Raw genomic sequence first — 55,490 nt, forward strand, 5'->3', positions numbered from 1 at the left:
CCTGTGAGATCGAATTCTACGGATTTTCCCTTGCCTGTCAAGCATTTCCTCAAGAAAAACCTTTTTCGTTCAAACCCTTAGCGTGCCAGATCGCGCCGCAGCTCAGTGGCGACGGGGCTTGCAGGCCGATTGTCCGGTCCGGGCTGTCTCGTCCGTTGGCCATACGGTAATATCTGTATGAATTTACAGTAGTGGCTGTCATCCATGTCCTTGCGCAAGATCATCCACATTGATTGTGACTGCTTCTACGCCGCCATCGAGATGCGCGATGACCCACGCCTGGTCGGTCGCCCCATGGCGGTGGGGGGGCAGCCAGGTCAGCGCGGCGTGATCGCCACCTGTAACTACGAGGCGCGCGCCTATGGCGTGCGTTCGGCGATGGCATCGGGGCATGCCATGAAGCTGTGCCCCGACCTGGAGATCGTCAAGCCGCGTTTCGAGGCTTACCGTGAGGCATCCCGCGAGATTCACGCGATCTTCCGGGACTACACCGAGCTGATCGAACCGCTGTCGCTGGACGAGGCTTACCTGGATGTCAGTGACAGCCAATGGTTCGCCGGCAGCGCCACGCGGATTGCCGAGGACATTCGTCGTCGGGTCGCCCAGCAACTGCATATCACGGTGTCCGCAGGCGTGGCGCCGAACAAGTTCCTGGCCAAGATCGCCAGCGATTGGCGCAAGCCCAATGGCTTGTTCGTCATTACCCCGGACCAAGTGGAGGAATTCGTCGCGGCTTTGCCGGTTGCCCGCTTGCATGGCGTGGGCAAGGTGACGGCGGATAAGCTTTCGCGATTGGGGATCGATACTTGCCTGTCATTGCGCGACTGGTCGAGGCTGGCGCTGGTGCGCGAGTTTGGCAGCTTCGGCGAGCGCTTGTGGGGGCTGGCGCGAGGGATCGACGAGCGTGCGGTGCACAACGACAGTCGGCGGCAGTCGGTAAGCGTCGAGAACACCTACGACCAGGACTTGCCCGACCTGAGCAGTTGCCTGGAGAAGCTGCCTGACCTGCTCGCCAGTCTGAATGAGCGGATTGCGCGCATGGATAGCAGCTATCGCCCCGACAAGCCGTTCGTCAAGGTCAAGTTCCATGACTTCAGCCAGACCACGCTGGAGCAGGCGGGGGCGGGGCGAGACCTGGAGAGCTACCGGCAGTTGCTTAGCCAGGCGTTTGCCCGAGGTGGCAAGCCGGTGCGGTTGCTGGGGGTAGGGGTGAGGCTTAGGGATCTGCGTGGGGCGCTTGAGCAGTTGGAGTTGTTTCGGGACTCATAAAGAAGAAGGGGCCGCATAAGCGGCCCCTTTCGTTTTACTGCACGCCCGGATCGGCAACCAGTCGCCCGGTGGCCTTGGTCAGTGCCTGCAGAAACTCCTGCTGCAGCTCCGGGTCGTTGCGTGTCAGTTCGATCAGGCTCTGTTCGAGTTCGCTGGCTTCTTCTTCAAGGCCCAGTTCCGACAGGCGCTTGACCCGATGTACCCACTGGCCGACATCGTCGTCCTCGAGGTCATCGAAAATGAGCTCGTGGGCCTCGAGCAACTTGCCGCGCAAATTGCCGCTGACCAGCAAGCTGGCATCGCCTCGTACCTGGTTTTCCTCATCCACCACCTGCAGGTGCAGGGTGCCGATATGGTTGAGGTTCTGCTCGGAGAACGGGCTGTCGAGCAGGTTCAGGCGCAGTACGCCATGCTTGTCGGTGGTCAGCTCGTGAGTCATCTTGCCAGCCTTGACCTCGACCAGACGCTCGTTCCACGGCAGGCTGATGGACTCTTCGCGCTTGCCTTTCTCGACCTCGTCGATGCCCGCCAGGTTCTGCTGGGCACGGCCGTTGGACGGTACGTTCATGAACGGGTTGACGCCCGCCACGCCGTAGCTCAGCCAGTCGTGGGTGATGCTGTCCGGCAGGTTGCCCAAGGCGAACACATTGGCCACATTGGCGCCGATGCCTGCCACCACGGCCACCGCGCCCAGCGGGATCTCGTAGATCTCCCGCCAGGGTTGGTAGGGGGTGTAGCGGTCGTAGCGGCGGGTCACTTCGAACTCGGTGACCTCGAAACGCTTGAGCTCATGAATGCGCACGCGTCGCTGCGGAAGCTCCATCACCTTCGGCTCGCCGACATCGATCTGCAGACTGTGCTCGAGCAGTTTGCGCTCGACGCGCTCCTCATGGTCGCTGCGCTGGGACATCTGGTTGGCGCAGCCGCCGAGGAACAGGGCGCCGCACAGTGCGGCACCCCCCAGGGTGTAGGTACTTCGCTTGGACATGATCACTCGCGTAACGGGTTATCAGCGGCGGATGCGGGCCTGCAGGAAGGTCAGCACTTCATTGAGCGGCAGTGCCTGGGCCTCCGACTCGGTGCGGTGCTTGTATTCCAGGTTGCCATCGGCCAGGCCGCGGTCGCTGACGACGATGCGGTGGGGGATGCCGATCAGCTCCATGTCGGCGAACTTGATGCCGGGGCTGGTCTTCTTGTCGCGGTCGTCCAGCAGGACTTCGAAACCGGCGGCGGTCAGTTCGGCGTACAGCTTGTCGGTAGCTTCACGGACCACATCGGTTTCGTAGCGCAGCGGCACCAGGGCGATCTGGAACGGGGCCAGGGCATCGTTCCAGATGATGCCCTTGTCGTCGTGGTTCTGCTCGATGGCGGCGGCGACCACGCGGGACACGCCGATACCGTAGCAGCCCATCGACAGGACTACAGGCTTGCCGTTCTCACCCAGCACCTGGCACTTGAGCGCTTCGCTGTACTTGGTGCCGAGCTGGAAGATGTGGCCGACTTCGATGCCGCGCTTGATGACCAGGGTACCCTGGCCGTCCGGGCTCGGGTCGCCCTCGACCACGTTGCGCAGGTCGGCGACCTGCGGAACCGGCAGGTCGCGTTCCCAGTTCACGCCGAAGTAGTGCTTGTCGTCGATGTTGGCACCGATGCCGAAGTCGCTCATCAGGGCGACCGAGCGATCGATGATGCACTCCAGCGGCAGATTCAGCGGGCCGAGGGAGCCTGCGCCGGCACCGATGGCGGCACGCAGTTCGGCGTCGGTGGCCATCACCAGCGGGTCGGCGACCTGCTCCAGCTTGGTGGCCTTGATTTCGTTGAGCTCGTGGTCGCCGCGCACGATCAGCGCGACCAGCTTGCCTTCCTCGGCGCCATGCACGATCAGGGTCTTGACGGTCTTCTCGATCGCCAGGCCGAAGTTTTCCACCAGTTGCGCGATGGTCTTGGCGTCCGGGGTATCGACCAGGCGCAGCTCTTCGGTCGGCGCCGGACGCACGGTTTCGCGCGGAATGGCCTCGGCCTTCTCGATGTTGGCGGCGTAATCGGAGCTGTCGCTGAAGATCACGTCGTCTTCGCCGGAGGAGGCGAGCACGTGGAATTCGTGGGAATAGCTACCACCGATCGAGCCGGTGTCGGCCTGCACTGGACGGAAGTCCAGGCCCAGGCGGGTGAAGATGTTGGAGTACGCCAGGTGCATGCGGTCGTAGGTTTCCTGCAGCGAAGCCTGGTCGGCATGGAAGGAGTAGGCGTCCTTCATGATGAACTCGCGGCCGCGCATCAGGCCGAAGCGCGGGCGGATCTCGTCGCGGAACTTGGTCTGGATCTGGAACATGTTCAGCGGCAGCTGCTTGTAGCTGGACAGCTCGTTGCGCGCCAGGTCGGTGATGACCTCTTCGTGGGTCGGGCCGACGCAGAATTCGCGCTGGTGGCGGTCTTTCAGGCGCAGCAGCTCAGGGCCGTACTGCTCCCAGCGGCCGGATTCCTGCCACAGTTCAGCCGGCTGGATGCTCGGCATCAGCACCTCGAGGGCGCCGGCGGCGGTCATTTCCTCGCGCACCACGGCTTCGACCTTGCGCATCACCCGCAGGCCCATCGGCAGCCAAGTGTACAGGCCGGAGGCCAGCTTGCGGATCATGCCGGCACGCAGCATGAGCTGGTGGCTGATGACCACTGCATCGGCCGGGGTTTCTTTCTGGGTGGCGAGCAAATATTGACTGGTGCGCATGGTGAGCCGTGTCGATTGCCTGAATGTGAAATGACCCCGCATTGTACGGGGGCGAAACGAAAGCGTACAGAATGCAGCACTGGCGCGGTTCTGTCAGCCAAGAAAAAGCCCGGCGATCGCCGGGCTTCTTCATCTTTGGGCGTCGCAAACCTGGGTTTACAGGATGCTCAGCGGGTACTCGACGATCAGGCGCAGTTCGTCGATGGAGTTGGAGCCGTAGTACACGCCGTCCGCGGAGCGGTAGGTAGCTTGACGCACGCGCAGGCTCAGGTCCTTGGCCGGGCCGCTTTGCAGGACGTACTTAACGTCGATGTCGCGTTCCCATTCCTTGCCGTTGTCGGTGGTGCGGGTGGTGGCACCGGTACCACGAGCGTAACGGGTCATGAAGGTCAGACCTGGGATGCCATACTCGGCGAAGTTCAGGTCGTAACGGGCCTGCCAGGATTTCTCGTCTTCGGCGTTGAAGTCGGAACGGGCGATGGAGTTGGCCAGGAACACGGTGCCGCCACCGTCGACGCCATAGGCGTAGTCACCGTCGCCGCTGACTTTCTGGTAGGCCAGGGTGAAGGTGTGGGCGCCGATGTTGTAAGCGGCCGAGAGGCTGGCGGCGATGTTGTCGAGCTCGTTGGTGCCATCCGATTTCGTCACGAAGGCGCCGGTGCGGTTTTCACCAATGGACTTGGTGTCATAGATGTTGAAGTCGAACACCAGGCCTTGCTTGTCGCTGATCGGCAATGCCCAGTTGACGTTGCCGTACCACTTGCGGAAGTGATCCTCGACGCGCGAATAGTAGAGGGTGGTACTCAGGCTGTCGGTAATCGCGTAGGTGCCACCGAAGACGTTTGCTTCGGTCAGGCCCGGGCGCTTCTCGCGCGCATCGTTGAGGCCGCCGATGCTGTCCTTGTAGCTTGCCGCCTGAGCATCGAGACGGGTGAAGTGACCGGCGTTCAGCTCCAGGCCCTTGATTTCCTTGCTGGTCAGCAGGAAACCTTCGGCAACTTCAGGCAGCAGGCGGCTGTCGTCGGTGGCAAAGACCGGCATGGCGGTGTATTGGCCGCCGTATTTCAGGACAGTGTCGGAAATACGGAATTTGACCGCGCCGTAACCCTTGGAGTAATCGTCTTGCGAACGGCCGTCAGAGCCGGTGGGGAACAGGCCGGTGCCGGCACGGCCCTTGCCGCTGTCGACCTTGACGCCCAACAGGCCGATAGCGTCGACGCCGACGCCGACGGTGCCTTGGGTAAAGCCGGATTCGAAGGTGCCGTGGAAGCCCAGGCCTGTTTCTTCTACGCGGCTCTGGTCGCCGGCGGGGGCATTACGGAAGTCACGGCTGAAATACAGCATCCGGGTCTTGACGCTGAGCTTGCTGTCTTCGACGAAGCCCTTGGATTCATCCTGCGAAGAGGCGACAGCCATCTGCGAAGTCCCTGCCGCTACGGCCAGGGCGATCATGCTCCACTTCATCACGCGCATCGTGATTTGCTCCTTTGGTTTTTAGGAAGAGTACCGCCGCACCCAAGTGTTTTAGTTATAGGGCCGGCTCTTTCTTGTTATGTCGGCGAAAATGTATATCACGCGGACTATTCTTGGCGATATGGGTAGAAACAACCTTTCGGTAACTTTATGGCCATGTCGCTGTCAGTTGTCTCCATGTCGCAAATCACGCCCGTTTTATAGAGGCGTACAACGCCAGCGCTGTCTCGAAACCGTCATGTTTGTATAAATACAAAGTACGGCTTGTAAAACTCCCTGGTTTATCCGATGCCGCTGTTGTTATTTGTCGCATTCACCCTGCAATGCAGGGAGTGTGCCGACTTGGCGAGTAACGAATGCAACAAGCATGCTCAAAATCACGAACCTTTGATGAAATTTTCACAAAGGCCCTGCCGACCGCCACAAAACCGCCGAAAACACGGGGTGCGACCGGTTTGGCGGCGGTTCACGGTGAACTCTTGCGTGTGCGCGTGAAGCTGCCTTCCAAGTCAAGGTGTTACCGACGATTGTTTATCCTGGCTGTTTTATGTGACGGATGTGTGGTGGAGGTCTGACGAGCGGCATCATTTTGGTGCGAAAAGTAGCGCTGTGTTACCGAAGCGGGGCGTCGATGTTGTCATTCGCGTGCTACAAATGGCTCGAATCGACGTCGCCGGGTGTGGCAAATGCCGAAGCAGAGTATCCTTGCGCCCCTGTGCCCGGCCGGTTGGAAGGGCTGTATCGCTAGTAAGGAGGTTTGCCGTGTTCACCCTCGATTCGCGTCTGCAGGAGGATTCCCTGGTACTGGGCGACCTGCCACTGTGCCGCCTGCTGCTGAGCAAGGATGCCAACTACCCGTGGTTCATCCTGGTGCCGCGTCGCGCCGATATCACTGAAGTGTTCGAGCTCGAGGAAGCGGACCAGCAGCAGTTGTGGGTCGAGACGAGCGCCCTGGCCGAGGCGTTGAAGGATGCCTTTGCCGCCGACAAGATGAACGTCGCGGCCCTGGGCAATGTGGTCAGCCAGCTGCACATGCATGTGATCGTGCGTCAGCGTGGTGATGCCGCCTGGCCCGCCCCGGTCTGGGGCAAGGTGGCGGCCATCGGCTACACCCAGGAGCAGCTCGATGGTATTCGCCAGCAAGTGCGTGCGCTGCTGGGTGAGAGCTTCAAGGAGGCTTGAGGATGTCGCAGGAACTGGAAATGCGCATGATCGAGCTGGAGACCCGCCAGGCGTTTCAGGATGACAGCTTGCAAGCGCTAAATGATGTGATTGTCGAGCAGAGTCGAGTGATCGAACGCCTGCAATTGCAGATGGCGGAGCTGATCAAACGCTACGAAGAGGTGGCCGGCCAGCAGGGCGGCGGGGAAGAGGAAGCGCCGCCGCCTCACTATTGAGCACGGCGGCGGCAAAGGGTCAGCGGCGCGCGACGGCGACCACGTCTTCAGCCTGCAGGCCTTTGTCGCGGTGCATCACCGAGAACTCCACGCGCTGGCCTTCGACCAGCACCCGGTGGCCTTCGCCGCGGATGGCGCGAAAGTGCACGAAGATATCGTCACCGGAGTCGCGGGAGATGAATCCGAAGCCCTTGGAGGTGTTGAACCACTTCACGGTACCGGTATCGCGCTGGCCGGCCTCCGTGGGATTGCCCTGGCTGGCGCGGGCCTTTCGCGTGCCGCGAACGAAGCCTGCCACCAGGTGCAGCACGCTGGCGAGGAAGGCGCAGGCCAGTGCTGGCAGGTTGCCAAGCTCCGGGCGGGCCAGCAGGGTGAGGGTCTGCAGGACCACGGCCACGACCAGCAGGATACTGGTGGCGTGTTGCAGCTGTTGGCGCATGCCTTTGTAGTACTGCGGCAGTACGGGGGCAATCACCAGGTTGAGCAGGCCGAGCAGCGCCAGGTAGACAGCCTCGGGTTGCTGCAGGAAGGGTGTTGCGTCAGTTTTCAAGGTGGGTATGAGCGATAGCAGCAAAGCCGCCACGCCCGTCACCAGATGGACGATCTTGAACATTGGGTTTGGCTCACGTTGATAAGGCCGATCACAGGATGAGCTGGTCGCACGGTGCGCGTGAACTGTAGGCGCGAAAACGTGACGGGCCAGCCTATGCACCCGGCACTGACAATCCGCACGGGTGGCACACTGCCTATTTAACAGCAAAGACGGGGGCTTCTCAAACCGATTGGCGCCGACGGCTGTCCATGCAGCCTTGTGCCGCATGCGCCGGCGGGCAACTCTTGTTAGAGTGGTTGCTGCCCGCTTGATGATCAAGCCTTATGGAAAGGGGAGCTTCATGGCAATCGATATCGGTATCAGTGAAGAAGATCGCAAGTCCATCGTCGATGGGTTGTCCCGCCTGTTGTCGGATACCTATGTGCTGTATCTGAAAACCCATAACTTCCATTGGAACGTCACCGGTCCGTCGTTCCGCACCCTGCACCTGATGTTCGAGGAGCAATACAACGAACTGGCCCTGGCGGTCGACTCGATTGCCGAGCGCATCCGTGCCCTGGGCTTCCCGGCGCCGGGTTCCTATGCCTTTTATGCCCGCCACTCCTCGATCAAGGAAGAGGAGGGCGTGCCGCCTGCCGAAGAGATGATTCGCCAGCTGGTTCAGGGGCAGGAAGCCGTTGTGCGCACCGCTCGCAGCATCTTCCCGGTGGTGGACAAGGTCAGCGACGAGCCGACTGCCGACTTGCTGACCCAACGCATGCAGGTGCACGAAAAAACAGCATGGATGCTGCGCGTCTTGCTCGACGGGAACTGATTGCCGCTTGACCGTCGTTTGATCCAGCCAAGCCAGGCCCGATGCCTTCCCCGGTGTCGGGCCTGCACGTTTGCGGGGAAGGCTTTGCCGCTGCTATCGGCATGACCGGGTGGCGCTTCATGAAACACATGGATCCGTTCGCAGGGCGGGCGGGGTGTGGTTTCGAGATGATGGAGCGGTGCGGTGGACAATCCGATGTGTGGTATCGACGGCAATGCGAGGCACAGGCAGGGCGCGGGCAGCCCGCGGATCGATCCTTTCAGGCGGGACTTCGACATGGCGCAGGCGGGGCCTGTATCACGCTCGGTACGGCTCAACGGTTTCGCCACCTGCCTGCGTCTGGAGGTAGTTTATTGGCGCATCCTGGAGCGCATCGCCCAGGCCAACCGCTGCTCGGTGAGCGCGGTGCTGTCCTATGTGGACCGCGAGGTGCACCTGCGCCATGGCGGGGTGAGGAATTTCAGCGGGCTGGTCCGGGTGATCTGCGTCACCTGGTTGCAGGAAGCGCGGGACGTACACTGATCGCCGGGCTGCACAGCACTCCTTAACCATATATAATCCCGCTTTTTGCTGCCTTGGGCAGCGTGCGATGTGGTTGACGAGAGACGCCATGCCCCTTTACGACTATCAATGTGCATCCTGCGAACACCGCATGGAGGTGTTGCAGAAGATCAGTGCCGCGCCGCTGACCGATTGCCCGGCATGCCAGGCGCCGGCATTGAAGAAGCAGCTGTCGGTCCCCGGCTTCCGCCTGAGCGGCAACGGCTGGTACGAGACCGACTTCAAGACCGGGGCGAAAAAGAATCTGGCAGGCGGCGACAAGGCCGACTGAGTTGAATTGCACCGACCAGGTCTTGCAGTATTAGCCCCTTGGGCGGCCAAGACCTCCACCGAACATACGAATCACGAGAAGCGAAACCACGACCATGATGCGCAGCCATTATTGCGGCCAACTGAACGAGTCCCTGGACGGCCAGGAAGTCACCCTTTGCGGCTGGGTCCATCGTCGCCGCGACCACGGCGGGGTGATTTTCCTCGACATCCGTGACCGCGAAGGCATGGCCCAGGTGGTGTTCGATCCGGATCGCGCCGAAACCTTCGCCGCCGCCGACCGTGTGCGCAGCGAATACGTCGTGCAGATCACCGGCAAGGTACGCAAGCGTCCGGATGGCGCAGTGAACGCCAACATGGCCTCCGGCGCCATCGAGATCCTCGGTTACCAGCTGACCGTGCTCAACGAGGCCGAAACGCCGCCGTTCCCGCTGAACGAATACTCCGACGTGGGCGAGGAAACCCGCCTGCGCTACCGCTTCATCGATCTGCGTCGCCCGGAGATGGCCGACAAGCTGCGCCTGCGTTCGCGCATCACCAGCAGCATCCGTCGCTTCCTCGACGAGAACGGTTTCCTCGACGTCGAGACGCCGATTCTCACCCGTGCCACGCCGGAAGGTGCCCGTGACTACCTGGTACCGAGCCGTACCCACGCTGGCAGCTTCTTTGCCTTGCCGCAGTCGCCACAGCTGTTCAAGCAGTTGCTGATGGTCGCTGGCTTCGACCGCTACTACCAGATCGCCAAGTGCTTCCGCGACGAAGACCTGCGTGCCGACCGCCAGCCGGAATTCACCCAGATCGACATCGAGACCAGCTTCCTCGACGAGTCCGAGATCATGGGCCTCACCGAGAGCATGATCCGCAAGCTGTTCAAGGAAGTCCTGGACCTGGAGTTCGGTGACTTCCCGCACATGACCTACGAAGAGGCCATGCGCCGCTACGGCTCCGACAAGCCGGACCTGCGTATCCCGCTGGAACTGATCGACGTTGCCGACCAGCTCAAGGATGTCGACTTCAAGGTCTTCGCCGGCCCCGCCAACGATCCGAAGTGCCGCGTCACTGCCCTGCGTCTGCCGGGCGGCGCCAGCATGCCGCGCAGCAAGATCGACGAGTACACCAAGTTCGTCGGCATCTACGGTGCCAAGGGCCTGGCCTACATCAAGGTCAACGAGCGCGCCAAGGGTGTCGAGGGGCTGCAGTCGCCGATCGTCAAGAACATCCCCGAGGCCAACCTCAACACCATCCTCGACCGCGTTGGCGCGGTCGATGGCGACATCGTGTTCTTCGGCGCCGACAAGGCCAAGATCGTCAGCGAAGCCCTGGGCGCGCTGCGTATCCGCCTGGGTCATGACTTCGAGCTGCTGACCTGCCAGTGGGCACCGATGTGGGTCGTCGACTTCCCGATGTTCGAAGAGAACGAAGACGGCAGCTTCACCGCGCTGCACCACCCGTTCACCGCGCCGAAGTGCACCCCCGAGGAGCTGGAGGCCAATCCGGCCACCGCGCTGTCGCGTGCCTACGACATGGTGCTCAACGGCACCGAGCTGGGTGGCGGTTCGATCCGTATCCACCGCAAGGAAATGCAACAGGCGGTGTTCCGCCTGCTGGGTATCGAGGCGGCGGAGCAGGAAGAGAAGTTCGGCTTCCTGCTCGACGCCCTGAAGTTCGGCGCACCGCCTCACGGTGGCCTGGCCTTCGGCCTGGACCGCCTGGTCATGCTGATGACCGGCGCGCAGTCGATCCGTGAAGTGATCGCCTTCCCGAAAACCCAGAGCGCCGCGTGCGTCATGACCCAGGCCCCGGGCATGGTCGACGCCAAGGCCTTGCGTGAGCTGCACATCCGTCTGCGCGAGCAGACCAAGGTCGAGTGATCGATCGGGGCGCCCCGGTAACGGGGTGCCCCCGCGCTTGAGGCGCAGGATTCTTCACGTTCCGCCCTTCGGGGCGGAACCTGTTTCTGTTTCAAGGATTTGGAGTCGTTATGGCCGGTCATTCCAAGTGGGCGAACATCAAGCACCGCAAAGAACGCCAGGATGCCAAGAGAGGCAAGATCTTCACCAAGTGGATCCGCGAACTGACCGTCGCTGCCAAGCAAGGTGGTGGTGATCCGGCGTCCAACCCGCGCCTGCGCCTGGCGCTGGACAAGGCCCTGGGTGCCAACATGAGCCGCGACATCATCGATCGCGCCGTGGCCCGCGGTGCCGGCACCAACGAAAGCGACAACGTCGAAGAGCTCAGCTACGAGGGTTACGGCCCGGGCGGCGTGGCGATCATGGTCGAAGCCATGACCGACAACCGTAACCGTACTGCCGCGGCCGTGCGGCATGCCTTCACCAAGTGCGGCGGCAACCTCGGTACCGACGGTTCGGTGGCCTACCTGTTCGAGCGCAAGGGGCAGATCAGCTTCGCCGCCGAGCTGAACGTGGACGAGGATGCGCTGATGGAAGCCGCGATGGAGGCCGATGCCGACGATGTGGTGGTCAACGACGACGGCTCCTTTGACGTGTTTACCTCGTTCAACAGCTTCTATGCCGTGCGCAATGCCCTGGAAGAGGCCGGCTTCAAGGCGTCTGACGCCGAGATCGTGATGCAGCCGACCACCAGCGCCGAGCTGGACCAGGACGGTGCGGAGAAGGTGCTCAAGCTGATCGACATGCTCGAGGACCTGGATGACGTGCAGAACGTCTACTCCAACGCACAGATCTCCGATGAGATCATGGAAACGCTGGGCTGATCGTTTCGGCTATCGGCTGTAGCGCGGGGCAAGCCCGCTCCCACAAGGCCTGCGCCAGATTGCGGTGTAGCCTTTGTGGGAGCGGGCTTGTCCCGCGATAAGGCCGGCAAATTCGCACACCTTTGTAGGCGCTATGACTCTCATTCTTGGTATCGACCCCGGCTCGCGCATCACCGGTTTTGGCGTGGTCCGCCAGACTGCCCGTGGCTGCGAGTACGTGGCGTCGGGCTGTATACGCACTGGCGGCGGTGAGCTGCACGAGCGTCTGCAGATCGTCTTTCGCGGTGTCAGCGAGATCATCCGCCAACATGAGCCGGTGACCATGGGCATCGAGCGGGTGTTCATGGCGCGCAACGCCGATTCGGCGCTCAAGCTTGGCCAGGCCCGGGGGGCGGCCATCGTCGCCGCCGCCGAGGCCGGCCTGGAGATCGCCGAATACACCGCCAGCCAGGTCAAGCAGGCCGTGGCCGGTACCGGCGGCGCCAACAAGGAGCAGGTGATGATGATGGTCATGCACCTGCTCAAGCTGACCCAGAAACCGCAGATCGATGCCTCCGACGCCCTGGCCATCGCCCTGTGCCATGCCCATACCCGCTCCAGCCTCATCCCCCACGGGTTGGCGACGGCTCGGCGTCGTGGCGGACGCTTGCGTCTGTAACCGCTTCATGCGGTGATACACATTTTGTCCGGGTGAAGCACTTTCCCGGCGCATTTGCTGATAGGGTGGACCGGTTTTCGACCGGCACCCCAGAGGAAGGATCGGAACGTGATTGGACGTTTGCGTGGCACCCTGGCGGAAAAACAGCCGCCGCACCTGATTGTCGACATCAACGGCCTGGGCTATGAGCTCGAAGTGCCGATGACCACGCTGTACCGTCTGCCCAAGCTGGGCGAGACCGTCACCCTGCACACCCATCTGGTGGTGCGTGAAGACGCCCATCTGTTGTACGGCTTCTTCGAAAAGCGCGAACGCGAGCTGTTCCGCGAGCTGATCCGCCTCAATGGCGTTGGCCCGAAACTGGCGCTGGCGCTGATGTCGGGGCTCGAGGCCGACGAACTGGTGCGCTGCGTCCAGGCCCAGGATGCCTCGGCGTTGGTGCGCGTGCCCGGTGTTGGCAAGAAGACCGCCGAGCGCCTGCTGGTCGAGCTCAAGGATCGCTTCAAGGCCTGGGAAACCTCGCCCGCCATGTTCACCCTGGTGTCCGATGGCCCGGTGCCGGTGGCCAGTGCCTCCAATGCCGAGGCCGACGCGGTCAGCGCCCTGGTGTCGCTGGGCTACAAGCCGCAAGAGGCCAGCAAGGCGATTGCCGCCATCGAGGGCAAGGCCAACCTCAGCAGTGAGGAACTGATCCGTCGCAGCCTCAAAGGGATGATTACCAAGTGATCGAGACCGACCGCCTGATCGCCGCCTCCGGACGCGACCGCGAAGAGGTCCAGGATCGTGCGATCCGCCCGCTGAGTCTGGAGGAATACATCGGCCAGCCGGTGGTGCGCGAGCAGATGTCGCTGTTCATCCAGGCCGCGCGCGGGCGCAGCGAGTCACTCGACCACACCCTGATCTTTGGTCCGCCGGGCTTGGGCAAGACCACGTTGGCCAACATCATCGCCCACGAGATGGGCGTGTCGGTGAAGAGCACCTCCGGCCCGATTCTCGAGCGGCCCGGCGATCTGGCGGCGATGCTGACCAATCTCGAGCCGCACGACGTGCTGTTCATCGACGAGATCCACCGCTTGTCGCCGGTGGTCGAGGAAGTGCTCTATCCGGCGATGGAAGATTTTCAGCTGGACATCATGATCGGCGAGGGCCCGGCCGCGCGCTCGATCAAGCTCGACCTGCCGCCGTTCACCCTGGTCGGCGCCACCACGCGTGCCGGCATGCTGACCAACCCGCTGCGTGATCGCTTCGGTATCGTCCAGCGCCTGGAGTTCTACAGCGACAGGGACCTGGCGACCATCGTCAGCCGTTCGGCCGGCATCCTTGGCTTGCCCATGGACGACAAGGGCGCATTCGAGATCGCCCGCCGGGCTCGTGGCACGCCACGGATCGCCAATCGCCTGCTGCGGCGGGTGCGCGACTTTGCCGAAGTGCGCGGCAAGGGTGAGATCACCAAGGCGGTCGCGGACATGGCGCTGAACCTGCTGGATGTCGACGAGCGTGGCTTCGATCACTCCGACCGGCGTCTGCTGCTGACCATGATCGAGAAGTTCGACGGTGGCCCGGTGGGGCTCGACAATATTGCCGCGGCGATCGGCGAGGAGCGCCACACCATCGAGGACGTGCTCGAGCCCTATCTCATCCAGCAGGGCTATATCATGCGTACCCCCCGTGGGCGCGTGGTCACCCGGCACGCCTACCTGCATTTCGGCCTGAACATTCCCGGGCGTTTCTGCGAGGGTGGGGAATATGCGGCGCAAGACGACGAATGACAGATCGAATCGGCATTTTCGTGGTCCTACCGCTGGCATGCCCTGGGCTCGCTGGCAATACGACATTATCGATGCAAAAACAGTTGCCGCAGCGGATTGGCAAGCACAGGAGTAAGCACTAGAGTATGCGCGCGCAAAATGGGCTGGAACCGTTCGCACACCGCTGTCGCGTCTATTACGAGGATACCGACGCCGGTGGCGTGGTGTATTACGTCAACTACCTCAAATTCATGGAGCGCGCGCGCACCGAGCGGCTGCGTCACCTGGGGTTCTCCCAGGCCCAGCTGGCGCAGGACAATTTGTTGTTCGTGGTCCATTCCAGCGAGGCGCGCTACCACGCGCCGGCCCGTCTGGACGACGAGTTGCGGGTAACCGCGCAAGTACTTGAATTGAATCGTGCCAGCCTGCGCTTCGTGCAGCAGGTGTGGCGAGCAAAGGATGAAGTGCTGCTCTGCGAGGGGCAGTTCCTGTTGGCCGCCGTGCGCGCCGACACTTTCAAACCCCGGGCCATTCCCCCAGAACTGCGCGACGCCTTCCTGGCGGACGGCACGGGTACTCAATCGAACGCAGGAGAATAAGCGTGGAAGCAAACGTCGTCGACCATACCTCCATGTGGAGCCTGGTCGCCAATGCCAGTGTCGTGGTTCAGCTGGTAATGCTGACCCTCGTGGCAGCCTCGGTGACCTCTTGGATCATGATCTTCCAGCGCAGCACCATGCTGCGCGCCGGTCGTCGTGCGCTGGACGCTTTCGAAGAGCGCTTCTGGTCGGGCATCGACCTGTCCAAGTTGTACCGCCAGGCGGGCAGCAACCCAGACCCGGACTCGGGTGTCGAGCAGGTCTTCCGTGCCGGCTTCAAGGAATTCTCGCGCCTGCGCCAGCAACCAGGTGTCGACCCGGACGCGGTCATGGAAGGGGTAGGGCGTGCCATGCGCGTGGCCATCTCCCGCGAGGAAGAAAAGCTCGAGCAGAGCCTGCCGTTCCTGGCCACCGTCGGTTCCACCAGCCCGTACATCGGTCTGTTCGGTACCGTATGGGGCATCATGAACTCTTTCCGCGGCCTGGCCAGCGCCCAGCAGGCGACCCTGGCCACCGTGGCCCCGGGCATTGCCGAAGCCCTGATCGCCACTGCGATCGGCCTGTTCGCCGCGATCCCGGCTGTGATCGCCTACAACCGTTTTGCCGCGCGCAGTGAAGTGCTGATCGGGCGCTACTATACGTTCGCCGACGAGTTCCAGGCGATCCTGCACCGCAAAGTACACACCAGCGAAGAGTGATCAGGTAGAAACCCATGGCCCGAGTTCGCCACAAACGCAAGCCGGTCGCCGAGATGAACGTGGTGCCCTACATCGACGTGATGCTGGTGCTACTGGTTATCTTCATGGTGACCGCCCCGATGCTCAACCAGGGCGTGAAGGTGGACCTGCCCAAGGTTTCCAGCGAAGCCCTGCCGCAGGACAACAACGTCCAGGTCCTGACCATCTCGATCAAGGCCGACAAGACCTACTACTGGAACCTCGGCAGCGAAGTCGACACCGACAAACAGATGGACAAGGCCATGACCTTGCCGGAAATGACCAGCGCGGTGACCAAGATCATCGCCGCCGGTCGTGACCAGGGCAAGCAGACCCAGGTCTTCATCCGTGGCGACAAGGCTGTCGACTACGGTGCGGTGATGGGCGCCATGGGCGGGTTGCAGAAGGCCGGTGTCGGTAACGTTGGCCTGATTACCGAGGCGCCCTGATGCAACAGCGAGAGCCATCCGCCTCGGAAAGCTACTTCTGGCCCAGTGTCTGGGCCATTGCGCTGCACGTGCTGGTGTTCGGCATGCTGTTCGTCAGCTTCGCCATGACGCCCGAGCTGCCGCCCTCCAAGCCTATCGTCCAGGCCACGCTGTATCAGCTCAAGTCCAAGAGCCAGGCGACCACCCAGACCAATCAGAAGATTGCCGGGGAGGCCAAGAAGACCGCTTCGCGCCAGACCGAGGTCGAACAGCTGGAGCAGAAGAAGGTCGAGCAGGAGGCCGTGAAGGCCGCGGAACAAAAGAAAGCTGACGCCGCTCAAAAGGCCGAGGAGGCTCGCGAAGCCGCCGAGGCGAAGAAAGCCGAAGACGCTGCCAAGGCCGCCGAGCAGAAGAAAGCCGCCGAGGCCAAGAAAGCCGAGGAAGCGAAAAAGGCCGCCGAGAAGCAACAGGCCGATATCGCCAAGAAGAAGGCTGAGGACGAAGCCAAGAAGAAGGCCGAGGAAGAAGCCAAGAAACAGGCCGCGGAAGAGGCGAAGAAGAAAGCCGCCGAAGACGCGAAGAAAAAAGCAGCCGAGGACGCCAAGAAGAAAGCGGCAGCCGAGGACGCGAAGAAGAAGGCAGCTGAAGAGGCCAAGAAAAAGGCCGCTGCAGACGCCCAGAAGAAAAAGGCACAGGAAGCGGCCCGCAAGGCGGCGGAAGACAAGAAGGCCCAGGCACTTGCCGAGCTGTTGTCCGACACCACCGAACGGCAGCAGGCGCTGGCCGACGAGCAGGGTGACCAGGTGGCCGGCGACTTCGACGACCTGATCCGCATGCGCGCGGCCGAAGGTTGGGCGCGTCCGCCATCCGCGCGCAAGGGCATGACGGTAGTTCTGCAGATCAACATGCTGCCGGACGGCACCCTCACCAATGTGAGTGTGGCCAAGTCCAGTGGCGACGGTCCGTTCGACAGCTCGGCCGTGGCCGCGGTGAAGAACATTGGTCGGTTGACCGAAATGCAGGGCTTGAAGCCGAACGAGTTCAATCCGTATCGTTCATTCAAGATGACATTTACACCTGAGGATCTAGCGTTGTGATTAAACGTCTGAGAGGACTCCTGGTCTTGCTCTGCTGCGTGGCAGGCATGGCGATGGCAGAGGAAAAGAACATCCTGGTCACCAGCGGTAGCGACCGGGCAACTCCCATTGCGGTAGTGCCGTTCGGTGTCCAGGGCGGCAGCGTGCTGCCGGAAGACATGGCCGATATCATCGGCAACGACCTGCGCAACTCCGGCTACTACGCGCCGATCCCGCGGCAGAACATGATCAGCCAGCCAAGCCAGGCCAGCGAAGTGATCTTCCGCGACTGGAAAGCGCTGGGCGCCCAGTACGTCATGGTCGGCAGCATCGTGCCGGCCGGTGGTCGCCTGCAGGTGCAGTACGCCCTGTTCAACGTCGCCACCGAGCAGCAGGTGCTGACCGGCAGCGTGGCCGGCGGCGTCGACCAGCTGCGCGACATGTCGCACTACATTGCCGACCAGTCGTTCGAAAAGCTCACCGGTATCAAGGGTGCGTTTTCCACGCGCATGCTGTACGTGACCGCCGAGCGTTTCTCCACCAACAACACCCGTTACACCCTGCAGCGTTCGGACTACGACGGTGCCCGTGCAGTAACCCTGCTGCAGTCGCGTGAGCCGATCCTGTCGCCGCGCTTCGCACCCGATGGCAAGCGTATCGCCTATGTCTCGTTCGAGCAGAAGCGCCCGCGCATCTTCATCCAGCACATCGACACCGGTCGCCGCGAGCAGATCACCAACTTCGAAGGCCTGAACGGTGCGCCTGCCTGGTCGCCTGACGGCTCGCGCCTGGCATTCGTGCTGTCGAAGGACGGCAACCCGGACATCTATGTGATGAACGTGGCTTCGCGCCAGATCACCCGTGTCACCGCAGGCCCAGGCATCAATACCGAGCCGTTCTGGGGCAAGGATGGCAACACCCTGTACTTCACCTCCGACCGTGGCGGCAAGCCGCAGATCTACAAACAGTCGGTTGGTGGCGGTGGTGCCGAGCGCGTGACGTTCGTGGGTAACTACAACGCCAACCCGAAATTGTCGGCGGACGAAAAGACCCTGGTGATGATCCATCGCCAGCAAGGTTTCACCAACTTCAAGGTGGCCGCGCAGGACCTGCAACGTGGAAGTGTAAAGATTCTCTCCGAGACCAGTCTTGATGAGTCTCCCACTGTTGCGCCAAACGGCACCATGCTAATCTACGCCACCCGCCAGCAGGGCCGGGGAGTCTTGATGCTCGTGTCGCTTAACGGCCGCGTGAGGCTCCCACTTCCTACCGCTCAAGGCGAAGTCAGAGAACCGTCCTGGTCCCCTTACCTGAACTGATTGCGGCGTAACACGTTTTGCTTAACACACTGGGGTTTCATTAGGAGTTTCACGATGGAAATGCTGAAGTTTGGTAAATTCGCTGCGCTGGCTCTGGCCATGGCTGTAGCTGTAGGTTGCTCCTCGAAAGGCGGCGACAACGCTGGTGAAGGCGCTGTTGATCCGAACGCTGGCTACGGTGCCAACACTGGCGCTGTCGACGGCTCCCTGAGCGAAGAAGCCGCCCTGCGCGCAATCACCACCTTCTACTTCGAATACGACAGCTCGGACCTGAAGCCAGAAGCCATGCGCGCTCTGGACGTTCACGCCAAGGACCTGAAGTCCAACGGCAACCGCGTTGTCCTGGAAGGCAACACCGACGAGCGCGGCACCCGCGAGTACAACATGGCTCTGGGTGAGCGTCGTGCCAAGGCCGTTCAGCGCTACCTGGTTCTGCAGGGCGTTTCCCCTGCTCAGCTGGAACTGGTTTCCTACGGCGAAGAGCGTCCAGTTGCCACCGGCAACGACGAGCAGTCCTGGGCCCAGAACCGTCGCGTAGAACTGCGTAAGTAAGTTCCTATGCGTATGTGCCGTCGTGCTGTAACCGTCCTCGCACTCAGCCTGCCCCTTTCGGCGTGGGCTGCGGTTCCCGTAGTAGATGACAACGCGGGTGGCTATCCACCTGCGGGTTATGGCACGAGCGGCGCCTATGCCGGAGCAGGGGCTTCGGCCCCTGCTTCTGCAAATGGCCAGCTGTTCATGCAGCTGCAGCAGATGCAGGACCAGATTTCCCGCCAGCAAGGCATCATCGAAGAGCTGCAGAACGATGTGTCGCGCATGAAGCAGGAAAACCTCGAGCGCTACCAGGATCTCGACCGCCGCATCAGCAGCGGTGCCGCGCCTGCCGCGACTCCAGACAATTCTTCCACCGGTGGCGCGAACAGCGCAGCCACGGGTGTGGCCGCCGGCGCCAATGCCGCGCAGCCACCGGCCGCGAGCAGCGAGCCGGGCGATCCGGCGAAAGAGAAGCTGTATTACGACGCCGCTTTCGACCTGATCAAGCAGAAGGACTTCGACAAGGCCAGCCAGGCCTTCAACGCCTTCCTGCGCAAGTACCCCAACAGCCAGTACGCCGGCAATGCCCAGTACTGGCTCGGCGAGGTCAACCTGGCCAAGGGCGACCTGCAAGGTGCCAGCCAGGCGTTCGCCGAGGTCGGTCAGAAGTACCCGAAACACAGCAAGGTGCCGGATTCGCTGTACAAGCTGGCCGATGTCGAGCGCCGCATGGGCCACACCGACAAGGTCAAGGGTATCCTGCAGCAGGTCATCACCCAGTACCCCGGTACTTCCGCCGCGCAACTGGCGCAACGCGACCTGCAAAAGCTCTGAACGACCCGTTGAAGAAGAAACCCGCGCTTGTCGCGGGTTTTTTCGTTAGAATCACGGCCCTTTTTTCGTAAACACGCTGCCGCGGATAACGCTTTGTCGAGTCCGCGACAGTGCCTGACGGAGGCGGACAGCCTGTTTAGCTGTCACGCCCGTGGCGATCATGCAAGACACATTACGCATCACCGAAGTGTTTTACTCGTTGCAGGGTGAAACGCGGACGGCCGGGCTGCCCACGGTTTTCGTGCGCCTGACCGGTTGCCCCCTGCGCTGCCAGTACTGCGACAGTGCCTATGCCTTCAGTGGCGGCACTGTCCGCACCCTTGACTCCATTGTTGAGCAGGTGGCCGGCTTCAAGCCGCGTTACGTCTGCGTGACCGGTGGCGAGCCACTGGCCCAGCCCAACGCGCTGCCTTTGTTGCAGCGCCTGTGCGACGCCGGTTACGACGTGTCGCTGGAAACCAGTGGCGCTCTCGATATCAGTGGCGTCGACACCCGGGTCAGCCGCGTGGTCGACCTCAAGACCCCAGGCTCCGAGGAGTCTCACCGCAATCGCTACGAGAATATCGAGCTGCTGACCGGCAACGACCAGGTCAAGTTCGTCATCTGTTCCCGCGAGGACTACGATTGGGCGGTTTCCAAGCTGATCCAGTACAACCTGGCCGGGCGCGCCGGTGAAGTGCTGTTTTCGCCCAGCCACCATCAGGTGAGCGCCACCGATCTGGCCGACTGGATCGTCGCCGACAACCTGCCCGTACGCTTCCAGCTGCAGCTGCACAAGCTGCTGTGGAACGACGAACCCGGACGTTGAGGAGAAAGACATGACTGACAAACGCGCGGTAATCCTGCTGTCCGGTGGCCTGGATTCGGCCACCGTGGTAGCCATGGCCAAGGCCGACGGCTACCAGTGCTACACCATGAGCTTCGACTACGGCCAGCGCCATCGCGCCGAGCTCAACGCCGCGGCGCGGGTAGCCCGTGACCTGGGCGTGGTCGAGCACAAGGTGATCGGCCTGAATCTCGATGGCATCGGTGGCTCGGCCCTGACCGACAGCAGCATCGATGTGCCCGAGGCGCCGAGCGAGGGGATTCCGGTCACCTACGTGCCGGCTCGCAACACCGTGTTCCTGTCCCTGGCCCTGGGCTGGGCGGAGGTGCTCGAAGCCCGTGACATCTTCATTGGTGTCAACGCCGTGGATTACTCCGGCTACCCTGACTGCCGCCCGGAATTCGTCGAGGCCTTCGAGCGTATGGCCAACCTGGCTACCAAGGCCGGCGTGGAAGGGCAGGGCTTCCGCATCCAGGCGCCGCTGCAGAACCTGAGCAAGGCGCAGATTGTCCAGGCGGGCATCGCCCGTGGCGTGGACTACAGCCTGACCGTTTCTTGCTACCAGGCCGACGACGACGGGCGTGCCTGCGGCAAATGCGACAGCTGCCGCCTGCGCGCCGACGGCTTCAAGGCGGCCGGTGTAGAGGACCCCACTCGGTACTTTTAAAAAAAATTGCGATGGGGTGTTGAATTCTTCTGAGAAATCAGTAATATACGCGCCATCCAACGGGTCGTTAGCTCAGTTGGTAGAGCAGTTGGCTTTTAACCAATTGGTCGTAGGTTCGAATCCTACACGACCCACCATATGCAGTACGAAAAAGCCCGCCTTCATGGCGGGCTTTTTCATGCCTGTCGAAAAAGTGGCCTGACCCACTGTCAACGGTTCAGGCGCCGTGCATCGAACGCATCACGTGCCTGGTAGGCGGTGTAGGTGGCCTGCGCGGCCACCAGGCCGGCCAGGCCGAAGGTGCGGTCGAGGCCGAATTGACTGAAACCGCTCGGGACCGGCAGGCGGTGGGCGATGGCGTCCGCCAGGACTTCGCCAGCGACCGTGGTCGGGGCCATGCCGTGGCCGCCGAAGCCGACCGCGTGCCAGATGCCGTTGTCGTCCTGGCCGATCTGCGCCATCTGGTGGCGTCCGTAGCTCATCAGGCCGCCCCAGGAGTACTCCAGCTCCACGTCCTCGAGTTGCGGATAGACGCTCGCCAGGTCGGCCTTGAGCAGCCTGGCGATGGCCTGTGGCCCGCGGTCGAGAATGGAGATGCGTCCGCCCCAAAGGATCCGGCTGTCTTTCAGCGGGCGGTAATAATCGAAGGCGAAGCGTGTATCGTAGATGGCCGACTGGCAGTCGATGGCGTCCTGCAGGCGTGCGCCCAGTGGCGCAGTGGTCACCACGTAGGTGGCGATCGGCAGCACGGCGCGTTCGATCGGGGCGTAGACGCCGCGGGCATAGCCCCCTGCGCTGAACACCACCTGCTCGGCATGGACTTCGCCCTGGCCGGTGCGCACGATGTAGCCACCAGCCTTCTTCTCGATACTGGTCACCGGCGATTGTTCGTAGATCGTCACCCCGGCCTGTGCGGCTGCCTGGGCGATGCCGCAGACATACTTGAGCGGGTGGAAGTGGAATGCGTTGCGCTCCAGCAACCCGCCGTAATAGCGCTCGGTCCTGAGCTGTTCCTTCAGCTCGCCGGGCGCGATGTATTCCCAGTCGACGCCATAAGCCTGCTTCATCAGCTGGCGCGGTTTCTCAAGGCGCGACGGGTCGTTGAACCAGTTGGCGAGGATCACACCCTGGTCGACCAGGTCGCAATCGATGGTGTATTTGCGGGCGCGTTCGCGGATCAGCTCGACGGCGTCGAGTGTCAATCGATACAGCTTGCGTGCCTCGTTGGCGCCCAACGCCGCCAGCAGATCGGCGTTGCCGAGGCTGTAGCCGCCGAAGACGAAGCCGCCGTTGCGTCCCGAGGCGCCATGGCCGACGCGTTGCGACTCGAGGAGTGTCACATCGCTCACCCCGCGCTCGGCAAGCCCTATCGCAGTCGACAGGCCGGCCAGGCCACCACCGAGGATGCAGACGCGGGTATCGGTGCGCCCGCTCTGGGCAGGGTAGAAGGTTCTGCTGGCGGTGGCTTCGTAGTAGGAGTCGAAGGTGCTGTTCATCAGGGGCCCGGAGCAGTGGTGGGCGGACCGGGGCGGGTCCGCCAATGGAGAGTTCAGGCGGGTTGCTGGCTGGCCGCGAGCGCATCGCCTGTGGGCTCTGCCTTGCTGCGTTCGGCTTTGCGAATCTCGATACTGGAGAAGTCCATTTCCCTGTAGCGCACCACCTTGGAGCCTGTGACCAGCTTGTGGCCGAACCAGACCACCACGAACAGCACCAGGCCGACGTAGGTGGCGAAGGCACCGACCCAGTCGATCTGCCCGCCGATGAACGCCTGGTAGTTCTGCCCGAGCATGACCACCATGCACAGGCCGAAGGCGAACAGCGGGCCGAACGGGAAGTATTTCGACACATACGGCAGTTTCGCCAGGTCATTGCCATTGAGCAGGTAGCCGCGGCGGAAGCGGTAATGGCTGATGGCGATGCCCAGCCAGGCGATGAAACCGAGCATGCCGGAGGTGTTCAGCAGCCACAGGTAGAGCTTGCCGGGGCTGAACAGGAAGCTCAGCAGGCACAGGCCCGCGACCGCGGCGGTGGCCAGCAGCGCCCAGACCGGCGTGCCACTGCGGGTCACCCGGGCGAAGATGGCCGGCGCCTTGCGCTCCAGCGCCAGGCTGTAGAGCATGCGCGACGAGGCATACATGCCCGAGTTGCCGGCGGACAGCACCGAGGTCAGGATCACCGCGTTCATCACGGCGGCGGCGGCGAGCATGTCAGCCTTGGTGAAGATCAGGGTGAACGGACTGATGGTGACGTCCGACAGGCCGTCCTTGAGCAGGCGCGGGTCGGTGTAGGGGATCAGCAGGCCGATCACGACAATGGTGAGTACGTAGAACAGCAGGATGCGCCAGAAGATCTGGCGCACGGCCTTGGGAATGTTGCGTCCCGGGTTTGCCGTTTCGCCAGCGGCGATGCCCACGAACTCGGTGCCCTGGAACGAGAAACCGACGATCATCGCCACGCCGATCAGCGCCGGCAGGCCGCCGGCAATGGGCGCGTCGCCGATCTGCCAGAGGTGGGCGCCACCTTCCTGGCCGCCTTCGAGGATGCCCAGCAGCATCAGCACACCCACGGCGATGAAGATGATGATGGTGATGACCTTGATCAGGGCGAACCAGAACTCCGCCTCGCCGAAGAAGCGCACCGAGGCGACATTGAGGGCGAACAGCAGTACCAGGAAGGCCGCGCTCCAGATCACCCCGGGGGTGTCCGGGAACCAGTAGAGCATGATGATCTGTACGGCCACCAGGTCCACGGCGATGGTCACTGCCCAGGAGTACCAGTAGTTCCAGCCCAGGGCGAAGCCGAAGCTTTCTTCGACGTAGCGCGAGGCATAGGTGGAGAACGAGCCGCTGACCGGCATGCACGCGGCCATTTCGCCGAGGCTGGTCATCAGGAAGTAGACCATCAGGCCAATCACCGCGAAGGCCAGCAGTGCGCCGCCGGGGCCAGACTGGGCAATGGTGGCGCCGGAGGAGACGAACAGGCCGGTGCCGATGGAGCCGCCGATGGCGATCATGTTCAGGTGACGGCTGGTGAGGGTGCGCTTGAGGTGTCCGGAAGGTGGGGCTGCGGCAGTCAAACTTCCGTTGTTGTTCGAATGGGTCATAGGCAACCTATTGGATCTGCATTCGGGTGAGTTGTTGTTTTTGTTGTGAACTGACCACTTCCAGTTGCAGGTGACGGGCGCGGATGGGGCGCCGGTCGGCCAGCAGCTTCTCCAGTGCTGCGGCGGTGGCGATTGCATTGATTGAAATCAGTATTGGCGTTGAAAGGTGTTCGCAACAAACGACAATTAGTTGCCATATCATTCCATTTTGGAATGCTTGGTTTCGTCGTTTTGATCGGGTGGCAAAGTTGAAATTTGCACGCATTCATCTGGATTACCCATATTTACTGATATGCGTCAACGTCATTGTGAAGTGTGAAATGGTCGTTTTGTAACTGTCATGAAATGTACGAAACAATATGGCGGAAATTTATTCATCATTGATGCAACAAAAAACCGATACCTGGCGTGGCCAGATATCGGTTTCGGAGGGTCATATCCCTTCAAGCGGAGGGATTGATGGAGGGGCAGCGTTGTCGTGAGCTGTCAGCCTCTGTCACGGCGGACCGTGCGGCTGCTGGCAGTCCGCTGTTGCTGTTTCATCCGGGGGGGCGGATTCAAACCCGGAACTGCGCCATCAGTGCCTGCTGCTGGTTGGCCAGCCGGTTCAACGCCTGGCTGATCTGCGCCGATTCGTCGGCCTGCCCCGAAAGCGACTCGGTCACGTCGCGGATGCCCGCCACGTTGCGGTTCACCTCTTCGGCCACTGCGCTCTGTTCCTCGGCGGCCGAGGCGATCTGCAGATTCATGTCGGTGATCACCGTCACCGCCTCGCCGATACGCTGCAGCGCTGGCAAGGTCTGTTCCATCTGCGCGGCACTGTCCTGGGCCTGGCGCTGGCCGGCCTGCATTGCCTCGACCACGTCCTGGGTGCCTTGCTGCAAACCTTCGATTACCTGGCGGATCTCCTCGACCGACACCTGGGTGCGCTGCGCCAGGTTGCGTACTTCGTCGGCGACCACCGCAAAGCCTCGCCCGGCTTCGCCGGCGCGGGCCGCCTCGATGGCGGCGTTGAGGGCCAGCAGGTTGGTCTGCTCGGCGATGGCGCGGATCACTTCAAGTACCGAGCCGATCTGTTCGCCACGGCTTTCCAGGGCGCGGGCTTCATCCATGGCCGCATCCATGCCGCCGGCAAGCTGGGCGATCGCTTCGCGGGTGGCGCCCACCCGCGCCAGGCCATCGCGGGTTGCCTGGTCGGCACCGCGTGCGGCCTGGGCGGCCTGTGCGGCGTTGTGGGCAACGTCATGGGCAGTGGCGCTCATTTCGTTTGCCGCCGTGGCCACCTGTTCGATTTCGCGGTGCTGTTGCTGCATGCCGTCGCTGGTCTGGCGGGCAATCAGCGCCGACTGGTCGGCAGTGCCGCGGGCTTCCTGCAGCGAACCCTTGAGCTGGGCGATCACCGGTTGCAGCTTGTCGAGGAAGCGGTTGAACCAGCCGGTGAGCTGGCCCAGTTCGTCGTCGCGGGCGTAGTCCAGGCGCCGCGTCAGGTCGCCTTCACCGCTGGCGATGTCCTCCAGGCGGGCGGCCACGGCCAGGATTGGCCGGGTCACGCCGCGGGCGGTCAGCCACACCAGCAGCAGCCCCAGCACGGCGGCGCCCAGGCCGACCAGCAGGCTGACGAGGTTGGCCTGCTGGTTCTGGCTGTCCAGGCGCTGGTTGAGGGTGACGGCGGGGGCTTGCAGTACCTGCTCGGGCAGTTCGAGCAGCACCTGCCACGGTGCCGCCCCGGGAATTGGCGCAAAGGGTCGGGAAATACGCATGGTGCCTTGGTCCAGGCGCTCGACGGCCTGGCCGGCGCGCAGTGGTGCGGCCAGGGCCGCCGCGCTGGCACCGAAGGCCTGCTGCACGGTCTTGCTCAACTGGCCGGCATCCTGACTGTGGCCGGCGAGCAGGCCCGCAGGGCTGACGATGCTGACCTGGCCCTGGCCGTCGAACAGCTCCTGGCGGCCGGCCAGGCTCAATTGCTGCAGGTTGTCCAGGCCGATGTCCAGGCCGACCACGCCCACCACCTTGCCGTTTTCCTGCAGCGGCAGGGCAATGCTGGTCATCAGTACCTGATGACCGTTGACCTCGTCGAAATACGGGTCTAGCACGCACGCCTTGGCGGTTTCCAGCGGGCAGGTCAGCCAGCGGTTGTAGGGCGAACCGTTGGCGCCGATGCTGGTATCGGCGAGCATCGACTCGGGCATGGCCTCCGCTTCGAGGTTGCCAGTGCCGGGCTGCGACCAGTACAGCGAAAAACGCCCGCTGTCGTTGCTGCCGTTGTCGGCCTGGCCGACGAAGCGCGCGTCCTGCTGGTCCAGGGCGTTGGGTTGGAACACCAGGTACAGGCCGATCAGGTCGGTATTGCCGGCCAGTGCGGCGCGGGCTTCTCGGCTGAGCTCACCGCGCAGGTCGGCGCTGCCACGGGCCTTGAGCGCCTGCACCAGGCGGGCGAAACCGTTGCCGTACTGGTAGGCGTCCATGAAGTAGCGCTGGATGCGCAAGGCCTGGGTTTCGCCGTGGGCCTGCAGGCGCAGGCGGGCACTGTGGTCGAGCAGTTCGGTGTTGGCCTGGAATACCTGCTCGGCACTGCGCCGCGCCTGGGTGAGCGAGGTGGCCACCAGCAGGGCGACGATGGCCAGCAGGCACAGGCCGGCGAGCAGGGTGATCTTCCACTGGATGGAGAGACGGCGCTGCGACATGGGCTTTTCCTTCTCGGGCAAACACAACGCCCGCGGTCAGGCGGGCGTCGGTGGGGTCATTCGGCGATGCAGTTCGGTGGCGCAACCCTGAAGGCCTTGGTCAGCCAGGCCAGGTAGAGCACGCCAAGCAGGGCCCAGATTCCGCCGAACAGCAAGGAGTGTTCGTTCAGGTCCAGCCACAGCGAGACGATGATGCAGAAGCCTATCGTCGGCGCCACCAGATACTTGAGGTTGTTCGTCAGGCCCTTGTTCTGTCTCTCACGGATATAGCAGTGGTTGATCGCCGAGAGGTTGACGAAGCTGAACGCCACCAGCGCGCCGAAGTTGATCACCGAGGTGGCGGTGACCAGGTCGAAGAAGATCGCCGACAGCGAAATCAGGCCGACCACGGCGATGTTCAGCACCGGGGTCTTGTAGCGCGGGTGCAGGCGGGCGAACACCCCGGCCGGGATCACGTTGTCGCGGCCCATCACGTACAGCAGGCGCGACACGCTGGTCTGCGAGGCCAGGCCCGAGGCGATGGTGTTGATCACCGTGCAGGCGATGAACACCGACTGGAACAGCTTGCCGCCGACGTACAGGGCGATTTCCGGCAGGGCCGCTTCCTGGTCGTGGAAGCGCTGCATGGTCGGGAAGTAGGCCTGGATGAAGTAGGACACGCCGATGAACACCACGCCGCCGATCAGCGCCGTGAGGAAGATCGCCCGGGGGATGGTCTTGCCCGGGTCGCGGGTTTCCTCCGACAGGCAGGTCACTGCATCGAAGCCCAGGAACGAGAAGCACAGGATGGTCGCGCCAGCGGCCAGGGCGGCGAACTGGGTCTGGTCATCGGCGAACGGCAGCAGGCTCCAGGCGGTGCCCAATCCCTCGCCGTGGCCCAGGCCGCGCCAGCACAGGTAGATGAACACCGAGATGATCGCCACCTGCACGGCGACGAACAGCAGGTTGAAATGCGCCACCAGGTTGATGCTGCGCATGTTGATCAGGCTGATCAGGGTGACGAAGCTGGCCACCCATACCCAGGCCGGCACTTCGGGGAACATTGCCGACAGGTAGAGCTTGGCCAGCAGCGCGTTGACCATGGGCAGCAGCAGGTAGTCCAGCAGCGACGACCAGCCGACCAGGAAACCCACGTGCGGGTTGATGGCGCGTTGGGTGTAGGTGTACGCCGAGCCCGACTGCGGGAAGCGCCGCACCAGCGTGCCGTAGCTCACGGCAGTGAACAGGATGCCGACCAGGGCCAGGATGTAGGCGCTGGGCACATGCCCTGCGGTGATGCCGGAGACGATGCCGAAGGTATCGAACACGGTCATTGGGGTGAGGTAGGCCAGGCCGATGATCACCACGTGCCAGAGGCGCAGGGACTTGCGGAACTGGGCATCGCCGGAAGCGCTGTGGTCAGGCTGCATGCGGGCGCTGCTCCTGTGTCGAAACAACGGGCACGGCGAGTGACGGGCACGACAAGGTCGAGCGGATGGGCTCCATGTTGTTCACCTTTTATGTTGGAGCTGCAGGGTGCGCGAAATAAACAACGATGGTCGTTTGAGTGTCAAGTTAAACATGACAGGTAGTCAGTTGGATGGAAGGTGAATCGGTTTTTTTGGCCGTTATGCACTGTTATTGGCCGATTGAGCGGATCGTAAGTCGATTTTGATGTTCGTAAAAATTGACATTGCTGTTGGCCAAGGCAGGCTGCCCTTGGGGTGTCGATAAACGAAATACCGCAAGCATTACCGCGCCGGCCGGGTGCCGATGGTATTCTTGCCACCCCGCGTGCCCTCGTTTCCGTGGTCCGCCCAATCGCCCTCCCTATGGACAGCAATCGGTTCTATTCATGAAGAAATCAGTAGGCATCCTTTCCGGCCTGGCGGTCGCCATCGCCGTCGCAACCACCGCTGGCGCCTGGTACACCGGCAAGCAACTGCCCGCGGAGCTGGAACGCTCCGTTGCCCGCGGCAACGAAGAGCTGAAGAAAGCCCTGGTCGGTAACGGCGGCAGCATGACCATCGAGCTGGTCTCTTTGGACCAGCACTTCTTCACCAGCACCGCGCACTACCGCCTGAAGGCCGAGAACGTGCAGCTCGGCGAGGCCGAGGCGCTGAACTTCCAGGTCGGCGTGACCGACCAGATCGAGCACGGCCCGTTCCCCTGGTCGCGGGTCAAGGCGTTCAAGCTGATGCCGGTCATGGCCACCAGCAACAGTGCTTTGGACAAGGATGACTTCACCGCAGGTTGGTTCACCGCCGCCGGCGACAAGGCACCGGTCACCGCCCAGGTCAGCCTCGGCTACAACGGCAGCGTCGACAGCGATATCCGCCTGGCGCCGGTGACGCTCAAGGAGGACGGCGGCAACGCCCTGGACTTCTCCGGCCTGCAGCTGCAACTGCGCGGTGACCGCGACGGCAAGGCGGTGGAGATCCACGGCAATGCCGAGCACCTGGAGTTGAACTTCGTCGATGAGCAACAGGCGCCGGTGAAGATCCTGCTCAACGGCTTCAAGGCCGGCGGCAAGCTCCACGAAACCGCTCACGACATGGTCTATGTCGGCAACTTCGACCTGGCCCTGGCCGACACCCAGGTGACCTTCGGGCCGAAGCAGGAAGTGCTGGTGCTCAAGGGCCTGCAGCAGAACAACTTGTACAACGCCGAGGGCGAGGCCAAGGACAAGCTGGCCGGGCGCCTGGAATACAAGGTCGCCGACATCAGCTACGGCGGGCGCAAGGTCGGCAGCGCGGAAATGGTCCTGACCATGAAGTCCATCGACATCGCGGCCATGCAGGCGCTGATGGAGTGGTACCAGACCCAGCTGCCGCAGATGCAGCAGGCAGCCGCCGAGGGCGAGGCGCCGACGTTGGACATGACCCCCGAGGAGCAGGCCAAGGTCCAGGGCGAGTTGCAGAAGCTGCTGGTGGCCAAGCCGCAGGTCGCGGTGGAGAAGCTGGCGTTCAAGACCGCCAATGGCGAGAGCCACTTCAACCTGGCGATGGACTTCGCCAGCCCGAGTTCGTTCGACCTGCCGCCTGACCAACTGGGCAAGCAGCTGCTGACCCAGCTGAAGGCCAAGCTCAGTGTCTCCAAGCCGATGGTCGGTGACCTGGCCACGTTGCAGGCGCTGCTCGACGGCGAGACCGACGCCCAGGCCATTGCCCAGCAGTCCAGCCAGGCTGGCGAGATGCTCGGCATGATGGCGCTGCAGAGCGGCATGGCCACGGTAGAGGGCACCGATGTGGTATCGAGCCTGCAGTACGCCGATGGCATGGTCGACTTCAACGGCAAGAAGATGACCGTCGAAGAGTTCGCCATGCTGATCAGCGGCCACCTGGCGGCGCTGCAGCCGCAGGGCTGAGCCCTCGGGCAGACCCGCTCCCATCATCGTGGGAGCGGCGATGCGGCGACCCGACTTGCTCCGCGACGGAGGGCTGCAAAAACCCCTTTTGCATCCTTCCGATTGCCTGTAGCCTTCGCGTCCGATAATAATCCGCGCCCGCAGAGGGGCCGAGACGCTGGCCGTCCGGCACCGCTAGCCGATCTGCCAGGGCCGGGTGATACACTCGACTGACGCGCTCAAGCGCCCTGCAGGTCCAGCGATCATGACCCAGATTTCCGAACGCCTGTTGGTCCAGGCGCACCTCGATGCCAAGCAGCCCAACCCGCTGACGCCCGCGCAGGAGGCCGAATACCGTGCGGCCATCGCCGCCGAGCTGAAGAAGCAGAACGCCGTGCTGGTGGCCCACTACTATTGCGATCCGGTGATCCAGGCCCTGGCCGAGGAAACCGGCGGCTGCGTGTCCGACTCGCTGGAAATGGCGCGCTTCGGCAAGAATCACCCCGCCGAGACCGTGGTGGTGGCAGGGGTGCGCTTCATGGGCGAGACGGCGAAGATCCTCACCCCGGAAAAACGCGTGCTGATGCCGACCCTGGAAGCGACCTGTTCCCTCGACCTGGGGTGCCCGGTCAAGGAATTCTCGGATTTCTGCGACCAGCATCCCGAGCGCACCGTGGTGGTCTACGCCAATACTTCCGCAGCAGTGAAAGCCCGCGCCGACTGGGTGGTGACCTCCAGCTGCGCGCTGGAAATCGTCGAAAGCCTGATGGACAACGGCGAGACCATCATCTGGGGCCCGGACCAGCACCTGGGTCGTTACATCCAGAAGCAGACTGGTGCCGACATGCTGCTGTGGGATGGCGCCTGCATCGTTCATGAAGAGTTCAAGTCGCGCCAGTTGGCCGACATGAAGGCGCTGTACCCGGACGCCGCGATCCTGGTGCACCCCGAGTCGCCGGAAGCGGTGATCGAGCTGGCAGACGCGGTGGGTTCCACCAGCCAGCTGATCAAGGCGGCGCAGACCTTGCCGAACAAGACTTTCATCGTCGCCACCGACCGCGGCATCTTCTACAAGATGCAGCAGCTGTGCCCGGACAAGGAGTTCGTCGAGGCGCCGACTGCTGGCAACGGCGCGGCCTGCCGCAGCTGCGCGCACTGCCCGTGGATGGCCATGAACACCCTGGAGCGGGTGCTGGACTGTCTGCGCAATGGCAGCAACGAGATCTTCGTCGAGCCGGCGCTGATCCCCAAGGCGATCAAGCCGTTGAACCGCATGCTCGACTTCACCCAGGCGGCGCGGTTGAAGTTGTCCGGTAACGCCTGACCGGTTGCACAAACTATCGCGGGGCAAGTCGGGTCGCCGCGATGGTTTCTGGCTGTGTATCAGCGCCCCATCATCTCCTTGACCATGCGCTGCTGCTCCATGATCTCGCGCTGGCGCTGGTCGATCTGTGAAGCCAGCGGGAAGTTGCTGCCCGAGCGGCGCTTGGCGTAGTCAAGCTGCTGGATCGCCTGGTCGAAGTCGCCGACCAGGGTGAAGTATTCGGCGCGCGCGCGGTGCAGGCCGATAGTGTTGCCCGACAGCCCGCGCACTTCGGCCACGTCGTACCACACGTCCGGATCGTCCGGACGGTTCTTGACCAGGTCATCCAGCACCTTTTCCGCTTCGGCCGGCTTGTTCTGCTTGACCAGCAGGTCGGCGCGCACCTGTTTCAACGGGTAGTTGCCCGGGTACAGCGCCTGCATGCGCTGGGCGCGCTGCTGGGCGTCGGCCAGGCGGTTGTTGGTGATGTCCAGGTCGATCTGCGCCAGGTTGTAGGTGATGTCGTTGGGCGCCTTGGCCAGCAGCGGCTTGAGGTTCTCCCGCGCTTCGTTGAGCTGGCCGCCCTTGATCTGCGCCAGGGCCAGGCCGTAGCGGGCGGCATCCATGTTCGGGGTTTCGTCGAGCTGGGCGCGGAAACGCTTGGCGGCCATGCCCGGCGTGCCTTCGTAGGTGAGCTGCACGCGGGCGCGGATCAACTGGTAGCGCAGGCTATCTTCCACGCCGCCCTTGGGCGCCTGTTCGGCGCGGTTGCGGGTGTCGGCGATACGCGATTCGGTAACCGGGTGGGTCAGCAGGAATTCCGGCGGCTTGGCATCGTAGCGGTACTGGCGGGCCAGGCGCTCGAACATGCTGGGCATGTTGCGCGGATCGTAGCCGGCCTTTTCCAGGTTGAGGATGCCGAAACGGTCGGCTTCCTGTTCGTTCTGCCGGGAAAAGCGCCGCTGCTCCTGGATTGCCGCGGCCTGTGTGCCGGCGATCACGCCAATGCCGGCATCGCCGCCGCCGCCCGCCGCCAGCACGATACCGGCCAGCAAGGCCGCCATCATCGGCAGTTGCATGCGTTGCTGGGCCTCGACGCCGCGGGCGAAGTGGCGTTGCGACAAGTGCGCCAGTTCGTGGGCCAACACCGAGGCGTACTCGCCTTCGGTCTGGGCATTGAGGAACAGGCCACCGTTGACCCCGACGATGCCACCGGGTGCGGCAAAGGCGTTGAGTTCCTTGCTGTCGATAAGGATGAACTCCAGGCGCCGGTCCTGCAGCTGGCTGGTCTCGGCCAGCTTGTACACGCTGGTCTCGACGAAGTCCTTGAGCTGTGGGTCGTTGAGCTGGTTCACCTGGCCGCGCAACAGGCTCAGCCAGGCGCGGCCGAGCTGGTGTTCCTGTTGTGGCGAGACGATCGCGGAGCTGGCGTCGCCCAGTGACGGCAGGTCGTCGGCGTGGCCGGGCAGGGCCAGCAGGCAGGCCAGCGTCAACAGGGTGGGGCGCAGTAGATTCATGCAGAAGCTCGCGTCGGTCAAAAGCCTTACTGTAGCCGGGTCGCGCGATGCCGACCAGTGGCGGTATCCTAGCGGCCTTCCCCATGCGGTCCTGGAGCGCTGCCCGATGAGTGACACCCCGACTTGTGACGCCGAGCTCGATGCCAGCGGTCTCAACTGTCCATTGCCGCTGCTCAAGGCGAAGATGGAGCTCAATCGCCTGGCCAGCGGCGCGGTGCTCAAGGTGCTCGCCACCGATGCCGGCTCGCAACGCGACTTCCGCACGTTCGCCCAATTGGCCGGTCATACGCTGCTGCATGAAACGGCCGAGGCCGGGGTCTACACCTACTGGCTGCGCAAGGCCTGATTCCCTTCATTAGGCTCTATACGAAAAGCCTTGATACTTGTTCATGCTGCGTTGAAAACAGCCTCGGAATGCTCATGTACTCTAGTACACTCCGCTTCCTCGGCTGTTTTCGCCTTGCCTGACCTGCGTCTCAAGGCTTTTCGTACAGAACCTAGGATCGTCAATGTTCAAAGTGCTTCGCGACTGGATGCAGCGCTACTTCTCCGACGAGGAGGCAGTGGTGCTGGCGGTCCTGCTGTTCCTGGCCTTCACCGTGGTGCTGACCTTGGGCGGCATGCTCGCGCCGGTGCTGGCGGGCATGGTCCTGGCGTTTCTCATGCAGGGGCTGGTCAATGCCCTGGAGCGCCTGAGGGTACCCACACGGCTGGCCGTCTGGCTGGTGTTCGCGCTGTTCATGGGCGCGCTGGCGGTGTTCATGCTGGTGCTGGTGCCGCTGCTCTGGCATCAGCTGATCACCTTGTTCAACGAGCTGCCCGGCATGCTCGGCAAGTGGCAGTCGCTGTTGCTGCTGTTGCCCGAGCGCTACCCGCACCTGGTGTCGGATGAGCAAGTGCTGCGCGCCATCGAGTCGGTGCGCGGCGAAATCGGCAAGTTCGGCCAATGGGCATTGACCTTCTCCTTGTCGAGCCTGCCGCTGCTGGTCAATGCCATGATCTACCTGGTGCTGGTGCCGATCCTGGTGTTCTTCTTCCTCAAGGATCGCGAGCTGATCGGGCGCTGGGTCAGTGGCTACCTGCCGCGTGAGCGCACGTTGCTCAACCGGGTGGGCGACGAGATGAACCGGCAGATCGCCAACTATATCCGTGGCAAGGGCATCGAGATCCTGATCTGCGGGATTGCCACCTATATCGCCTTCATCAGCCTGGGCCTCAACTATGCCGCCTTGCTGGCGCTGCTGGTGGGGTTGTCGGTGGTGGTACCGTATGTCGGCGCGGTGGTGGTGACGGTGCCGGTGACCCTGATCGCGCTGTTCCAGTGGGGCTGGGGCGACCAGTTCATCTACCTGATGGCGGTGTACGCGATCATCCAGGCGCTCGATGGCAACGTGCTGGTGCCGTTGCTGTTCTCCGAGGCGGTGAGCCTGCACCCGGTGGCGATCATCTGCGCGGTGCTGCTGTTCGGCGGGCTGTGGGGGTTCTGGGGGATCTTCTTCGCGATCCCGCTGGCGACGCTGTTCAAGGCGGTGCTGGATGCCTGGCCGCGGCAGGAAACGTCTGTGGCGCCGATGCTGTAATTGCTGGGGCCGCTTTGCGGCCCTTTCGCCTGCAAGCCTCCCACATGGATCGCTTTACCTGTGGGAGCCGGCTTGTCGTGGCGACGAACCGCGGCGAAGGGCTGCGCAGCAGCCCCATGCGTCCTTAAGCTTTGTTCAAGGCCTCGGCCGCAGCCAGTACCGCATCCACATGCCCGGGCACCTTCACCCCACGCCATTCCTGGCGCAGCACACCGTCCTTGTCGATCAGGAAGGTGCTGCGGTCCACGCCCAGGTATTCCTTGCCATACAGCTTCTTCAGCTTGATCACGTCGAACAGCTGGCACAGGGCCTCGTCCTTGTCGCTGATCAGCTCGAAGGGAAAGGCCTGCTTGGCCTTGAAGTTCTCATGCGACTTGATGCCGTCGCGCGATACGCCGAACACCACGGTGTTGGCGGCCTGGAACGCCGCGTGCTGGTCGCGGAAACCCTGGCCTTCGGTGGTGCAGCCCGGGGTGCTGTCCTTGGGGTAGAAGTACAGCACCACTTGCTGGCCTTTCAGTTCAGCCAGGCTGACGCTCTGGCCGCTGGTGGCCTGCACCTGGAAATCGGCGACGGGTTGGTCGATTGCTACGGCCATGGGAGCTTCCTTAGACAGGGTTCTGTGGGCGCCACGGTTCGATCAGCGCGTCCAGGTTCAGCGCGTCGGCGAAGTCGAGAAACTGGTCGCGCAGCCAGCTGATCTGGGTGCCGGCTGGCAGGATCACGGTGAACTGGGCGTTGAGCATGCTGCTGCCGGTCTGCGGGGCGAGGTAGGTGTCGCAGGTCATCGCTTCGAGCTCGACGCGGTGGTCGAGGAAGAACTGGCACAGCTCGTTGATGATGTCCGGGCGATAGGCGGCGCTGACGTAGGCCACGTAAGGCAGGGCCTGCGGGCGCACCTCTTGGTCGGCGCTGCGGACCACGTCCAGCGTCAGGCCGTGCTTCTTGCCCAGGCCTGGCAGGGTGGCCTCGAGGCGGGCCAGGGCATCCCAGCTGCCGCCGACCTGCAGCACCAGGGCGCTGGTTTCGCCGTGGCGCGACAGGCGCGAGGTGACCACCGCGCAGCGATTGTCGAAGGCCGCGCGGCTGAGGACGTTGGCCAGCTCCATGGGGTTGGGGCCCAGGGCGCTGATGACGAGGAATTGTTCGCGAACGGTGGGGGTGGACATGCAGCATTCCTAAAGCGATGAGCGGTCGGTACAGGACGGGGGCAAGCCTCCTTTTCCAGCAGGGCCCCGGCCGGTTTGGGCGGCTGTGGACGCAGGCGAGGAGCACTGTCGACGGCCCGGCGGGCCGCGCTGTACCGATCAAAGGATCAAGGGTAGCGAAAAGCGGCGCGAAGGGGAATGCTCCGCCCGCCTGCTTCGCTTGTGCAAGGCCGATGGCGCCAGTACCATTACCGCTCTCTTTTTCCGGCAGGAGCAATTACATGATTGCGGGCAGTATGGTGGCGTTGGTCACACCCATGGATGCACAAGGGCGTCTGGACTGGGGCAGCCTCGACAAACTTGTAGACTTCCACCTGGAAAATGGCACTCACGCGATCGTAGCTGTCGGTACCACCGGTGAATCCGCCACGCTGGATGTCGAAGAGCACATTTTGGTCATCAAGCACGTGGTCGAGCGGGTCAAGCACAGCAAGAAGCGGATCCCGGTAATTGCCGGTACCGGTGCCAACTCCACTGCCGAAGCCGTGCACCTGACCCAGAACGCCAAGAATGCCGGCGCCGACGCCTGCCTGCTCGTCGTGCCTTACTACAACAAGCCGACCCAGGAAGGCCTGTACCAGCACTTCAAGCACATCGCCGAAGCTGTCGACATCCCGCAGATCCTGTACAACGTACCCGGCCGCACCTCCTGCGACATGCAGGCCGACACCGTGATCCGCCTGTCGAAGGTCAAGAACATCATCGGCATCAAGGAAGCCACCGGCGACCTGGTCCGTGCCAAGCAGATCCTGGACGGCGTCGACAAGGACTTCATCGTCCTGTCCGGCGACGATCCGACCGCCGTCGAGCTGATCCTGATGGGCGGCAAGGGCAACATTTCCGTCACCGCCAACGTCGCCCCGCGCGAAATGGCCGACCTGTGCGAGGCCGCCCTTGAGGGCAATGCCGAGAAGGCCCGCGCAATCAACGAAAAACTCATGCCGCTGCACAAGGACCTGTTCTGCGAAGCCAACCCGATCCCGGTGAAATGGGCGCTGGTTGAAATGGGCCTGATGCAACAAGGTATCCGCCTGCCGCTGACCTGGCTGAGCGAAGGCTGTCACGAAAAAGTCCGTACTGCCTTGCGCCAGTCCGGCGTACTGGTTTAATCGAGGAAGTACACCGCATGAAGCGACTGGCTGGTCTTTCCGCTCTCGCCCTGATCATTTCCAGCACCAGTGGGTGCGGCTGGCTGTGGGGCGAGGATGGCTATTTCCGCGACCGTGGCAGCGACTATCTGCAGGCGCAGCCTACCGCGCCGATGCAGCTGCCGCCGGACGCCAGCAACGTCAAGCGCCTGGATCCGCTGTTGCCGATCCCGCGCAACGTGGCCGACGATCGCGCCAGCGGCGAGTTCGAGGTACCCCGTCCACAGCCGCTGTCGGCCACCGCCGACATCAGCGATTTCAGCCTTCAGCGCAGCGGCAACAGCCGTTGGGTACTGGCCCAGCGTTCGCCTGCCGAAGTCTGGCCGGTGACCCGCCAGTTCTTCGAGGACAACGGTTTCCGCATCGCTGAAGAGCGCCCGCAGACCGGTGAATTCAACACCACCTGGCAGCGCTTCGACGAGCTGTCGGCCTCCCTCGGCCAGCGCCTGGCCAGCACCTCCAGCAGCGCGGACAGCGAAGTCCGCGTGCGGGTGCGCATGGAGCCCGGCGTGCAGCGCAACACCTCCGAGGTGTATGTGGTCAGCGTTGAGCGCCCGGCCGGCAGCACTGCCGAGCCTGACTTCCCGTCCGCCTCCAGCAACACCGGCACCGACGCTCTGCTGGTCGACGAAATGCTCGCCAGCATGAACCGCAGCGCCGAGAAGGGCGGGTCGGTCTCGCTGCTGGCCGCGCGCGACTTCGATGCCCCAAGTCAGGTCAGCCTGAGTGAGGACGGCAGCGGCAACCCGGTGCTGTTCCTGGGTTCCGACCTGGACCGCGCCTGGTCCGGCGTCGGCCGTGCCCTGGAGCAGGGCGAGTGGCGCGTCGAGGACATCAACCGCAGCCTGGGCCTGTACTACATCAACCTGTCCGAGAAGCCTGACGACAAGCAGAAGGAGCCTGGCTTCTTCAGCCGCCTGTTCGGCAGCGAGCCGAGCAAGGAAGAGCGTGAAGCCCGCGCCGAGCGCTATCAGGTACGCCTGAGCAAGGTGGGTGAAAACGTCCAGGTGACCGTCGAGAAGAACATCAACACCGTGGCCCCGGCCGATGTCGCCCGCCGCGTGCTGAGCGCGATCCAGGACCACCTGGGCTAAGTGCGCTTCGCGGTTCTGGGAAGCGGCAGCCAGGGAAACGGCACGCTCATCGCCAGTGGTGACACGGTCATCCTGGTCGATTGCGGCTTTTCCCTGCGCGAGACCGAGCGGCGCCTGGCGCTGCTCGGGGTGTCGGCCACGCAATTGAGCGCGGTGCTGGTGACCCATGAACATGCCGACCACGTGCATGGGGTGGGGCTGCTGTCGCGGCGCTACAATGTACCGGTCTACCTTAGCGAGGGCACATTGCGCGGCATGCGCAAGCCGGTGGAGGTGGCCGGTTTTCTCGGTTGCGGCGATGTCGTGCAGATCGGCGATCTGCAGGTCAGCGCGGCACGGGTCGAGCATGATGCCTACGAGCCGTTGCAGTACGTGATCAGCGACGGTCGCCGCCGCTTCGGCATGCTCACCGACCTGGGCAGCTACGACGCGCAGTTGTTGGAGCGCTATCAGGGGCTCGATGCCCTGCTGATCGAAGCCAACCATTGCCGCGACCTGCTGGCCCGTGGGCATTACCCGCGCTTTCTCAAGCTGCGGGTCGGCGGCAGCCAGGGACATTTGAACAACCACCAGGCCGCGAGCCTGGTGGCCGAGTTGGGCTGGCAAAACCTGCAGCACCTGGTGCTGGCCCACCTCAGCAGCAAGAACAACCTGCCACATCTGGCCCGCCAGTGCTTCGTCGACGCCCTCGGGTGCGATCCGGACTGGCTCCAGGTGGCGAATCAGGATCAAGGGCTCGACTGGCGCCAAATCGCCTAGCCCACCTACTCAAGCAAGCGGAGCCCATCATGGAAAAACGCGACGAACTCTACCGCGGCAAGGCCAAATCGGTTTACCAGACCGACGACGCCGACCGCTTGATCCTGCTGTTCCGTAACGACACCTCGGCGTTCGACGGCAAGCGCATCGAACAACTCGACCGCAAGGGCATGGTGAACAACAAGTTCAACGCCTTCATCATGCAGAAACTCGAAGAAGCCGGCGTGCCGACGCAGTTCGACAAGCTGCTGGGCGACAACGAGTGCCTGGTGAAGAAGCTCGACATGATCCCGGTCGAATGTGTGGTGCGTAACTACGCCGCCGGTAGCCTGGTCAAGCGCCTGGGCGTGGAGGAGGGCATCAAGCTGGAGCCGTCCACCTTCGAGCTGTTCCTGAAGAACGACGAGAAGGGCGACCCCTTCATCAACGAATCCCATGTTGTCGCTTTCGGCTGGGGCACCGCCGAACAACTGGTGGAGATGAAGAAGCTGTCGTTGAAGGTCAACGAAGTGCTGAGCAAGCTGTTCGACGACGCAGGCCTGCTGCTGGTCGACTTCAAGCTGGAGTTCGGCGTGTTCCACGGCCAGATCGTCCTGGGTGACGAGTTCAGCCCGGACGGCTGCCGCCTGTGGGACAAAGAGACCCGCAAGAAGATGGACAAGGACCGCTTCCGCCAGGGCCTGGGTGACGTGATCGAAGCCTATGAAGAAGTTGCCAAGCGCCTGGGCGTGCCGCTGTAAGCGGCGCGTTCACGCAAGCGCCTGATACCACGCGAATTTTTTTCAAAAAAGGTTTGCCAGAAACGAAATCGCTGGTATGATGCGCGCCATTGGAGAGATGCCGGAGTGGTCGAACGGGACGGATTCGAAATCCGTTGTACTGGCAACAGTACCTAGGGTTCAAATCCCTATCTCTCCGCCATACATGAGAAAGCCCCGAGATTAACGTCTCGGGGCTTTTTTCATTGTTCCTCTTTTTTGCAACGACTTCGTCAATAGCCGGTATTGGCGTCTGGGCATTGAGCGCGCAAAGGGCTGGAGGCAGCAGGAAAATCGCTGCTGGCAACCTGCCACGATTTGCAGCCGCACCACCTGTCGTAGAGAATCGCGACCTTTGTTTTCGTAAGGATGCGTGCAATGAAGTTCGAAGGGACTTTCCAATACATGGGCAATCACGGGATCGTCTTCAACGTCTCGCAGATCACCCTGACCGACAGCGAGCGCGGGCGTTTGCGCGAGCTGCATTTCGGCGAAGCTAAAAGCGCCCATTACGAGGTCAACAGCAAGGTTGTCGAGACGTACGACAGGATGCTGGCCAAAGGGCTGCCGTGCGTGATGAAGATCGGCATCTCCAAGCCGCTGACCCGGCAGCAGGGTGACACCCTCAACGCCCAGCGCACCAAGGTCGCCAACCTTGCCGCCTCGGCGTTTGCTGCGGCCGCCAGCTCTGTTGCATCGCCGTATGTTGGCGTGCCAGTGGGCGCTGGGGTGCGTGCCTATGCCAATGACGTCCTGCCCACCTACCATGCGGGCGATGTGCTGGTCAGCATCGAGGCGCAGGTCAATGGCGGCATCGGTCCGCAGCACTCCACTTCGACCCTGATCATCAAGACCTGAGGGAGGCGCCTGTGTCCGAAATTACCTATGCGGTCATCGCCCTGGTGCTTTATGGTCTGCTGGATCGGTTCCTCAGGCCCTACCCGCTGCGCAAGTGGCTGGGGGTGGCGCTGGTGGTGGTTGGTTTCGCCGGTTGCATCATTGTTAGCCAAGCCCGTTTGTTCGGGTTGGACCTGGGATTGCTGTCGGTCCTTGCCACCGGGTTGGGCGTGGGCCTGTTCGTGAGGCGACGGCGATTCGAGCAGGTTGGTTGATGCAATAAAGGTCTGTATCGATTTCTTTGCTGAAAGCCCCGTAGTTCGCGCTACGGGGCTTTTTGCATCACACAGAGGGGCTGTTGGTTACTGCGTGGGAGACATCTTGCGACAGTGCTTTGGCCATGCCGGTGAGATAGTGGGCGGCGGCTAACAAAGTAGGTGCGTTCTTCAGATCCTGAGTCAGCGCGATATCACTCAGGGTGTAGGCGCAGGTTATCAAGTGCGTGGATTGTTCCAGGGCATAGTCCATTGGGTGGCCCGCAACGACTTGGAACAGTGGAGTTTCGTTATCAATTTCACCGCTTTCGCCAAAGCTGCCGATGCCGGTGGTGGTGATGCGTTTGTCTTGAGTCATGCCGGTTCTCCTTTCTCAGGGCGCGATCAATGCCTTGCCTGTACGCGGCTCAGGGCCATTTCTACCAAGCTGCGTGCGCTGTCGATTTCGTGCACGGCGGTCAGGGCCATGACCTGGCCCGGCGGCTTGGTGTGGATCATGGCGGCGTGCTGGGCGGCGGTGAAGGCGCAGACGAGATACTCGGCGATCTGGACGAGCAGATCCTCGAGGGTATGAGGGGAGTCGGATGCTTGTAGCGGAGGGTCGGGGACAATTTTTATCATGGTAGTAACCTGAGCTATTTGGGGCGTCCACCACAAGCTGTCAAACCAATGGAGGCAGCTGTACGTAGGTTGACAGACCGAGGCTCAGGTTCCCGGCGCACACGAATGTGCCCCACGCACAACTGCCATGAAGCAGCCATTGCGTTCTGAGCTACGGCCTGTCAAAGCCGGTCGTTGAGTTGGCAACGACGGGTCGAGACTAGGTCGCAGATCGAGCAGCTGCAATGGCCTGAATGGGGAAAAAGTGTGCTTGGGAAATGGACTACAGGGAATCAGGAAAGTCTGATGAAAACCTGTAGGAAGCTGAAAGGAATTACCCGCCTGTAACGTTTTAGCAAGTAGTTCAACTCGCTTAGTTGCCGTGCCAACAACTTGTTAGTTGACCCTGGTCAACGAGTGCACCTGTACTAGTGCCTTTCATTCTCACCGCCATTTCCCGTATGATCCGCGCGCCATCCGTTTGATGGTGGATCATGGACTAAAGGATTTTTATGAAAAAGCTGATCAAAGCTACTGTCGCTGTTGCTGTCGTTTCGGGCGTTGCCCTGCTGTCCGGCTGCACCGGCCAGGTCTACAACCAGCCTAAGAACTGCTCGTACGACTACCTGTTCCACCCATCGGTTTCCATCTCCAAGATCATCGGCGGCTGCGGCCCGATCGATAAACTGCCTCAGCAGCAGTAATCCTGGAAATACCCTGATCGGGTTGTTCACAGCCTGATCCAAGACCCCCGACCATGGATGTGGCCGGGGGTTTTTATTTCTCGGGGCCGCCTTTTCTGGCAGTTCCGCCCTGGGCGCGCATTGGCAATTGAACGCTGCTGGCATATCGCCAACTGTTCCATTGCCATTCCCGGTCGCTCGCTATAGTGCATGACACCCTGACTGACAGCCTCAGGACGAGTCTGGATCCCCGACCATGGACGGCATACGGCCCGCATTTCGCTGCGTGCGCCGTCTGCACGCCTGCGCGCTCGCGCTCCTTTCTTCTTCCTTGGCCCGTCGAGTCTCAACCCGGCGCCCTGGCGCTGTTCGAAGGCAAGGGAGATGCATCGAGATGGCCACCTACCCCGTCCAGATCACCAACAACACCAACCTGGCGCTGGACATCTACAGCACCCTCAACAAGAACCCAGCGACCGATCCGCCTTCCACCAATCCGGCGGACTATACCGCCGTGTATACCCTGCAAGGCTCGGTGGGCGCCAACCAGAGCACCACGCTGCCACTCACCGAGAGTCTGGCGCGACTGGTGATCGTGCGCCAGAGCGACCAGTTTCCCTTGCTGGTGCAGGTGGCCAATGCCTTGCTGCCGGATTCGGAGCAGGTTCAGGTCGGCAACCAGGATGTGACCACGGCCAACTCCGGTTGGGCGTTCTACCAGTCGTTCATCAGCCAGCCCTTCACCCCCACCGCCCTGGAATTCTGCGAACTGGTCAGCGATACCCCGGCCAACGCCCTCAACGACAAGGCTGCCTCTTTCTTCGCCGCCAATGGCTACCCTGGGGTGAGTTTCGCGCTGTTCTCGGCCCTGGGTTACTGGGCCAACAACCAGCTGTACGCCTATCCGGGCACCTACTACTGCTACGAGCCCCCCAGCGGCAACTCCATGGGCTTCATCCTGCCCACCACCCAGGTGGGCACGTTGACCATCGCCGACGGCAAGGCCAACTACAGCCCCAGCACGGGCGGCGGCAGTGCGCTGCAGTTCCAGTACGGCCAACTGACCAGCCCAGGTGCCGACGACAAGCACGGCTTCAACACCACCGGGTTCATCCGCGACCTGACCTGGGAAGGCAAGCCCGAAGTGATTACCTGGGCCTTTGTCGGTACCTGTGACGGCCAGCAGTTCATCGCCCAGTCCTACCAAAACCCGCAGTTGCCCTGGTACGCAGTCGCCTACGACATGGCCTATGGCGCGTTGTTCACCGTGCAGCTGGCGATGACCCTCGACGCCGCGATCAACCTGCTGGGCACCGTGGCCAACGGCATGCAGTGGCTGGCGCAGAATACCGGCAAGCTGATCAGCCGCATCCAGGACAGCCTCAACAGCACCGGTGACACCGCCGGCGCCGGGAGTGGCGTGGGCGACGCAGCCGATCCGGTCAACGTCGACGTGGACATCGACGTGGATATAGACGTCGATGTGGACGTGGATATCGACATCGACATCGATGTGGACGTGGACGTGGATATCGACATCGATATCGACGTCGATTTCATCGCGGTGGTGGATGTTGATGTAGACGTGGACATCGACGTGGACATCGATGTGGTGACCGACACCGAGACGGACATCGACATCGATGTCGACGTGGATATCGACACCGATGTGAACGTCGAGCCCGGCGCACTGATGAAGGTGGTCAATGGCGTCGGCAACTGGATCATGACCAAGGCCTTGCCGACCCTGATCGAAGGGGCGGTGATCTACGTCGCCTTCCAGAGCGTGGGCGCGATCTTCCAGGCCTGGAAGAACCAGGACGAGAAGGACATCGAGAACCTGCAACCGCGTCAGAGCACCGGGGTGGGCGTGCTGGTCAACTACATGCTGCAGGACGACAAGCCAGTGGCGGCTCGCTGGCAGACCTTCAGCCAGTATGTGGCCGAAGTGCAGGGCGATCCGAAGACCGTCGGGGTGACGATTTCCACGTTGCTGCAGACCGGCAACACCAAGGCCGACAACGACGCGGCCAACTGGCGCTGGTCCAGTGACGACGAGAACCAGGTGGTGGCGAGCATGGCGCCCTACACCGGCGATCAAGCCTACAAGGCCTTCGTGATACTCGGCAACGCCACCTACCAGGGCAAGCCGCTGCCGGTGAAGGTGGGGGCGAGTGTTGCGATGAAGTACCTGGCCGCGCAAGGCGCCTGAGGAGCGAACCGCATGAGCATGACGACCCGCAACAACCACGAACAGGTGCAAGCCAACCAATACCCGAGCGCCGAGGACCACCGCCGCCGCTGGCGGCGGCTGGCCCAGGCCATCGCGGCCAGGGCCGCGGACATCAGCGACGATCCGGCCCTGCTGGTCGCGCCGCAGCGCCCCGGCACCCTTGAGATCCTTGGCTCGGGCATCGAGGCCTCGGACTTCAGCCGCAGCGACGAGGCGCGGATCCTAGCCGCCGACCATGTGTTCTATTGCGTTGCCGACCCGGCCACCAAGATCTGGATCCTCTCGCAGCGTCCGGACGCTTTTGACCTGTACGTGCTCTACGACGACAGCAAACCGCGTTACCTGACCTACATGCAGATGACCGAGGCCATGCTGCATCACGTGCGCAACGGCGAGCATGTAGTGGCGATCTTCTATGGCCACCCCGGCGTATTCGTGCTGTCGACCCATCGCGCCGTGACCATCGCCCGCCGTGAAGGGCACCACGCCAGCATGCGTGCCGCAGTCAGCGCCCTCGACACCCTGTGTGCCGACCTGGGCGTGGACCCCAGCCAACCCGGCATGCAGATGTACGAAGCCACCGACATGCTGATCCGTCGCCGCCAGCCGGACCCGGGGCTGCACCTGGTGCTCTGGCAGGTCGGCCTGATCGGCGAGCTGGGCTACCGACGCCAGGGGTACCTGAATAGCAACTTCGCCGTGCTGCTCGACTACCTGGAGGCGCTCTACGGCCCGGAGCACCCGGTGATCAACTATGTCGGTTCGCGCTACCCGGGGATCGATCCGCTGATCGACCGGCAAACCCTGGCCAGCCTGCGCGATCCGCTGGCGCAATCGTGGGTGACCGGGATCTCCACCTTCTACCTGCCGCCGCGCACCGCAGGGCAGTCGGATCCGCAGATGCTCGAGCGGCTGGGGCTGATCCGCCCCGGCCAACCGGTGCGCGCCGCCAGTGATCCATTGCGGGTGATCGACCGCTACGACAAGCGTGAACGTCGTGCCTTCAGCGATTTCGCCCGCTTCGATGTGCCGGCCAGTTACCAGTGGCAGGCCGACACCGGTGCCGGACGTTTCATTCTTGCCTTGTCCGACGATGCCGAGTTGCGCCGGCAGTACCGCGACGACCCCCAGGCCGCGGTGCAGGCCTGGGGCGGGCTGGATGCCCGCGAACGGCATCTGCTGGGGCAACGCGACCCGGGCGCGGTGCAACTGGCAGCCAAGGGTGCCGATGCCCAGCGTCATCCCGGCAATCGTGAGGGGGTCGAGCACCTGCTGACCTATACCTCGGCCAGCAGCGCCTTGCACCGGGCGCTCAGCGCCGCCGCGCCGGGCGAACTGCGTGCTGTCGCCGCGGCTTGGTCGCGCAAGGCTGGCCTGAGCATCGACTGGCCGGGCATGAATGCCGAGCTCAATGCGCTGCTGCAGTCGAGCCTGGCGCCCTGGAGCGGCTTCTACCTCGACAGCAGTCGACGCATGAGCCTCTCGTTGTTCAGCCGCATGAAGAACGCCGGCCTGCGTGTCGACCTCGATGGCCAACCGCTGGTGGGCGTGCGCTATCAGTCGGGCGTGCTGACCTGGAGCGCCGAGGCCGGCAATGGCAGTTCCGGTTATCTGCAATCCGATCTCTCGGTGCAGGGCGGGCGCAGCTGGATCGGGCTGGTGTGGCCCGCTGGGGAACAGGCTGGGAGCGGCTACAAGGTGGCTTTGCGCGGGCAATCGCTGGCGCGTCCGGCATGCCTGGCGGTAGGGGATTATCGGGTCGCAGGGGAGGCGCTGCGCATCGTGCCCTCGGCCTCGGCGAGCCAAGGGGTTGATGTGTTGCGCGAGGGCCTGGCGTTGCCCGGCGAAGTACTGTTCAACGGGCGTGACACACGCATCGGTGAGCGACGCCTGGCACTGTCGACACGTCGTTTCGAGGACCTGGCGCAGTGGGCCCTGGGGGCTTACCGCCTGCGCCTGGTGCATGGTCGCCTGGCCGAGTTGCTGGCGTTGCGCCTGGGGCCCTACGGGCTGGAGATCGCTGGCAAGCCGGTAACCGCCGAATTTCGCGAGGGACGCATCCAGTGGCAGGGTGGCCCGCCGGCCGTGGAGTCCGGCCAGTTGGACGTGACCCTCGATCCGATCACGCTCAAGCCGCTGTTGCATGGCCAGGGCCGCAGCGCCGCGGGCAGCAAGGTGCAACTGCGCGGCATGGCCCTGATCGAGCCGCTGTGGATAGGCCAACTGCTCGAGCGGCCACGGTTGGGCTTGCCCGAGTGGGCCTGGCAGCACCTGGTGGCGGTGATGGTGGCGGCCAGCGACAAGGGCGGGATCTTCCTCTGGCATGGCTATGACCGTGCGCGCGGCAACCTGCGCCTGTTGCGCGAGGCGCTGGCGCGGTTGCGCCAGGATGAAATGGAGGATGCCGGATGAACATGCGCGTGCAGCCGTTGCTGGCCGGGGTGGATCGTGCCTGGCTGATGGCCGAGGCCGGTGCCCGGCCCCGGCGCAACCGTCTGGTTCTCGAATACGACACCCGGCGCTTTCCCTTCGCCGCGGCACTGACGCGGGACGTGTACAAGGTGCAGCGCCTGGACCGGCTGCACCTGTATCTGCGCCAGCACTACCTCGAACGTGGCCGCCCGGCGCGGCTGCGCCCAAGGGACAACCTGCTGCTCAGCGACATGATGGAGCGTCAGCCTGCCACGGCCGATTTCTGGACCCTCTACCACGCCTTCATGCTCCAGGTGCTGGCGCCGTTGGTGGGGCGTGGCATTTCCTATACCAGCCACCCGAAGCTGCGCGTGCACCTGGCCGGCACGCCCAGCGTGAGTTCGTTCCACCACGATATCTGCGTTACCGAGCGCATCGACCAGGTCAACTTCTGGATGCCGTTCACCGATGTCGAGGCTGGCGCCGCCCTGTGGCTGGAAAGCGACTATGGCAGTGCCGACTACAGCCCGGTCAGCCTGCGCTACGGCCAGGTGTTGATCTTCGATGGCGGCTACCTGGGGCATGGCTCGATGCGCAACGACAGCGAGCGTACCCGGGTCAGCCTGGACATGCGCTTCTCCTACAAGAAAGCCACCACCCGCGCCGAAGGGGTCGCCTTGCTCGACCACCTGGCCGGGATCCTCGCGCCTGACAGTGTCAGTGAAGGAGTACCGACATGAACAATCAAGCCTTGCAGAGCCTGCTCGATGGCCTGGTCGACCCCGGCTACGCCATCCGGCCGCCCAGGGCGGTGTCGCTGGTGCACTACGGCCCGGACGGGGTGAACGTCGCCACCCGGGGGAGAGCCGAGTACCACGCCCAGACCGATGGCGGCCTGGAGGTGCGCTACCGCTCGGTGGACGCCGGGGGCGCGCCGCATGCCGACAGCCACCTGCTGATCGATGACCAGGGGCGGGCGCGCTCCTCGATCACTCGCCTGCTCGATGACCAGGGCCAGGTGCGGCGCTCGGTGTTCGGCCAGTACGACGCCTTGCACCTCACTGCCGCCGGCACGCCGTCTCACGGCCTGGCCACGCTGTCGGCGAACGATGCCCAGGGGCATCTCGTCCATCAGGCGCAGATGGCCTACGACGAGGAGTGCTATGCCAGCTACAGCACCCGCCAGTTCGATGCCGATGGCCGTCTGCTGGGACGCACCTGCGTGTCCTATGGGCAGGCGCAGATGGCCGGAACCCGGCTGACAGGAGGCATGCTCGCGGTAAACCATACCGATGGCCGCGGCACGCGGACCTACAGCGCCAGGTCCTACCTGGGGGCCACCGGCGTGCCTTACCAGGTGATCGGTACGCGCTATATAGAAGGCGGCAATGCCGTGCTGGAGCACATCAACTCCGACTACGGCGGCGTGCTGTTCGACGCCCGCCGCCAGGTCCATGGCGGCGAACTGGTGGTACGCACCTTTGCCGCCTGCGGCAAACCCCGTAGCGCCACGGCCCTGCGCTATCGCCAGGGGCAACTGGTGGGCCGGCAGCGGCTGGACCTGGAAGGCGTCATGAAGGTGGTCGGGCCTGCGCCGTTGCTCTGCTCCTTCGCCCCCTGGGCGCCCAACCGCGCCGCCGATCGCAGCAGTGTGCAACGGCGCCAGGACGGCAGCCTGTTGCAGCGGCGCGAAGACTGGTTCACCCAGCCGGGCAGCAGCGGAACGCCTCGCCGGACGCTGGTGACCCTGTATGCCCGCGACGGCCAGCGGGTGATCCGTGTGACCGACGTGGACTATGCCGGGGCGCAGTTCGACAGCCGTGGCCTGCCGGTCGGCGGCAGCATCCTGTCCACCCATTACCAGGCCGGGGTGCGCAGCACCACGGCGTGCATTGCGTATTGATGTGTCATTCACCGCAACCAGCAAGGAGAGCAACGTGAACACTGCCAATACCGCCAAACTGAGCACCGCCACGCAAATCAACGAGACCGTCAAGCTGAGCAACCAGTCCGGTGTCGATGTCGTGGTGCTCGACGCCCATGCCGCCAGCGGCACCAGCGAACAGGGCTACCTGCAGGACCTCAAGTTCCTGTCGATGGCCAGCGGCAACGTGCTGAAAAACGGTGCCAGCACCACGGCCACGCTGCATGACACCTATGTCAACAGCCAGCACCAGACCGCCGTATCGCATCTCTACAACCTGCTGGTGTCCAGGACCGACTCGCTGTTTCCGGTGATGACCGTGGGCGAGCAGCTCGACTTCAATACCGAGACCTACCCTGACATCAATATCACCGCAGCGGCGGCGAAGAACATGCAGACCGCCCTGACGTTCTGCCAGAACATCATGACCTCGCCGTCGTCGCAGATGTCGGCCAACTTCCAGTCGGCCATGAAGGATGCCTTCAGCAGCGGTTCGGTTGCCGATGGCAATGCCAAGATGGCGGCGTTCTTCAACCAGTACCCGACATTCGCCGGCCTGGACTTCCCCAGCTATGTCGCGGTCAGCACCTGGATGCGCGGCTTCGCCTATCTGTGGGGAATGAACGACCAGGGCAAGCCGGGCGCGACCTTCTACGTGTACTCGGCGGCCACCGGGCAGAATGCCAAGGGCGCGACTTCCGAGGGCACCATCACCTTCACCCGCAAGGCCAACGCGCCGTCGCCAGCCGACCCCAGCGACCGCCAGAGTGCCTATACCATCACCCTCACGTCCCAAGGCAGCAGCAAGACGCTGCAGTTCTCCAATGGCCAGCTGATCGACAGCAGCGGTGGCGCCATCACCCTGAACTGCACCTTCGGCTACAAGGGCACCTTCACCGGCAAGGATTCGGACACCACGGCGCTGACCCTGCTGGCCGGCACGATGCTGGGCAAGTCGGTGATCGCCATCCCGCTGGCGCCGGAGTCGGGCTGGGACAAGTTCTGGTCGAGCCTGACCTTCGGCACCGTGTTCAAGTACTTCATGGAGGCCATGGGGCTGTGGATGGCCCTGGACTTCCTCAAGCAGAAACTGACCGCCAAGAACGACAAGCTGGCCGAGGACAAGGCCAACGAGAACGACGGCAAGGACCCCACCTCCGAGCAGGTACAGGACGCGCAGAACGACGGGCAGCAGGTCGGCGACCAGGCCCGTGCCGACAACCAGGCACAGCTCGACAATGCCTCGGGCGACGTGCAGGCCGAGGTACCGAGCGAGGCGGATTTCTCCTCCTCGGTGTCCGAGGTGCGCGCCAGCGGCAGTTCGGCGTACAAGTCGGTGGCCAGCGACAATACTGGCGGGGCGATCGACAGTGCCGCCGAGCAGGTGAGCGACCTGGCCCAGATCGAGGTGACTGATCAGCTGGAAGAGGCTAACGACAATCTGCTCGAGGCCAAGGGGCAGCTCGAGGCCGGCGATATCTCGGGGGCCAACACCAACGTCACCACGGTCAACGAGCAGTTGCCGCAGATCGTCGAGGATATGGGCAACGCGGTGAATGAAGAACTCGCGGAGCAGGTCAAGGAGGCTGTGGAGGTACAGGCGGAAGCAACCGAGCTGTCGGAGGAGGTCAACGATACCGCCGAGGAAACCGAGGGCGGCACCGAGGAACCGTTCGAGGACGGTGTGTTCCCGGAAGTCTGAGGTAGCTCCGGGAAGCGCGGCCCACCCTGATGCGAAGTGCCGCATTGACAGGGTGGGTCGCGTTTGTTTGTGCTGGCAATTCGGTTACAATCCGTCAATCGTTTCAGCCTTGTCGGTCAATCCGACCAAAGGCTGGCACGTCCAATGTCTCTCTGGCTGCTGAACAATGATCACAACAAGCCTGCGCTGAAGAACATGGAATACCTGGGCCAGCCACAGGCCCACCCTCCGTTCTACTGACTGGAATCGATCAATGTTCAAGAAAGCTGGCAAGACCTTGCTGGGTCTGGCTGTCGCGGCGAGCTTCATGCAAGCGCACGCTGCCGACACCAAGAAAGTCGACGTGCTGCTGGTTGGCGGCGGCATCATGAGCTCCACCCTGGCTGTCTGGCTCAACGAGCTAGAGCCAAGCTGGTCGATGGAGATGGTCGAGCGCCTCGACGGCGTCGCCGAAGAAAGCTCCAATGGCTGGAACAACGCCGGTACCGGCCACTCCGCGCTGGCCGAGCTGAACTACACCCCGGAAGACAAAGACGGCAACGTCAACATCACCAAGGCCATCGAGATCAACGAGTCGTTCCAGATCTCCCGCCAGTTCTGGGCCTGGCAGGTACGCCAGGGCGTGCTGAAGAACCCGCACTCGTTCATCAACACCACCCCGCACATGAGCTTCGTCTGGGGCGATGACAACATCAAGTTCCTGAAGAAGCGCTACGACGCCCTGCAGGCCAGCCCGCTGTTCCGCCCGATGCAGTACTCCGAGGACCACGCGCAGATCGCCAAGTGGGTCCCGCTGATGATGGAAGGCCGTGACCCGAACCAGAAGCTGGCGGTCACCTGGACCCCGATCGGCACCGACGTCAACTTCGGCGAGATCACCCGCCAGTTCGTTGGCAGCCTGCAGACCAAAGAGAACTTCGACCTGAAGCTCTCCACCGAAGTGCAGGACATCACCCGCAATGAAGACGGCTCCTGGCACGTCGAGTACAAGAACCTGAAGGACGGTACCGAATCGGCCACCGACGCCAAGTTCCTGTTCATCGGCGCCGGTGGCGGCGCGCTGAAGCTGCTGCAGAAGTCGGGCATCCCGGAAGCCAAGGAATACGCAGGCTTCCCGGTAGGTGGCTCGTTCCTGGTGACCGAGAACCCGACCGTTGCCATGCAGCACATGGCCAAGGCCTACGGCATCGCCTCGACCGGCGCGCCACCCATGTCGGTACCGCACCTGGACACCCGCGTGCTGGACGGCAAGCGCGTGATCCTGTTCGGGCCATTCGCCACCTTCTCGACCAAGTTCCTGAAGAACGGCTCGTACCTGGACCTGCTGAGCAGCGCCACCACCCACAACGTCTGGCCGATGGCTCGCGTGGGCATCGACCAGTACCCGCTGGTCGAGTATCTCGCCGGCCAGCTGATGCAGTCCGACGACGACCGTTTCGCCGCCTTGCAGACCTACTTCCCGAACGCCAAGAAGGAAGACTGGAAGCTGTGGCAGGCCGGCCAGCGCGTGCAGATCATCAAGCGTGACGAAGAGAAGGGCGGCGTGCTGAAGCTGGGCACCGAGGTCGTGGCTTCCCAGGACCGCACCATCGCCGGCCTGCTGGGCGCCTCGCCAGGTGCCTCGACCGCCGCGCCGATCATGCTCAACGTGCTCGAAACCGTGTTCAAGGAGAAGGTCGCCACCCCTGAGTGGCAGGCCAAGATCAAGGAAATCGTGCCGAGCTACGGTACCAAGCTGAACGACTCGGCCGCTGCCACCCAGAAAGAGTGGGACTACACCGCCGAAGTGCTGCAGCTGGAGAAGCCGCCGGTGCTCGATCAGAGCGTCAAGACCACCGCCGCCCCAGGCGCACCGGTCGAGAGCAAGCCTGCGAACGACATGGCGCTGTAAGGCCCATGCTTGCCGGGCTTGCCCGGCAACACCAACCACGAGGATCGCCCCTGGCGGCCTCGTGGTTTTTTTGTGCCTGGACTATCGATGGAAACGGCTCCCGTCGGTGGCAGGCCGGGGTTCAACGCTGCTCGAGAATGCTGCCCAGCAACCCTGGAAAACGGCTTTCGAGCTCATCGCTGCGCAACGAGTTCATGTGCGTGGTACCGACATTGCGGGTGTACACCAGCCCCGAGTCACGCAGTACACGGAAGTGATGGGACATGCTCGACTTGGGCCGGCCGCCGTCCAGCTCGCCGCAGCTGGCTTCGGCGACACCCGCCAGGCGGCGCACGATTTCCATGCGCACAGGGTCGCTCAAGGCGTAGAGCAGGCGCTCCAGCGTCAGGTCTTCGGGGTTGGGGTGGGTATAGGCTCGCATGGCCAACATGATAACGGGGGTTTCACAAATTGCCATAGTTCGAATATGATCGAACAATCGTATCCAACCCCGTCCCTGGAGTTAGCTCATGGCCGCATTGTTCGAACCCTATACCCTCAAAGACGTCACCCTGCGCAACCGCATCGCCATTCCGCCGATGTGCCAGTACATGGCCGAGGATGGCCTGATCAACGATTGGCACCACGTCCACCTGGCCGGGCTGGCCCGTGGTGGCGCCGGCCTGGTGGTGGTCGAGGCCACCGCGGTGTCCCCGGAAGGGCGCATCACCCCCGGCTGCGCCGGGATCTGGAACGACACCCAGGCCCAGGCGTTCGTGCCGGTGGTCAAGGCGATCAAGGCCGCCGGTTCCGTGCCGGGCATCCAGATCGCCCACGCCGGGCGCAAGGCCAGCGCCAACCGCCCCTGGGAAGGTGACGACCACATCGCCGCCGACGATGCCCGTGGCTGGGACACCATCGCCCCATCCGCCATCGCCTTCGGCGCCCACCTGCCGAAAGTGCCGAAGGCCATGACCCTGGACGATATCGCCCGGGTCAAGCAGGACTTCGTCGATGCCGCACGCCGCGCCCGCGATGCCGGCTTCGAATGGATCGAACTGCACTTTGCCCATGGTTACCTGGGCCAGAGCTTCTTCTCCGAGCATTCCAACCAGCGCACCGATGCCTACGGCGGCAGCTTCGACAACCGCACGCGCTTCCTTTTGGAAACCCTGGCCGCCGTGCGCGAGGTGTGGCCGGAGAACCTGCCGCTGACCGCTCGCTTTGGCGTGCTGGAGTATGACGGCCGTGACGAGCAGACCCTGCAGGAATCCATCGAACTGGCGCGCCGGTTCAAGGCCGGTGGCCTGGACCTGCTGAGCGTCAGCGTTGGCTTCACCATTCCTGAGACCAACATCCCATGGGGGCCGGCGTTCATGGGCCCGATCGCCGAACGTGTGCGTCGCGAGGCCAAGCTGCCGGTGACCTCGGCCTGGGGCTTCGGCACCCCGGAGCTGGCCGAAGGCGCGTTGCAGGCCAACCAGTTGGACCTGGTGTCGGTGGGGCGTGCGCACCTGGCTGACCCGCACTGGCCGTATGCCGCTGCCAAGGCCCTGGGCGTGGAAAAGGCTTCGTGGACCTTGCCAGCGCCTTATGCGCACTGGCTCGAGCGTTATCGCTGAGTGAGGCAGGGGCTGCTTTGCAGCCCTTTCGCCGGCAAGCCGGCTCCCACAGTGATCGGCGCCATCCAGCGAGAACACCGTCTGACTGAGCCCAGCACCCTGTGGGAGCCGGCTTGTCGTGGCGACGAACCGCGGCGAATGGGCCGCGACGCGGCCCCCGTTTCAAAACCGGCTCAATCGGTAGGCGCTGATTTGCGGGCAGTCTTCGCCATTTACCAACCGCCCCATCCATTCCGCCGTCACCGCCGCTTGGGTCAACCCCAGGTGCTGGTGCCCGAACGCCAGCAACACCTTGCCATCGGCCACCCGGTCGATCACCGGCAGCGAATCCGGCAGCGAAGGCCGGAACCCCATCCACGGCGTCGCCCCCTCGGCATCCAGTTCGCGCCGGAACAAACCCTTGCTCAACCTGTGCAGTTGCCACGCCCGCTGCATGCTCGGCGGCGCCTCGAGCCCGGCGAACTCCACCGTGCCGGCCAGGCGCAGGCCGTCGGCCATGGGCGTCATGATGAACTTGCGCTCCAGCGAGGTGACGGCAAACGGCAGGCGCTGGTGCTCCGCCGGCAGCATCAGGTGGTAGCCGCGCTCAGTATCCAGGGGCACCCGCCGACCGGTCAGGGTGGCGGTGAGCTTGGCCGAGTGGGCGCCGGCGCTGATCAACACCTGGCTGGCCTCGACGGGGCCCTGGTCGCTGGCAAGGCTGACGCCCTGGCCATGCACCCGGCCGCCACTGACCTCGGCGCGCAGAAAGCGTACGCCGCTGGCCGTTGCGGCGCTGAACAGTTCGCAGACCACTTGATAGGGGTCGAGGAAGTGACCGGTACGCGGGAAAAACAGGCCACCCAGGATCGACGGGCTCAACTGCGGCGCCGCTTCGCTCACCGCCTGTGCCGACCACAGGTCCACGGGGACGCCCTGTGCCTGCATGCGGCTGCGCAACGCCGCGAGCACCTGGCGCGATTCATGGCGTTCGAAGACCAGCAGCGACCCGTCTTCCTTGAGCAAGGGGCTGCGGTCGATGGATGCGAGCAGCCGTTGCCAGGCGCCAAGGCTGTTTTCATTCAGCGCCCGAATGCCCGCCACGCTGCGCTGGAACGGCGCCGGGCGCAGGTTCAGCAGCAGCCGGGTGAACCAGGGCAGGGCGCGGGGCAGATACTTCCAGTCCAGGCGCAGCGGGCCCATCGGGTCCAGCAACATCGCCGGCAGGCGCTTGAGGATCGACAGGTCGGCGATGGGAAACACCTGCTCGGTGGCCAGATGCCCGGCATTGCCATACGAAGCGCCATGGCCCGGAGCCTGGTGATCGATCAGCAGCACCCGACGGCCCTGGCGTGCCAGCTGCAGGGCGCAGGCGACGCCGACGATGCCGGCGCCGACCACGGCGATGTCCGTGTCAGTGGCGGTCATGGTTCAGGCTTCCCGCTGGCCATCGAGCAGCCGCCGCAGGTGCAGCGGATTGGCCTGCTGCAATGCACCGGGCAGCAGGGCGTCGGGGAAGTCCTGGTAGCACACCGGGCGCAGGAAACGCAGGATCGCCGCAGTGCCCACCGAGGTACTGCGGGCGTCCGAGGTGGCCGGGAACGGGCCGCCATGGACCATGGCGTCGCTGACCTCGACCCCAGTCGGCCAACCATTGACCAGGATCCGCCCGG

At 63.3% G+C, this 55,490-nt stretch carries 55 protein-coding genes, 2 tRNA genes and 1 pseudogene (1 of these 58 running past the window's edge); 40 read left to right on the forward strand and 18 right to left on the reverse strand.

What is annotated here, in order from left to right; translation table 11 throughout:
- Nucleotides 1-210 precede the first annotated feature (210 nt).
- Entirely contained in the window at nt 211-1,269 is a 1,059-nt protein-coding gene (gene dinB, locus AC3WL2_RS02075) for a DNA polymerase IV (RefSeq protein ID WP_173862404.1), read from the forward strand.
- Nucleotides 1,270-1,303: 34 nt separating this feature from the next.
- Here dinB and AC3WL2_RS02080 read toward each other — a convergent pair whose 3' ends face one another.
- The 3 genes from AC3WL2_RS02080 to AC3WL2_RS02090 form a co-directional block, all read right to left on the reverse strand.
- The gene (locus tag AC3WL2_RS02080; protein WP_102681673.1) at nt 1,304-2,257 is read right to left on the reverse strand and encodes a hypothetical protein; all 954 of its coding nucleotides are present in this window, start codon (nt 2,255-2,257) and stop codon (nt 1,304-1,306) included.
- 21 nt (nt 2,258-2,278) lie between these two features.
- Nucleotides 2,279-3,994, reverse strand: a complete 1,716-nt coding sequence (locus tag AC3WL2_RS02085) for a proline--tRNA ligase (RefSeq protein WP_046856771.1) — start codon at nt 3,992-3,994, stop codon at nt 2,279-2,281.
- Between the two features lie 156 nt (nt 3,995-4,150).
- Complete coding sequence (locus AC3WL2_RS02090; protein ID WP_102681674.1) at nt 4,151-5,467, reverse strand: OprD family porin; 1,317 nt, start codon at nt 5,465-5,467, stop codon at nt 4,151-4,153.
- 762 nt (nt 5,468-6,229) lie between these two features.
- Between AC3WL2_RS02090 and AC3WL2_RS02095 the strand changes: the two genes are divergently transcribed.
- Together AC3WL2_RS02095 and AC3WL2_RS02100 are read left to right on the forward strand one after the other, a co-directional pair.
- Nucleotides 6,230-6,649 (forward strand): HIT family protein, encoded by a 420-nt coding sequence (locus tag AC3WL2_RS02095; protein ID WP_102681675.1) that lies wholly within the window; start codon nt 6,230-6,232, stop codon nt 6,647-6,649.
- A gap of 2 nt (nt 6,650-6,651) precedes the next feature.
- Entirely contained in the window at nt 6,652-6,864 is a 213-nt protein-coding gene (locus AC3WL2_RS02100) for a SlyX family protein (RefSeq protein WP_250888398.1), read from the forward strand.
- A 19-nt stretch (nt 6,865-6,883) separates the two neighbouring features.
- Here the strand turns inward: AC3WL2_RS02100 and AC3WL2_RS02105 are convergent, their stop codons facing one another.
- Entirely contained in the window at nt 6,884-7,477 is a 594-nt protein-coding gene (locus AC3WL2_RS02105; protein ID WP_023628702.1) for a cold-shock protein, read from the reverse strand.
- Between the two features lie 280 nt (nt 7,478-7,757).
- Here AC3WL2_RS02105 and AC3WL2_RS02110 point away from each other — a divergent pair, with 280 nt between their 5' ends.
- The 18 genes from AC3WL2_RS02110 (at nt 7,758) to AC3WL2_RS02195 (ending at nt 21,338) form a co-directional block, all read left to right on the forward strand.
- On the forward strand, nt 7,758-8,231 hold the full coding sequence (locus tag AC3WL2_RS02110; protein WP_028690591.1) for a Dps family protein: 474 nt from the start codon (nt 7,758-7,760) through the stop codon (nt 8,229-8,231).
- Nucleotides 8,232-8,426: 195 nt separating this feature from the next.
- The gene (locus tag AC3WL2_RS02115) at nt 8,427-8,753 is read left to right on the forward strand and encodes a ribbon-helix-helix domain-containing protein (protein WP_102681730.1); all 327 of its coding nucleotides are present in this window, start codon (nt 8,427-8,429) and stop codon (nt 8,751-8,753) included.
- Between the two features lie 88 nt (nt 8,754-8,841).
- Nucleotides 8,842-9,063: an FmdB family zinc ribbon protein gene (locus tag AC3WL2_RS02120; protein WP_046856766.1), complete on the forward strand. Its 222-nt coding sequence runs from the start codon at nt 8,842-8,844 to the stop codon at nt 9,061-9,063.
- Nucleotides 9,064-9,157: 94 nt separating this feature from the next.
- A complete protein-coding gene (gene aspS, locus AC3WL2_RS02125; RefSeq protein ID WP_046856765.1) occupies nt 9,158-10,933 on the forward strand; it encodes an aspartate--tRNA ligase in 1,776 nt (591 codons plus the stop codon).
- A gap of 110 nt (nt 10,934-11,043) precedes the next feature.
- A complete protein-coding gene (locus AC3WL2_RS02130; protein WP_023628700.1) occupies nt 11,044-11,796 on the forward strand; it encodes a YebC/PmpR family DNA-binding transcriptional regulator in 753 nt (250 codons plus the stop codon).
- Between the two features lie 133 nt (nt 11,797-11,929).
- A complete protein-coding gene (gene ruvC, locus AC3WL2_RS02135; protein ID WP_023628699.1) occupies nt 11,930-12,454 on the forward strand; it encodes a crossover junction endodeoxyribonuclease RuvC in 525 nt (174 codons plus the stop codon).
- Between the two features lie 108 nt (nt 12,455-12,562).
- Nucleotides 12,563-13,180 carry a Holliday junction branch migration protein RuvA gene (gene ruvA / locus AC3WL2_RS02140; RefSeq protein ID WP_102681676.1) on the forward strand — a complete coding sequence of 206 codons (618 nt, stop codon included), beginning with the start codon at nt 12,563-12,565 and terminating at the stop codon, nt 13,178-13,180.
- On the forward strand, nt 13,177-14,223 hold the full coding sequence (gene ruvB, locus AC3WL2_RS02145) for a Holliday junction branch migration DNA helicase RuvB (protein ID WP_102681677.1): 1,047 nt from the start codon (nt 13,177-13,179) through the stop codon (nt 14,221-14,223). Before ruvA ends, ruvB begins: the two co-directional genes overlap by 4 nt.
- Nucleotides 14,224-14,348: 125 nt before the next feature.
- Nucleotides 14,349-14,801, forward strand: a complete 453-nt coding sequence (ybgC, locus tag AC3WL2_RS02150) for a tol-pal system-associated acyl-CoA thioesterase (RefSeq protein ID WP_102681678.1) — start codon at nt 14,349-14,351, stop codon at nt 14,799-14,801.
- A gap of 2 nt (nt 14,802-14,803) precedes the next feature.
- Complete coding sequence (gene tolQ, locus AC3WL2_RS02155) at nt 14,804-15,499, forward strand: protein TolQ (protein WP_023628695.1); 696 nt, start codon at nt 14,804-14,806, stop codon at nt 15,497-15,499.
- Between the two features lie 14 nt (nt 15,500-15,513).
- Complete coding sequence (tolR, locus tag AC3WL2_RS02160; protein ID WP_023628694.1) at nt 15,514-15,966, forward strand: protein TolR; 453 nt, start codon at nt 15,514-15,516, stop codon at nt 15,964-15,966.
- Entirely contained in the window at nt 15,966-17,042 is a 1,077-nt protein-coding gene (tolA, locus tag AC3WL2_RS02165; protein ID WP_046856762.1) for a cell envelope integrity protein TolA, read from the forward strand. The genes tolR and tolA overlap by 1 nt, the downstream gene beginning before the upstream one ends.
- 47 nt (nt 17,043-17,089) lie before the next feature.
- Entirely contained in the window at nt 17,090-18,340 is a 1,251-nt protein-coding gene (tolB, locus tag AC3WL2_RS02170) for a Tol-Pal system beta propeller repeat protein TolB (RefSeq protein ID WP_046856761.1), read from the forward strand.
- Between the two features lie 54 nt (nt 18,341-18,394).
- Nucleotides 18,395-18,892 (forward strand): peptidoglycan-associated lipoprotein Pal, encoded by a 498-nt coding sequence (gene pal / locus AC3WL2_RS02175; protein WP_008090230.1) that lies wholly within the window; start codon nt 18,395-18,397, stop codon nt 18,890-18,892.
- A 6-nt stretch (nt 18,893-18,898) separates the two neighbouring features.
- Nucleotides 18,899-19,708, forward strand: a complete 810-nt coding sequence (ybgF, locus tag AC3WL2_RS02180; RefSeq protein ID WP_102681679.1) for a tol-pal system protein YbgF — start codon at nt 18,899-18,901, stop codon at nt 19,706-19,708.
- 160 nt (nt 19,709-19,868) lie between these two features.
- Complete coding sequence (gene queE / locus AC3WL2_RS02185) at nt 19,869-20,516, forward strand: 7-carboxy-7-deazaguanine synthase QueE (RefSeq protein ID WP_102681731.1); 648 nt, start codon at nt 19,869-19,871, stop codon at nt 20,514-20,516.
- 10 nt (nt 20,517-20,526) lie between these two features.
- The gene (gene queC / locus AC3WL2_RS02190) at nt 20,527-21,201 is read left to right on the forward strand and encodes a 7-cyano-7-deazaguanine synthase QueC (protein ID WP_050704481.1); all 675 of its coding nucleotides are present in this window, start codon (nt 20,527-20,529) and stop codon (nt 21,199-21,201) included.
- Between the two features lie 61 nt (nt 21,202-21,262).
- Nucleotides 21,263-21,338 (forward strand) — tRNA-Lys (locus AC3WL2_RS02195).
- Between the two features lie 72 nt (nt 21,339-21,410).
- On the opposite strand, the gene AC3WL2_RS02200 is transcribed toward AC3WL2_RS02195, so the two are convergent.
- From AC3WL2_RS02200 to AC3WL2_RS02225, 6 genes and pseudogenes are all read right to left on the reverse strand, one after another.
- Nucleotides 21,411-22,697: an NAD(P)/FAD-dependent oxidoreductase gene (locus tag AC3WL2_RS02200; protein ID WP_102681680.1), complete on the reverse strand. Its 1,287-nt coding sequence runs from the start codon at nt 22,695-22,697 to the stop codon at nt 21,411-21,413.
- Between the two features lie 53 nt (nt 22,698-22,750).
- Nucleotides 22,751-24,304, reverse strand: coding sequence for an amino acid permease (locus tag AC3WL2_RS02205; RefSeq protein WP_102681681.1), 1,554 nt, complete (start codon nt 24,302-24,304; stop codon nt 22,751-22,753).
- Nucleotides 24,305-24,311: 7 nt separating this feature from the next.
- Nucleotides 24,312-24,569 carry a hypothetical protein gene (locus AC3WL2_RS02210; protein ID WP_146022577.1) on the reverse strand — a complete coding sequence of 86 codons (258 nt, stop codon included), beginning with the start codon at nt 24,567-24,569 and terminating at the stop codon, nt 24,312-24,314.
- Nucleotides 24,570-24,861: 292 nt separating this feature from the next.
- The gene (locus AC3WL2_RS02215; protein ID WP_371918339.1) at nt 24,862-25,617 is read right to left on the reverse strand and encodes a methyl-accepting chemotaxis protein; all 756 of its coding nucleotides are present in this window, start codon (nt 25,615-25,617) and stop codon (nt 24,862-24,864) included.
- Nucleotides 25,618-25,719: 102 nt separating this feature from the next.
- A pseudogene (locus AC3WL2_RS02220) lies at nt 25,720-26,988 on the reverse strand (methyl-accepting chemotaxis protein); the annotation flags it as partial.
- A gap of 56 nt (nt 26,989-27,044) precedes the next feature.
- A complete protein-coding gene (locus AC3WL2_RS02225; protein WP_102681683.1) occupies nt 27,045-28,397 on the reverse strand; it encodes an APC family permease in 1,353 nt (450 codons plus the stop codon).
- A gap of 425 nt (nt 28,398-28,822) precedes the next feature.
- On the opposite strand from AC3WL2_RS02225, the gene AC3WL2_RS02230 reads away from it, so the two are divergent.
- Together AC3WL2_RS02230 and nadA are read left to right on the forward strand one after the other, a co-directional pair.
- Nucleotides 28,823-30,334, forward strand: coding sequence for a YdgA family protein (locus tag AC3WL2_RS02230; protein ID WP_102681684.1), 1,512 nt, complete (start codon nt 28,823-28,825; stop codon nt 30,332-30,334).
- Between the two features lie 244 nt (nt 30,335-30,578).
- On the forward strand, nt 30,579-31,637 hold the full coding sequence (nadA, locus tag AC3WL2_RS02235) for a quinolinate synthase NadA (RefSeq protein WP_102681685.1): 1,059 nt from the start codon (nt 30,579-30,581) through the stop codon (nt 31,635-31,637).
- A 59-nt stretch (nt 31,638-31,696) separates the two neighbouring features.
- On the opposite strand, the gene AC3WL2_RS02240 is transcribed toward nadA, so the two are convergent.
- The gene (locus AC3WL2_RS02240; RefSeq protein ID WP_046856749.1) at nt 31,697-33,133 is read right to left on the reverse strand and encodes a M48 family metalloprotease; all 1,437 of its coding nucleotides are present in this window, start codon (nt 33,131-33,133) and stop codon (nt 31,697-31,699) included.
- A gap of 106 nt (nt 33,134-33,239) precedes the next feature.
- On the opposite strand from AC3WL2_RS02240, the gene AC3WL2_RS02245 reads away from it, so the two are divergent.
- Together AC3WL2_RS02245 and AC3WL2_RS02250 are read left to right on the forward strand one after the other, a co-directional pair.
- Complete coding sequence (locus AC3WL2_RS02245) at nt 33,240-33,479, forward strand: sulfurtransferase TusA family protein (protein ID WP_023630920.1); 240 nt, start codon at nt 33,240-33,242, stop codon at nt 33,477-33,479.
- Nucleotides 33,480-33,642: 163 nt separating this feature from the next.
- On the forward strand, nt 33,643-34,713 hold the full coding sequence (locus tag AC3WL2_RS02250; RefSeq protein WP_102681686.1) for an AI-2E family transporter: 1,071 nt from the start codon (nt 33,643-33,645) through the stop codon (nt 34,711-34,713).
- Between the two features lie 124 nt (nt 34,714-34,837).
- Here the strand turns inward: AC3WL2_RS02250 and AC3WL2_RS02255 are convergent, their stop codons facing one another.
- Together AC3WL2_RS02255 and AC3WL2_RS02260 are read right to left on the reverse strand one after the other, a co-directional pair.
- Nucleotides 34,838-35,311, reverse strand: a complete 474-nt coding sequence (locus AC3WL2_RS02255) for a peroxiredoxin (protein WP_102681687.1) — start codon at nt 35,309-35,311, stop codon at nt 34,838-34,840.
- Between the two features lie 10 nt (nt 35,312-35,321).
- Nucleotides 35,322-35,882 carry a glycine cleavage system transcriptional repressor gene (locus AC3WL2_RS02260; protein ID WP_038705592.1) on the reverse strand — a complete coding sequence of 187 codons (561 nt, stop codon included), beginning with the start codon at nt 35,880-35,882 and terminating at the stop codon, nt 35,322-35,324.
- Between the two features lie 260 nt (nt 35,883-36,142).
- Here AC3WL2_RS02260 and dapA point away from each other — a divergent pair, with 260 nt between their 5' ends.
- The 7 genes from dapA (at nt 36,143) to AC3WL2_RS02295 (ending at nt 40,792) form a co-directional block, all read left to right on the forward strand.
- Nucleotides 36,143-37,030 carry a 4-hydroxy-tetrahydrodipicolinate synthase gene (gene dapA, locus AC3WL2_RS02265; RefSeq protein ID WP_102681688.1) on the forward strand — a complete coding sequence of 296 codons (888 nt, stop codon included), beginning with the start codon at nt 36,143-36,145 and terminating at the stop codon, nt 37,028-37,030.
- 17 nt (nt 37,031-37,047) lie between these two features.
- Complete coding sequence (bamC, locus tag AC3WL2_RS02270; RefSeq protein WP_102681689.1) at nt 37,048-38,163, forward strand: NlpB/DapX family lipoprotein; 1,116 nt, start codon at nt 37,048-37,050, stop codon at nt 38,161-38,163.
- A complete protein-coding gene (locus AC3WL2_RS02275) occupies nt 38,164-38,922 on the forward strand; it encodes an MBL fold metallo-hydrolase (protein WP_102681690.1) in 759 nt (252 codons plus the stop codon).
- Between the two features lie 29 nt (nt 38,923-38,951).
- Nucleotides 38,952-39,662 carry a phosphoribosylaminoimidazolesuccinocarboxamide synthase gene (purC, locus tag AC3WL2_RS02280; protein ID WP_016392503.1) on the forward strand — a complete coding sequence of 237 codons (711 nt, stop codon included), beginning with the start codon at nt 38,952-38,954 and terminating at the stop codon, nt 39,660-39,662.
- A gap of 91 nt (nt 39,663-39,753) precedes the next feature.
- Nucleotides 39,754-39,843, forward strand: a tRNA-Ser gene (locus tag AC3WL2_RS02285).
- 215 nt (nt 39,844-40,058) lie between these two features.
- Nucleotides 40,059-40,538, forward strand: a complete 480-nt coding sequence (locus tag AC3WL2_RS02290) for a hypothetical protein (protein WP_028692998.1) — start codon at nt 40,059-40,061, stop codon at nt 40,536-40,538.
- Nucleotides 40,539-40,549: 11 nt separating this feature from the next.
- Nucleotides 40,550-40,792: a hypothetical protein gene (locus tag AC3WL2_RS02295; RefSeq protein WP_102681691.1), complete on the forward strand. Its 243-nt coding sequence runs from the start codon at nt 40,550-40,552 to the stop codon at nt 40,790-40,792.
- Nucleotides 40,793-40,859: 67 nt separating this feature from the next.
- Here AC3WL2_RS02295 and AC3WL2_RS02300 read toward each other — a convergent pair whose 3' ends face one another.
- Nucleotides 40,860-41,150 (reverse strand): DUF3077 domain-containing protein, encoded by a 291-nt coding sequence (locus AC3WL2_RS02300; protein WP_102681692.1) that lies wholly within the window; start codon nt 41,148-41,150, stop codon nt 40,860-40,862.
- A gap of 26 nt (nt 41,151-41,176) precedes the next feature.
- Nucleotides 41,177-41,413, reverse strand: coding sequence for a hypothetical protein (locus AC3WL2_RS02305; protein ID WP_102681693.1), 237 nt, complete (start codon nt 41,411-41,413; stop codon nt 41,177-41,179).
- 491 nt (nt 41,414-41,904) lie between these two features.
- On the opposite strand from AC3WL2_RS02305, the gene AC3WL2_RS02310 reads away from it, so the two are divergent.
- The 7 genes from AC3WL2_RS02310 to mqo all read left to right on the forward strand — a co-directional run bounded on the left by AC3WL2_RS02310 (nt 41,905) and on the right by mqo (nt 52,237).
- Nucleotides 41,905-42,096: a DUF4223 family protein gene (locus AC3WL2_RS02310; protein WP_023630554.1), complete on the forward strand. Its 192-nt coding sequence runs from the start codon at nt 41,905-41,907 to the stop codon at nt 42,094-42,096.
- Between the two features lie 373 nt (nt 42,097-42,469).
- Nucleotides 42,470-44,287, forward strand: coding sequence for a hypothetical protein (locus AC3WL2_RS02315; RefSeq protein ID WP_102681694.1), 1,818 nt, complete (start codon nt 42,470-42,472; stop codon nt 44,285-44,287).
- Between the two features lie 12 nt (nt 44,288-44,299).
- Entirely contained in the window at nt 44,300-46,720 is a 2,421-nt protein-coding gene (locus tag AC3WL2_RS02320) for an SAM-dependent methyltransferase (protein WP_102681695.1), read from the forward strand.
- A complete protein-coding gene (locus tag AC3WL2_RS02325; protein ID WP_102681696.1) occupies nt 46,717-47,460 on the forward strand; it encodes a phytanoyl-CoA dioxygenase family protein in 744 nt (247 codons plus the stop codon). The genes AC3WL2_RS02320 and AC3WL2_RS02325 overlap by 4 nt, the downstream gene beginning before the upstream one ends.
- Complete coding sequence (locus AC3WL2_RS02330) at nt 47,457-48,623, forward strand: hypothetical protein (protein ID WP_102681697.1); 1,167 nt, start codon at nt 47,457-47,459, stop codon at nt 48,621-48,623. The genes AC3WL2_RS02325 and AC3WL2_RS02330 overlap by 4 nt, the downstream gene beginning before the upstream one ends.
- Before the next feature lie 34 nt (nt 48,624-48,657).
- Nucleotides 48,658-50,346, forward strand: coding sequence for a hypothetical protein (locus AC3WL2_RS02335; RefSeq protein WP_102681698.1), 1,689 nt, complete (start codon nt 48,658-48,660; stop codon nt 50,344-50,346).
- Nucleotides 50,347-50,599: 253 nt separating this feature from the next.
- On the forward strand, nt 50,600-52,237 hold the full coding sequence (mqo, locus tag AC3WL2_RS02340) for a malate dehydrogenase (quinone) (RefSeq protein WP_102681699.1): 1,638 nt from the start codon (nt 50,600-50,602) through the stop codon (nt 52,235-52,237).
- A gap of 121 nt (nt 52,238-52,358) precedes the next feature.
- Here the strand turns inward: mqo and AC3WL2_RS02345 are convergent, their stop codons facing one another.
- Nucleotides 52,359-52,694, reverse strand: coding sequence for an ArsR/SmtB family transcription factor (locus AC3WL2_RS02345; protein WP_102681700.1), 336 nt, complete (start codon nt 52,692-52,694; stop codon nt 52,359-52,361).
- Nucleotides 52,695-52,746: 52 nt separating this feature from the next.
- Between AC3WL2_RS02345 and xenA the strand changes: the two genes are divergently transcribed.
- On the forward strand, nt 52,747-53,838 hold the full coding sequence (xenA, locus tag AC3WL2_RS02350) for a xenobiotic reductase XenA (RefSeq protein WP_102681701.1): 1,092 nt from the start codon (nt 52,747-52,749) through the stop codon (nt 53,836-53,838).
- Nucleotides 53,839-54,000: 162 nt separating this feature from the next.
- Here xenA and AC3WL2_RS02355 read toward each other — a convergent pair whose 3' ends face one another.
- Together AC3WL2_RS02355 and AC3WL2_RS02360 are read right to left on the reverse strand one after the other, a co-directional pair.
- Entirely contained in the window at nt 54,001-55,245 is a 1,245-nt protein-coding gene (locus tag AC3WL2_RS02355; RefSeq protein ID WP_102681702.1) for an NAD(P)/FAD-dependent oxidoreductase, read from the reverse strand.
- Between the two features lie 3 nt (nt 55,246-55,248).
- On the reverse strand, nt 55,249-55,490 hold the 3' end of the coding sequence (locus AC3WL2_RS02360; RefSeq protein WP_102681703.1) for an aldehyde dehydrogenase (NADP(+)). It continues 1,336 nt past the right edge of the window; the window shows 242 of its 1,578 coding nt (coding positions 1,337-1,578); the start codon falls outside the window, past its right edge; the stop codon is at nt 55,249-55,251.

This window comes from Pseudomonas sp. FW305-96, from assembly GCF_058783825.1.

Bases quoted from the DNA above. Each gene is read 5' to 3' on its own strand.
- AC3WL2_RS02310 (WP_023630554.1), top strand. From the start codon at position 41,905: ATGAAAAAGCTGATCAAAGCTACTGTCGCTGTTGCTGTCGTTTCGGGC.
- tolR (WP_023628694.1), top strand. From the start codon at position 15,514: ATGGCCCGAGTTCGCCACAAACGCAAGCCGGTCGCCGAGATGAACGTG.
- purC (WP_016392503.1), top strand. From the start codon at position 38,952: ATGGAAAAACGCGACGAACTCTACCGCGGCAAGGCCAAATCGGTTTAC.
- AC3WL2_RS02085 (WP_046856771.1), bottom strand. From the start codon at position 3,994: ATGCGCACCAGTCAATATTTGCTCGCCACCCAGAAAGAAACCCCGGCC.
- AC3WL2_RS02215 (WP_371918339.1), bottom strand. From the start codon at position 25,617: ATGCAGCAACAGCACCGCGAAATCGAACAGGTGGCCACGGCGGCAAAC.
- AC3WL2_RS02330 (WP_102681697.1), top strand. From the start codon at position 47,457: ATGAACAATCAAGCCTTGCAGAGCCTGCTCGATGGCCTGGTCGACCCC.
- AC3WL2_RS02255 (WP_102681687.1), bottom strand. From the start codon at position 35,311: ATGGCCGTAGCAATCGACCAACCCGTCGCCGATTTCCAGGTGCAGGCC.
- bamC (WP_102681689.1), top strand. From the start codon at position 37,048: ATGAAGCGACTGGCTGGTCTTTCCGCTCTCGCCCTGATCATTTCCAGC.
- queE (WP_102681731.1), top strand. From the start codon at position 19,869: ATGCAAGACACATTACGCATCACCGAAGTGTTTTACTCGTTGCAGGGT.
- AC3WL2_RS02345 (WP_102681700.1), bottom strand. From the start codon at position 52,694: ATGGCAATTTGTGAAACCCCCGTTATCATGTTGGCCATGCGAGCCTAT.
- dapA (WP_102681688.1), top strand. From the start codon at position 36,143: ATGATTGCGGGCAGTATGGTGGCGTTGGTCACACCCATGGATGCACAA.
- AC3WL2_RS02210 (WP_146022577.1), bottom strand. From the start codon at position 24,569: ATGCGTGCAAATTTCAACTTTGCCACCCGATCAAAACGACGAAACCAA.
- tolA (WP_046856762.1), top strand. From the start codon at position 15,966: ATGCAACAGCGAGAGCCATCCGCCTCGGAAAGCTACTTCTGGCCCAGT.
- ruvC (WP_023628699.1), top strand. From the start codon at position 11,930: ATGACTCTCATTCTTGGTATCGACCCCGGCTCGCGCATCACCGGTTTT.
- pal (WP_008090230.1), top strand. From the start codon at position 18,395: ATGGAAATGCTGAAGTTTGGTAAATTCGCTGCGCTGGCTCTGGCCATG.
- AC3WL2_RS02225 (WP_102681683.1), bottom strand. From the start codon at position 28,397: ATGCAGCCTGACCACAGCGCTTCCGGCGATGCCCAGTTCCGCAAGTCC.
- AC3WL2_RS02110 (WP_028690591.1), top strand. From the start codon at position 7,758: ATGGCAATCGATATCGGTATCAGTGAAGAAGATCGCAAGTCCATCGTC.
- mqo (WP_102681699.1), top strand. From the start codon at position 50,600: ATGTTCAAGAAAGCTGGCAAGACCTTGCTGGGTCTGGCTGTCGCGGCG.
- AC3WL2_RS02315 (WP_102681694.1), top strand. From the start codon at position 42,470: ATGGCCACCTACCCCGTCCAGATCACCAACAACACCAACCTGGCGCTG.
- AC3WL2_RS02080 (WP_102681673.1), bottom strand. From the start codon at position 2,257: ATGTCCAAGCGAAGTACCTACACCCTGGGGGGTGCCGCACTGTGCGGC.
- AC3WL2_RS02250 (WP_102681686.1), top strand. From the start codon at position 33,643: ATGTTCAAAGTGCTTCGCGACTGGATGCAGCGCTACTTCTCCGACGAG.
- AC3WL2_RS02240 (WP_046856749.1), bottom strand. From the start codon at position 33,133: ATGAATCTACTGCGCCCCACCCTGTTGACGCTGGCCTGCCTGCTGGCC.
- AC3WL2_RS02105 (WP_023628702.1), bottom strand. From the start codon at position 7,477: ATGTTCAAGATCGTCCATCTGGTGACGGGCGTGGCGGCTTTGCTGCTA.
- AC3WL2_RS02100 (WP_250888398.1), top strand. From the start codon at position 6,652: ATGTCGCAGGAACTGGAAATGCGCATGATCGAGCTGGAGACCCGCCAG.
- xenA (WP_102681701.1), top strand. From the start codon at position 52,747: ATGGCCGCATTGTTCGAACCCTATACCCTCAAAGACGTCACCCTGCGC.
- AC3WL2_RS02355 (WP_102681702.1), bottom strand. From the start codon at position 55,245: ATGACCGCCACTGACACGGACATCGCCGTGGTCGGCGCCGGCATCGTC.
- AC3WL2_RS02130 (WP_023628700.1), top strand. From the start codon at position 11,044: ATGGCCGGTCATTCCAAGTGGGCGAACATCAAGCACCGCAAAGAACGC.
- AC3WL2_RS02115 (WP_102681730.1), top strand. From the start codon at position 8,427: ATGTGTGGTATCGACGGCAATGCGAGGCACAGGCAGGGCGCGGGCAGC.
- AC3WL2_RS02325 (WP_102681696.1), top strand. From the start codon at position 46,717: ATGAACATGCGCGTGCAGCCGTTGCTGGCCGGGGTGGATCGTGCCTGG.
- AC3WL2_RS02300 (WP_102681692.1), bottom strand. From the start codon at position 41,150: ATGACTCAAGACAAACGCATCACCACCACCGGCATCGGCAGCTTTGGC.
- AC3WL2_RS02200 (WP_102681680.1), bottom strand. From the start codon at position 22,697: ATGAACAGCACCTTCGACTCCTACTACGAAGCCACCGCCAGCAGAACC.
- AC3WL2_RS02305 (WP_102681693.1), bottom strand. From the start codon at position 41,413: ATGATAAAAATTGTCCCCGACCCTCCGCTACAAGCATCCGACTCCCCT.
- ybgC (WP_102681678.1), top strand. From the start codon at position 14,349: ATGCGCGCGCAAAATGGGCTGGAACCGTTCGCACACCGCTGTCGCGTC.
- AC3WL2_RS02245 (WP_023630920.1), top strand. From the start codon at position 33,240: ATGAGTGACACCCCGACTTGTGACGCCGAGCTCGATGCCAGCGGTCTC.
- ybgF (WP_102681679.1), top strand. From the start codon at position 18,899: ATGCGTATGTGCCGTCGTGCTGTAACCGTCCTCGCACTCAGCCTGCCC.
- AC3WL2_RS02090 (WP_102681674.1), bottom strand. From the start codon at position 5,467: ATGCGCGTGATGAAGTGGAGCATGATCGCCCTGGCCGTAGCGGCAGGG.
- AC3WL2_RS02320 (WP_102681695.1), top strand. From the start codon at position 44,300: ATGAGCATGACGACCCGCAACAACCACGAACAGGTGCAAGCCAACCAA.
- nadA (WP_102681685.1), top strand. From the start codon at position 30,579: ATGACCCAGATTTCCGAACGCCTGTTGGTCCAGGCGCACCTCGATGCC.
- AC3WL2_RS02230 (WP_102681684.1), top strand. From the start codon at position 28,823: ATGAAGAAATCAGTAGGCATCCTTTCCGGCCTGGCGGTCGCCATCGCC.
- tolB (WP_046856761.1), top strand. From the start codon at position 17,090: ATGGCGATGGCAGAGGAAAAGAACATCCTGGTCACCAGCGGTAGCGAC.
- AC3WL2_RS02120 (WP_046856766.1), top strand. From the start codon at position 8,842: ATGCCCCTTTACGACTATCAATGTGCATCCTGCGAACACCGCATGGAG.
- queC (WP_050704481.1), top strand. From the start codon at position 20,527: ATGACTGACAAACGCGCGGTAATCCTGCTGTCCGGTGGCCTGGATTCG.
- AC3WL2_RS02290 (WP_028692998.1), top strand. From the start codon at position 40,059: ATGAAGTTCGAAGGGACTTTCCAATACATGGGCAATCACGGGATCGTC.
- AC3WL2_RS02205 (WP_102681681.1), bottom strand. From the start codon at position 24,304: ATGACCCATTCGAACAACAACGGAAGTTTGACTGCCGCAGCCCCACCT.
- AC3WL2_RS02260 (WP_038705592.1), bottom strand. From the start codon at position 35,882: ATGTCCACCCCCACCGTTCGCGAACAATTCCTCGTCATCAGCGCCCTG.
- aspS (WP_046856765.1), top strand. From the start codon at position 9,158: ATGATGCGCAGCCATTATTGCGGCCAACTGAACGAGTCCCTGGACGGC.